Genomic DNA, 53777 nt, shown 5'->3' on the forward strand with positions numbered 1-53777 from the left:
TCACCGAAGGGTGCGGTTCTTCTCCACGGTAGAGTTGGTCAATGCGCTGGAAGAAGAGAAGGCCCAAGGCAAGACAGGGCAGATGGCCCACCGGCTTGCATATGTGGATCTGGTGATTCTGGACGAGTTGGGCTACCTGCCGTTCAGTGCATCAGGAGGCGCCTTGCTGTTCCACCTGCTGTCCAAACTCTACGAGCGCACCAGCGTCGTGATCACCACCAACCTGAGCTTCAGCGAGTGGGCCAGTGTGTTCGGGGATGCCAAGATGACCACGGCACTGCTGGACCGACTCACGCATCACTGCCATATTCTGGAAACCGGCAACGACAGCTACCGATTCAAGAACAGCTCCGCACAGCAACCACCACAGACCACCAGAAAGGAGAAGACAGCCAAGAACTTATCCACAACGTGAGCGTGAAGCTCACGAACCAGGGTGGGTCAAGATTCGATGGAAATGGTGGGTCAGCTTTGCGTGGAAATCAACAGTCCGACAGGTCATTTCGTGCTACTCGTGGACACCACAGACCCCTTGAACTTCACGCAAAAACAATCCTTTGCTGTGTTTCTTGATGAACTCGTAAAAAAGCGCGTGCCCGAAGGTCATCTGCTCTCGGTCTTCGTCTTGGGTGAGGACTTCAAAACGAATGCAGAGCCTCTGGTCGAGTTGTGCAACCCAGGGTCCGGAGAAAACAAGAGCGCGATGACCAGTAACGTCGAGCGTGTGCGCAAGACGTATGAGGAGAAATTCATCAAACCCTTGATGCGTCAGGGAGAAGCCCTGCAGGGGACACAACCAGCCAAAGCCTCGCCCATTCTTGAGATGTTGCAACTGGTAGCCATCAATGGGTTTCGTAAACACGACGTCAAGGGCGAGCGGCGCCTTTTTCTGATGTCAGACATGCTGCACAACGGAAGCGCGTTTTCGATGTATCGAGCGACGCCCAACTTTGAGGACTTCTCGGGTACCGACTACGGTCGTAAAACCCAAGCTGACCTCAAGGACGTCAAAGTCGAACTGCATTACCTGTTGAACGCCCCCCAGCTCCAGACCCGTCGTAGCCTCCTGTTTTGGGAGAACTACTTCATCAAGTCTGGAGCGCGCTTGGTGGACGTGCGTCCTTTAGAAGGTTGACCTGTGAACATACGCGACATCCGTGTTCAGAAGCTTTTTGCCATTGCATTGGTGCTCAAGGTCTTGAGCTCAGGTCTTGGCTGGTATTTTCAATCGCCTTGGATTCTCGGCTTTGGTGTGCCCATTTGCATCATGGTCGTCTACATCTGGCTCGGACTGTTCCGCCGTGATTCAGACGTGAGCGACGACAAGTTTGCTGATTCGGCCTACTACCTCGGCTTCATCTTCACCATCACATCCATCATCTTCAGTCTGTTCGACCTGCCCAACATCGGCGCCAAGATTCAAGACATCGCTGTGCGCTTCGGCGCTGCGATGGTGAGTACGGTGTTGGGCTTGGGCATACGGGTGTACCTGGTGAGCTTTCGCGTTGACGTGTCAGACGCCATCCGAGACGCAGAGGACACGCTTTTGGGTGCCACACGAGCATTCACTGAACGGTTGACGATGGCGCTCGAACGATTGCAGGACTTCGAATCCCGAGTGGATTTAGCCACTCGCTCAAGTATTGAGCGTGTCAATTTGCAAGTTGAAGCACTCTCGAAAAATCATGCAGACAAGCTGACTGGGTTTTTCTCAGACCTGACCAACCGAAATCAAGAGGGGTTCACAAAAGCTCTCGACGAAGTGCGCGAGGCAAGTTCTCGCCTTGCTACATCCGTTGATGGCTATGCCTCTGGGATGCGAGGACACTTGGGAAGCATCGAAGTGCGAGTCGACGATTTCGCACACGCGGTGAGCACACGACTGCAAAAGACGACATTCCCAGATGACTACTTTGCCAAACGCCTCGCAGCTCCCCTCAGTCAGCTTGAATCGGCGGCGGGCGAAATTGCCCTGAAAGTGGTGAGCGCCGGTGCGGAAATGTCAAAAACCGCAGAGGCTTTGTCGAGTTCACTTGTGTCTGTTCAACACAAGTCTGCTGATGCTGAGACGGCGATGGATTCAATCCTTCGACTTTCAGGGCAGCAACACATGGTCTTGGAGACGGCTCAGGGGCAACTTAACGCCTTGGTGCAACTATCTTCAAAGCTTGAATCCTTTGATGCGTTGTTGACCTCGATGGTGGCAGAGCTCCGGGTCGGGCATGAAACCAGTTCCACGTTAAGCAGCCATGTAAGCAAATTGGTCGGCGAGACGGCTGACAGTCGCGAGGTGGTTGCCAGAAACATCCTTTTGCTGACCGAACAACTCTCCGTGCAAACGTCGGCCAGCACAGCACTTGCGAGTCGTATGGATGCCGTCGTCTCCGCGACTGACCGTGTCGTTGAGCAACTGGGAACCAGCGCAGCTGCACAAATATCTGCTTCGTCGCTTTTGCAATCCTCCGCCAGTCTGGCCGGTGAAGCCGCCGCGAAATATGGAGTCTCGGTGGAGGCCGAGCGAGTAACTTCGCGAGCACTTGAAATGCTCACAGAACGTGCAGACCTGACTTTCACCAAAGTCAATGAGCTCGTACAAAGCATGCATGAGTTCGTGAAACAAGTAGGGCCGCTTACAAATGGGCATCTTGCTCATTCCGATAGGCAACATCTCAATACCTGGCAGTCTCAGACCACGCGTTTTGAGGGCCAAATTTCGACAGCGCCTTCGCACATTGCGCCCTTGAGCACCAATGGAGGGACTCTTCTTGCCGCTCCAAGAGCGCCACTTGGACAATCAGGCAGCTCGCCCGAAATCTCAGACTCAGCTTCGTCAACATGGGCGCCTGCTTCAGCGCCAGACACCTCGATGCCAGAGAAAACCCCATCCACTGGAGGCGCCAACGGACAAGCGCAAGCAACGAAGACAAATCAACTCGAGGGTTAACAAATGGCTGTCAACCCAAGAAGCGACCAAGTTTTTCAGCTGTCTCTCACTGAAATCGCATTCATGCTGATTTTCATTCTTCTTTTGCTGCTTGGATACCTTGTCGTACGCGAGCAGGCCGCACGAGAAGTGGCAGAGACAGCGTTGGCTGAAGCTCGTTCGACGGAGGAGACTTTGGCTGCGCTTCAGGCTGCGAAGTCGGAACTGTCACAAGCACTCATCAAGGCTGGAAGCGCGCCAGTCCAACTCGAAGAGACCATATCGCGACTGACTTCTGCACAAGAGATACGCGTCGAGCGAGACAAGCTCGTCATGCAAGTTGAGGACCTTGATGCCCAACTTTCAGCGATGACTGAGTTGCGCAAGGAACTCGAAACGGTCGCTGACAAGCAGAACGTCCCACCGGATGAGGTGCTCTCCGCATTGGTTCTGCAGAAGGAGGTTCGGGAAGCAATGAAGCAAGCCAAGGATTCGGCGGCGACCACAGACGTAAAACCCAGCAGTACAAAGACTGTTTCGCCCGAGCAATTGTTGCCATTCGTGCGGCGCTCAATCTCAACCGCCGAGCTTCTGAAAAAGAACCTCAGGGACGGACTTGGCCAGACGCTTTCACCCGGCGACGAGTCCAAAACGATTGAGGCGGTGGTGGCTGCTGCCCGCGCTCAATCCGAGCTCGCAAGAAGTGGAGTGTCTATTGAAGTAGCTCGAAAAGAGAACTCCGACCTGCGTGGTCAAGTGGCATTCTTCAAGCGCAGACTCGAGGCGCGTGGCGGGAGAGACCATCCGCCTTGCTGGGCCAATGAGTCGGGTGCCCCGGAATACTTGTTTTCCTTGGAACTCAATCCAGCAGGCATTGTCGTTCAGCCGGCGTGGCCCGCTCATCGCGAAGCTGATGCCCGCTCTCTCCCGAATATCGAAACTGCATTGCAGTCACCTGTCAGCCTCGGTGACTTCGCGAGAAGCATTCAAGGCATCTTCAACGCAAGCAAGGCTGCAGACCCACAGTGCCGTCACTACGTGAGCATCAAGAACACGATTGCAGATGCAGTGGCCTCAGACCGAGCACGCCTGTCTGTCGAAAATTATTTCTACATCTACGAGGCGCGCAGGTAGTGTTTGTGAATTTCTGTCGGCAACGAATTGGTCACTTATTAGGCGCTTTGCTGCTGAGTTTTGGGGGAAGTGCGGCATGTGGGACGACTACGCTTGAAGGTGTCGTCATTAAACTTTCAGATGGAGACACTGTCACTGTTTTGGATGCGGCAAAACGCTCTCATCGTGTCAGGTTGGCGGGCATCGACGCACCCGAAAAAAAACAGGCATTCGGAGACCGCTCGCGTCAAAGCCTTTCCGAGTTGGTATTTCGTCAGGTTGTAACCGTCGAGTACGAAAAAGTCGACAGGTACGGACGCATTGTTGGCAAAGTGAAGGCTGGGAATCTGGATGCCAACCTTGTACAGGTCAGTCGCGGTATGGCATGGCACTACAAGGCATACGAACTTGAGCAACAACCTAAGGATAGGTTGGCCTACTCCCGTGCAGAAGAGGCTGCGCGGGAGGCCCGCCAGGGGCTTTGGCGTGACCCTATGCCAGTTGCTCCCTGGGACTTCCGACGGATTAGATAGGGCTCCAACTCCAGAGATTTCAGTCCCAGAGCTCTTTGTATTGGGGCAGCATCATCGTGTCAGATGCGAGTCGCAGCGGCTTGTCCGCTAGTTGGGTAACAAGAAAAACCGCACGCTTGCCGACCCGAGCCTCGAGGTACGCATGGACCCTCTCCACGAAACCCTGGTAGCCAAAATCCTCAATTGTTTTCGACTTTCGACTTTGGTCTATGTACGTGAGTCGCGTACGATTCTCACGGCGAGAAACGCTGACGATGTTGGCTTCGAGGCCGACGTTCAAGTAGCCAGAGCCAGTACGTGAGCTCCAGGCTCGGGTTACTTCGGACGCTGGTGACGGCAACTCATCAAAGGATGCCACTTTGGTCGATTCAAGCGCCTTGAGTGCTCGAATGGCTCCCTCAAGTCGCTGAAGCGCGTCCCTCTCACCTTGCTCTGCCTGGGCCGCCCGGGTAGTACTCTCTGTGACGCGCTCTTCAAGATTTAGTACGACCGTGATTGCTTCTTCTGCTACCGAGCGAATGTGGGCATTCTCTTTTGACAGTTTCTCCGCTTGTTCCCGGAGCGGCCGGTTAAGCCGCTCCGCAATGTAATCAGCAAGCTGACTTTGGTTGGTCATTTCGCCACGAACAACCAACGGATGGAGTTCTTGGGCGATGTACTCTGGCGTCAACCATTCCCGACCCTCTTTCGCACGCTCGTTTCGAAGGAACTCCGAAAGGTTCTGTGAGGTGCGCAACGCCAACCCATCCAGTGGTAATACGGTCACAACGACCGGGTCGAGCCTGTCTGGACTTGGAGCAACGACAACGAGCCGACCTCTGCCGAGGCAATCTCCATTTTCCCTGGCAGTCCACATGTCTGCAACGATGTGCTCTCTACCCTTGTCCCGGTCGCTCAGACGTTGCGATTGGGTTGCAGACTCGTCTTCAACAAGGTTTTCAATGAATAGCTTTGGTCCTGGAATCACGAGGCCAAATCGGAGTGGCAGGCTTTCTTCTCGTGCGTGATTCGAGAGGTGGTAGCGGATGCGCGACATTGATTGAGTGCCTCCCAGATAAGTTGCGTGACAAGCGCAGCATACCAACGGAAGTGAAGTGGCTTTCACTGACACTCCATCCCCAAAGGCGACGCCTTGGCGATTGCGGAGCCCCTTGGGCGCTCAGGCTGGTTCTATCGCAGGCTAGAAACGTATGCAGCCGTTTGCAAGCGCACAGCTGAGGTCGAGGGTGGAAGGTCTCGCGGTTTCTGGTCCGCACAACGGACGAGGTTTACAAACGATGCTGCGTTTCGGGTGGATGTCTTGGCGCCATTGACGTACGATTCAGCCCGACTTGCGACTGGTCACCCTGATGAAACTTGGACAAGAACCGATGAGACTTTGTGACGCTGGAGTTTTTTCTCCCCTTTTGCTTCAACTCATCTCAGGTTATGGGTTCGACACGCCCGTAAGTCGTTGTGGCGCAAGGGTGAGGCTTCTTGCCTTTTGACTCCACCTACAGCCGCTGACCATGCCCTGCTTGGGCAAAGTGGTTGTTGTAGTTCAACTGCGGACGAACGCCAACAGCAACTGGTAATTGTTTTGGTCTGCGGCTCGCAAGGCAGCCAGGTACTGGGCCCGCACTTCACTGGCGGCGACCAGATTGCCGCCGCTGCCCCAGGAGAACGCAGGTCGACCAAGACTGCGAAGAAGGGCATCAGCCATCATTCGGGAGTGGCGCCCGTTGCCGTTGGGAAACGGATGTATCCAGACCAGGTCGCGGTGAAAACGCGCAGCGATTTCGTCGGGAGGGAACGTGGCGTTGTCGACCCACCACTGTGTGTTCCCGAACAACTGCGCGAGCTTGACGCCCACCTGTGTCCATTCGCAGCCGATGTTCTTGTCCGAGCTGCGAAATGTGCCCGCCCATGACCAGGTCTGGTCTAACATCCTGGCGTGCAGCGTCCGACAGAACCCTTCGCTGAGCACGTCCGGCGAGCGCACCCGCTTCAGCCAGCGCACGGCACGCAGCATGTTCTCCTGCTCCCATTCGTTCAGATCTCCCTTGGTGGTCAGGTGCTCAGGGATGAGCCCAGCCTTCTCATCCAGGTCCAGCGGGGTCTGGCCATCCTGCTCATCGAGGTCTATCGCCATAGGTCCGACCACCTGCCCCGCAGCAGTTCCTCGGTCCTGCGTTCCACCTGTTTGCGCAGCCGGTCGGCGCCCGGGCGCTGGTCTTCCAGACCCATGGTATGGGCCACGCCCCCCACCTCTTCCTCGGCGATGGTGCGGGCGCGTTCTTGGACCATTTCCGTAAGCGGCCGCCGGGGAACCAGGGCGTAGACCAGTTCGCATTCGAGCCCATCCGCGAGCTTTCGCAACTGCGCGAGCGAGATTCGATCATCCGCTTCGGACTGTTCGGACTTGTGCAGCGTCGACCCGGAAATACCCAGCCGCTGAGCCTGCTGGCGTTCCGTGCGTCCCAAGGACTCCCGGATGAGCTTCAACCAGCCCCGTGGCGGGGCCTGCCGTTTGACCAAGTCTGCGTAGCTGGACAAGTTTGCCTGCAGCTGCTCAAGTCGGAGTTGGTTGAGTTCGGGTGTCATCGTTAGCCTATGGGCTGATTGTTCCAGCTATTATGATAGCCTATGATGAATCGATTATCACTATTTTGCTTCTTTGCAGTGAAGTAATTTGTGTATTCTTGCTTCGTTTTTCAGAAGCAGGCAGGTACGCCCCATGGTGATTCTGGACATAGATCCAGAAAGTCTTCATCTTGTGCAGATGTCGGCTGGGGTCAATTACTGGAAATCCCGGTAAATCCGCTTTACAGGAATAGGCAGCAGGCCCTGAAGGGGCTAGTAAAAGAACACTTGGCTCGCCCGGTCCTTGAACACCCCCCGCGCCAGTTCACGCGCCAGGCTGGGTTGCTGGCTGGCCACTGCGCACACATAGGCAATCTTGTCGGCGCTCAGGCCCGCGCATTTCCTCGCCAGGTCGCTGCTGTCGCGCACCGCCAGCCGCACGGCGTGGCCGTAGGTCCAGCGCAGGGTGTTGCACAGTTCGCGGAGCTGTTCCGCGGCCACCGCGCTGGGCAGGCGCAGCCCGTGGAATTCGAGGTACTGCACCAGCTTGAATTCGTCGTCCGGCGAAATGACCGCCGGGCCGCCCTCGGTATCGACGCGAATGGCCAGAAAGAAGTCCTGGTAGGTCAACTCATCCACCGCCTCGGCATCGAGGGTGGCGTAGGCAGGCGGGTTGGGTCGGAAGGAAGACTGGGAAGACGCGGCGTCTGCCGAGCGCGAGCGGGACGGCGACGAGGGGAAAGGTATGACGGACATCACAGAGACCAAGTTGTTCTGCTGGAATTCTGCCTACCCCCGGCCCGCGCGTCCGTGAGGGAATGAGCACCTTGCGCGAATCCAACGGCCTCCACGGGCTCGCTGTCCACCAGGCAGGGACAAACAGGCGCGAATTTGGTTGGGGTTTCCACTAGTTGGTATCTCAACTAGTTTTCCTATGATGCGATCAGCTTCGCCGTCCAGAGCGCAAGCACCATCTCAGGAGACAACCATGCGTTTTCAATGGAAGCTGGTCGGCACGCTCGCTGCCGCGTTCGCCATGGGCAGCGTTGCTGCCCAGACCGTCAAGGTCGGCATCATTGCCCCGTTCTCGGGTCCCTTCGCCCACTACGGCGCGCTGTTCAAGGCAGGGGCCGAAGGCTATGTCGCGCAGCAGGGCGGCAAGCTCGCCGGCAAGGAGATCGAGTTCATCTTCCGCGATGAGGGCGGCCCCAACCCTGCCAACACGCGCACCCTGGCGCAGGAGCTGGTGATCAAGGACAAGGTCGACTATCTCGGCGGCGTGGTGTTCTCGCCCAACGCATTTGCCGTGGCACCTGTGATCCAGGAATCGAAAACACCGTTCGTGGTGTTCAACGCCGCCACCTCCGACATCACGACCAAGAGCGACTACTACGTGCGCACCAGCTACACGCTGTGGCAGGTGACGGTGCCGCTGGCCCAGCACGCGGCCAAGAAGGGCATCAAGAAAGTGGTGACGGCCGTCACCGACTACGCCCCGGGCGTGGACGCGGAAAACGCCTTCAAGGCCGAGTTCGCCAAGCAGGGCGGCGAGGTGGTGGAGAGCATCCGCATGCCGATCCGCACCACCGATTTCGCGCCGTTTGCACAGCGCATAAAGGCCAGTGGCGCACAAGCCGTGTATGTGTTCCTGCCCGGTGGCCCGCCCAACCTGGGCTTTGTGAAGGCGTACAACGAGAACGGCCTGAAAGCGGCCGGTGTGGAGTTTCTGGGTACCGCTGAAACCGATGAGTTCGACCTGCAGAAATTCGGCGATTCGGCCCTGGGCCTGACCACCGCCTTCCACTACAGCGCGGCGCACGACTCGGCCGCCAACAAGACCTTCGCCGCGGCGGTGGCTAAGGTCAACAAGGACGCGGTGCTCAATTACGCAACCGTCGGCGCCTGGGACGGCATGGCCGTGATCCACAAGATGATCGAAGCCACCGGGGGCCAGCGCGATGGTGAGAAGGCCATGGCTGCGATCAAGGGCCACAAGTGGGAGAGCCCACGCGGCCCGGTGAGCATCGACCCCAACACGCGCCATATCACGCAGAACGTGTATCTGCGCACGGTGGAAAAAGGCGCGGGTGGCCTGATGGTCAACAAGGAAGTGCAGAACTTCGGGCCACAGGTCGACCACGGCCTGATCAAGTAAACGCACGCCAGACAAGAAAGAGGGCCGCTGCGTGACCCTGCTCGCCAACATCCTGATCGACGGCATTGCCTACGGCATGGTGCTGTTCATCATCGCCGTGGGCCTGTCGGTCACGCTCGGCCTCATGCGCTTCGTGAACCTGGCCCACGGCGCCTTCGCCATGACCGGCGGCTACATCGCTGCCTGGCTGGTTCGGGAGCAAGGCCTGTCGTTCTATGTGGGGGTGCCGTTGGCTGTTTTGGCCACCGGCCTGCTCGGTGCCTTGCTGGAGGTGACGGTGCTGCGCCGCCTGTATCGCCGCACCGAGTTGCAGCAGGTGCTCTTCACCATCGGCCTCACGTTCCTCTTCGTGGCCACGGCCAACCTGCTGGCAGGCCCTGAAGTACAGCTGATTCCATTGCCGCCCGCCCTCTCGCACGCGGTGGACCTCGGCATCCGCACCTTGCCCGCGCAGCGCCTGCTTGTGATCGCCAGTGGTGTGCTAGTGGTGCTGGCTGCGTTCTGGGTGCTCAACAAGTCGCGCTTCGGCGTGTGGCTGCGCGCCACGGTGGACAACACAGGCGCAGCATCGGCCCTGGGCATACCGGTGCAGTTGGTCTACGTGACCACCTTCGCAGTGGGCGCGGCACTGGCCGGTCTGGGTGGCATTCTGGGCGCGGAACTCATGCCGCTGGAGCCCTACTACCCTGTGAAGTACCTCGTGCTGGTGCTGGTGGTGGTGGCCGTCGGCGGAATGGGCAGCATTGCCGGTTCGCTGGCCGCGTCGCTCACGCTGGGCATCATCGACACCGCGAGCAAGTACCTCGCTTCTGACTGGGGCTCGCTGTTCTTCTTTCTGGCCATGGCGCTGTTGCTGGCCTGGCGGCCGCACGGCCTGCTGGTGGCTCGCAAGGTTTGATGCCATGAAACGCTCCCTGCCCTACCTTCTGCTGGTGGCCCTCGCCACGCTGATCTATTTCGTGTTTCCGGACCAGCTGCCGCTGGCCGCGCGCATCGCCACCATGGCCATCTTCGTGATGTCGCTAGATCTGGTGGTGGGCTACGGCGGACTCGCCACGCTGGGCCACTCGGCGCTGTTCGGCATCGGCGCTTACGCGGCGGGGCTGCTGGCCATGCACCTCACCGGCAACCCGCTGATCGGCCTGCTGGCGGGAGCTGCGGCCGGTGCACTGCTCGCATGGCTCTCGGGACTGTTCCTGTTGCGCTACGAGGGCCTGACCTTCCTCATGCTCACCGTGGCAGTGGGCCAGATCGCCCAGAACGGTGCCAGCAAGCTGCGCGACTGGACTGGCGGGGAGGACGGCCTTACAGGGTTTGAAGTTCAGAAGATCTTTGGCGTCTGGTCATTCGATCTCTATGGCAAGGTGGCTTTTGTCTACTGCTTCGTGGTCATGCTGATCTGCCTGTGGGCCATGCGCCGGCTCATGGGATCGCCTTTCGGCCTGTCGGTGGTGGGGATCCACCAGAACCGGATGCGCACGGCAGCCATCGGCGGTTCGGTGCGCGGGCAGCTGCTCAAGCTCTACACGCTGGCGGGCGCGTTCGCCGGCATCGGCGGTGCGCTCAACGCGCAGGTCAACCAGATCGTGGGTCTTGATACGCTGGGTTTCGAGCTCTCGGCCGAAGCCCTGGTGATGCTTGTGCTGGGCGGTGCGGGCAACCTGTTCGGTGCCATCGGCGGCACGGCGGCGTTCATGCTGATCCACCACACCGCCTCGGCCATCAACCCCTACCACTGGCTGTTCATCATCGGTGGGCTGCTGGTGTTCGTGGTGCTCGTGCCGCGAGCGCGCCTGTTTGAAGCCTTGCGCCAGCGTGTGGCCCGCATATTGCCTACGCCTCGGGAGGCCGCATGAGCGCACAGCCTTTGCTGGACGTGCGCCAGCTGCACAAATCCTTCGGTGGCCTGCATGTCACACGGGACGTGTCGTTTGCGCTGCACCCGGGCAACCGCGTCGGCCTGATCGGACCCAACGGGGCAGGCAAAACCACGCTGATCAACCTCATCACCGGCGCGCTCGCGCCCAGCCGGGGCAGTGTGTGGCTTAAAGGTGAAGACGTATCGCACCTGCCTCAGCCCAAACGCGTGCAACGTGGTCTCGCGCGTACGTTCCAGATCACGCAACTCGCACTCGATCTGCCCATCTATCGTCAGGTGGAGCTGGCCATTCACCAGCGCGAAGGTTCGGTCAACCAGATGTTTCGCGCACTCGACGGCTTTCATGCCGTGCGTGACGAGGCCGCTCAGATCCTGCACACCCTGCGCCTCGACATCCTGGCCCGGCGCTGCCCGGTGGAGCTGGCCTACGGCGAGCAGCGCCTGGTTGAAATTGCCCTGGCCATGGCGCTCAAGCCGCAGGTGCTTCTGCTGGACGAACCCATGGCGGGCGTGCCCAGCGGCGAGCGCCAAGTGGTGCTGGACGCGCTCGACACCTTGCCCGCGGACCTCGCCATTTTGATGATCGAGCACGACATGGACCTGGTGTTCAACTTCGCCGACCGCATGCTGGTGCTGGCCGAAGGCGCGCTGCTGGCTGAGGGCACACCGCTGGAGATCCGCTGCCACCCGGCAGTGCGCACCGCCTACCTCGGCGCGGAGGCTTGATCGCATGACCGATCTGCTGCACATCGACAACCTGACGGCTGGCTATGGCGCCGTCCAGGTGCTGCACGGCGTGAACCTGTCGCTCGCCTCCGGCGGGCGGCTGGCGCTCATCGGTCGCAACGGCGTGGGCAAGACCACGCTGCTCAAGGCAGTGATGGGTCTGGCTGACGTGAAGACCGGCCAGGTGCGCCTGGACGGGCAAGACATCACAAAGTGGTCGGCCCGGGAGCGCGCTCATGCAGGCATCGGCTACGTGCCACAGACGCGCGATATCTTCCCCTCCCTCACGGTCGAGGAGAACCTGCTGGCCGGCCTCAAGGGCCGCCCGCGCAGTGCGCTGGACGAAGCCTACGCACTCTTCCCGCGCCTGGCCGAGCGTCGCCAGAACGGCGGTCAGCAACTCTCGGGTGGTGAGCAGCAGATGCTCAGCGTGGCCCGCACGCTGTTGGGCAAACCCCGTCTGCTGTTGCTGGACGAGCCGCTGGAAGGGCTCGCGCCCATCATCTGCATCGAACTCATGCGCGCCTTCGAGCACCTCGCGCAGGACACTGGCGTGGCCGTGCTGCTGGTGGAGCAGAAGGTAGACGACGCGCTTCGATTTGCTCCCCGCGCAGTGGTACTCGAGCGAGGTGAGGTGGTGCACCAGAGCGAGAGCGCCGCCCTGAGCCAGCGCAAGGATCTGCTGGAGCGCTATGTCGGCGTGGCCGGCGCGCATTGACAACCCACACGACAGGAGGTCCCATGAACACAGCCACCCTTTCCCCCGACACTGCGACCGCACCCACGGGCGTGCCGGTGGTCGACGTTGATCCCTACAGCGACGCTTTCCTGACCGACCCGTACGAGGCCCACCGCCAACTGCGTGAAGCCGGCCCGGTGGTATGGATTCCCGCCTACGGCATCTACGCCTGCGCCCGCCACGAATCCGTGCACGCCGTCTTCAACGACCACGCCACCTACATCTCGGGTGCCGGCGTCGGGCTGGCCAACTTCAACAAGGAAACGCCGTTCAGGCCGAAAAGCCTGATCCTGGAAGCGGACCCGCCTTCGCACACCAAGGCCCGTGCAATCCTGGCGCGCATCCTCTCGCCCAAAACAGTGATGCAGATCCGCGCGACCTTCACGGCCGAGGCCGAGTCGCTGGTGGACCGATTGCTGGCGCGCCAGGCGGCCGGCGAAACCATCGACGCGGTGAAAGACCTCTCCGAGGTGTATCCACTCAAGGTGTTCCCGGACGCGGTGGGCGTGGGTGAGGCGAACCGCGAGAACCTGCTGCTCTACGGCAACATGATCTTCAACGCATTTGGTCCGCGCAACGAACGCCTGCAGAAGTCGGCCGAGCTGGTGCAGCCCGTGACGGCCTGGATCATGGCCCACTGCCAGCGCGAGAACCTGCGCCCCGGCGGGTTTGGTGACCTGATCTACCAGGCGGCCGACGGCGGCGAAATCACCGTTGAGGAAGCGCCCCTGCTGGTGCGGTCCTTCCTCTCTGCCGGCGTGGACACGACAGTCAACGGGATCGGCAACGCCATCCTGTGCATGGCCAACCACCCGGAGCAGTATGCACAGCTGTGCGCGGACCACACGCTGGCCCGCCCCGCGTTCGAGGAGGCCCTGCGCTTTGAATCGTCGGTGCAGACCTTCTTCCGGACCACCTCGAAAGACACCGAGCTGTTCGGTGTGAAGATTCCGAAAGACAGCAAGATCGTCACGTTCCTCGCCGCAGCCAACCGAGACGAACGCCAGTGGCCGGACCCCGACCGATTCGACATCCAACGCCGCCCGACGGGTCACATGGCCTTTGGTTCCGGTATCCACGGTTGCGTGGGGCAGGTGGTGGCGCGGCTCGAAGGCGAGGTGGTGCTCACCGCGCTGGCCAAACGCGTTTCGCGCATCGAACTCATCCGCGCGCCGCAGCGCCGCCTCAACAATACGCTGCGCGCGCTGGCCTCCATGCCGGTGCGCCTTGTCACCGCCTGAGAGGACATTCCCATGGTTGATGTGATCTTGATCGATGCCAGCGGGTTGAGCCGCACGCTGCAGGTGCCGGAGGGCCAGAGCCTCATGCAGGCCGCAGTGTCAGCCGGTGTGCGCGGGATCGTCGGTGAGTGCGGCGGGTCTGCCATGTGCGCGACCTGCCACGTGTATGTGGACGAGTCGTTTGCCGACCAACTGCCAGCTCCGCTGGACACAGAGCTGGAGATGCTGGAATGCACCGCCAGCGAGCGCCTGCCCAATAGCCGATTGGGTTGCCAGATCAAGCTGTCGGCCGCTCTCGACGGCCTGGTGGTGCGACTGCCCGAGAGGCAACAATAGGGCCTTCGTCGTCCATCGAAACCATCCCATGAGCAAGTTGCCTCTCGCCTTGGTGCCCACGCGCAAGGCCTCGTCCAAAGTCGCAGACAACGCCGCGGTGGTCGACCTCGAGCGCTATGCGCCGGCTTTCTTCACCTGGATCGCCAACAAACTCTCGGGCGGCGCCTCCACCGCCTACCTCAGCGCGTTCAACGTCGGTATCGAGACCTGGCGCCTCCTGGTGCTGCTGGCGATCGAAGAATCGCTGACCGCACAGGCGATCTCGCGCACCATCGGCATGGATAAGGCCTCCGTGAGCCGCGCTTTCAAAAGCATGCAGTTGCGCGGGCTCATCACCATCGGTCTGGACGACGCCGATGGCCGTTTGCGCGTGGCCACCATCACGCCCAAAGGCCGAGCCCTTCACGACAAAATCCTGGAGCTGGCGATGGAGCGAGAGCGCGCGTTTCTCAGCGTGCTCAACGACAAGGAGCGCGAGACGCTCATTGGCTTGTTGCGCCGTCTACACGACAACCTGCCCGCAGTCGAGAAGGCAACGCACGATTACCTGACGCGCCACTACCCGAAATCGAAACTGCGCCGCGCACGCGGTAGCGATGCATGAGCACAGACCAGATCGTCATTGCGGGTGGTGGTCATGCCGCTGCGGCCCTGTGCGTCGGCTTGGCCGAAGCGGGGCAAGGTGGGCGTGTGCACCTGGTGAGCGCTGAAAACGAGCTTCCGTACCAGCGTCCGCCGTTGTCAAAGAGTTTTCTCAAGAACGCTGACGAGACCGTCGCACCACACAAAGCGGCAGCCTGGTACGCCGAGCAGGGTATCCAGGTTCACCTGAGTGACCCGGTCGACTCCATCGACCGCAAAGTCGGACAGGTTCTGCTTCGCTCGGGCACCGTGCTGGCTTACCAACACCTGGTGTTGGCCACTGGCACACGCGCACGCACCCTGGATGCCTTGCCCCCCGGCTTGAGCAATGTGCATGTGCTGCGCGATGCTGAACACGCGCGCAGCCTGCGCACCCGGCTGGGCGAGACGGTCGCGGCGGGCCGGCGCTTCACTGTGCTGGGCGGCGGATTCATTGGCCTGGAACTCGCCGCATCTGCGCGCCAGCTAGGGCTGGAAGTGACCGTACTGGAGGTGACACCACGCTTGCTGGGACGCTCAGTTTCGGCATCGCTGAGCGAACATGTGCTGGCGCACCACCGAAGCATGGGCACCGAGGTGCAGATCGGTGTTCGCATCGAAGGCTTCGAGTTGCAAGAGGATCGGTTGTTGTCGATGCAAGTGAACGGCAATCGCGTGGCTGTGGACGAGCTGTTACTCGGCATCGGCGCTGTGCCCGAAACGCGACTGGCCGCCGACTGCGGTTTGGCGGTGGACAACGGGATCGTGGTGGACGCCTGCATGCGCACGTCAGATCCGGCTGTTCTGGCCATCGGCGACTGCGCTGCATTCCCGACGACGGGTGGTGCGCGGATTCGGCTGGAGTCCGTGCAGAACGCCAACGATCAAGCTCGCACGGCAGCTGCAACACTGCTGGGACGCGACGAGCCGTACAGGTCCTTGCCTTGGTTCTGGTCAGAGCAAGGCCCGATGCGCCTGCAGATGGCGGGGCTTTTGCCAACCTCCCAGGAGACCATACGGCGTGCTGGGGCGAGTGCCAGCAGTTTCACGCTGTTTCACCTGCATGAAGGACGGTTGTTGTGCGCCGAATCGGTCAACGCACCGCTGGACCACATGATGTCGCGCAAGTTGATCGAGGCCGGCGGGTTGGTGAATGCAGCCTCTCTAGCCGATCCTTCGGTCCCGCTGAAGTCGATGCTGGCCTGAAGTTCCTGACACTCAAGCTTTCATGTGCACGTGAACAGCTCGTCTTCCTGCGTGAAGCCAATCAATCGTCCGCCGCCACCCGCGCAGGCAACAAAGCCGCCAGCGCTGAAAAATCCGAAATCACCCGGTTGGGCCGGCTGTCCTCGATCGGCTGGCCCATGTTGTACCCATAGGTCAGCGCCCACACGGCAATGCCAGCGTTGCGCGCGGTGGCCACGTCGATGCTGGAATCGCCGACGAACAGGGCGCGATCTCTCGCCACGCTGAAACGCATCAGGCAATCGTCCACCGCCGCCGGGTGCGGTTTCTTCACCGCCAGGGTGTCGCCGCTGATCACGCGGTGAAACAGCGGCATGAGCTGGTGGGCGTCCAGCACGACGCGCGTGTAGCGTTCTTCCTTGTTGGTGACCACCGCGAGCTTCACGCCGGCGGCCCTGAGCGCCTCCAGCATGAGTCGCACACCCGGGTAGAGCTGGCTGCGCGTGCCGCAGCGCAGCTCGTAATGCAGGCCAAACGCGGCCTCGATGGTCGCAAAGGCTTCGCTGTGGCGCACGGTTTGCGCGTCGACGCCATCCACATGGGCCATGGCCTGGATCAGCAGCTCGCGCGTGCCGTGGCCGATCCAGTCGTTGACCTGCTGCTGCGTCACGGGTTCACGGTCAAAGGCGGCAAGTGTGTCGTTGACGGCGTCCGCGATCTCTGGCGCGGTCTCGATGAGCGTGCCGTCCAGGTCGAAGAGGATCAGGTCGTAGGGATAACCTTTCATCTCAGGCCACCCGTTTCTGGCGTTCCATCATTCGCCACACGAACGGCGTGAAGATGAGCTGCATGGCCAGCTCCATCTTGCCGCCGGGCACCACGATGGTGTTGGCGCGCGACATGAAACTGTCGTGCACCATGCTCAGCAGGTACTGGAAGTCAATGCCCTTGGGCTTGGCAAAACGGATCACCACGAAGCTCTCGTCGGGCGCGGGAATTTCGCGCGCGATGAAGGGGTTGGAGGTGTCCACACAGGGCACGCGCTGAAAGTTCACATGCGTGTGCGCGAACTGCGGGCAGATGTAGTTCACGTAGTCGGGCATGCGCCGCAGGATGGTGTCGGTCACGGCCTCGGTGCTGTAGCCGCGCTTGGACTTGTCGCGCCAGAGCTTCTGGATCCATTCGAGGTTGATCACGGGCACCACGCCGATCAGCAGGTCGGGATGCTGGGCGATGTTGACCTCAGGCGTGATCACCGCGCCATGCAGGCCTTCGTAAAACAACAGGTCGGTGCGCGCGGGAATGTCTTCCCACGGCGTGAAGGTACCAGGCTCCTGCTGGTAGGGCGCGGCTTCCTCGGCGTCGTGCAGGTACTTGCGCGATTTGCCGGTGCCGTTGCGCCCGTAGTTCGAGAACAGCGCTTCGAGCTCGGCGAACAGGTTGTTCTCTGGGCCGAAGTGGCTGAAGTTGCGGTTGCCCGCACGTTCGGCCTCGGCCTGGCGCAGTTTCATCTGCTGGCGGTCGTGACGGTGAAAACTGTCGCCCTCGATGATGGCGGCGGTGACGCTCTCGCGCCGGAAGATGTTCTCGAAGGTGCGGGTCACCGATGTGGTTCCCGCGCCCGACGAGCCGGTGATGGCGATGATGGGGTGGCGCTCAGACATGGGGATGTCCCGTGAAGTTGGAAAGCGGTTCGGGCAGACACGTCAGACGCGGAACAGGCTGCGCTCGTGGAACAGGGGGTTGTCGGGTTCCTTCTGCTGCGGTTCGGCGTGGTAGCGCTCGATGCGCTCCACCTCGTTCTTCGAACCAAACACCAGCCCGATGCGCTGGTGCAGCGACTCGGGCTGAACGCCCAGCATGGGCACGCGGCCGGTGCTGGCGCGGCCACCGGCCTGCTCCATGATGAAACCGATGGGGTTGGCCTCGTAGAGCAGGCGCAGGCGGCCAGGCTTGGCGGCGTCTTTGCTGTCGCGCGGATACAGGAACACGCCGCCGCGCATGAGGATGCGGTGCGCCTCGGCCACCATGCTGGCGATCCATCGCATGTTGAAGTCCTTGCCGCGCGGACCGGTCTTGCCTGCAAGGCACTCGTCCACATAGCGCTTCACCGGTGGTTCCCAGAAGCGGCTGTTGGACGCGTTGATGGCGAACTCCTGCGTGTCGGCCGGCACCGTGAGGTCGGGGTGCGTGAGCATGAATTCGCCCAGGTTGGGGTCCAGCGTGAAGCCGGCCACCCCGTTGCCTACCGTGATCACGAGCATGGTGGTGGGCCCGTACAGCGCATAGCCAGCCGCCACCTGCTGCGTGCCGGGTTGCAGAAAGTCGGCTTCGGTCATGTCGCGGCCATCGGCCACGGGCGCGCGCAGCACCGAGAAGATGCTCCCCACCGACACGTTCACGTCGATGTTGCTGGAACCGTCGAGCGGGTCGAACACCAGCAGGTACTTGCCGCGCGGAAACTTCGCCGGTATCTGGTAGGGCAGGTCCATCTCTTCGGAGGCCATGCCACCGAGGTGGCCGCCCCATTCGGTGATGCGCACGAAGTAGTCGTTGCTCAGCACGTCGAGCTTCTTCTGCGTCTCGCCCTGCACGTTGACCGTGCCACCCTCGCTGCCATCCGGGGCCGCGTGGTTGCCGAGCATGTCGCCGAGCGCGCCGAAGGCCACGGCGCGCGCAATGGCCTTGCACGCCATGGCCACGTCCAGGATCAGTGCGTTGAAGTCGCCGCTCGCTTCGGGGAAGCGGCGGCGCTGTTCGATCAGGTATTGCGTCAGGGTGCGACGTCCGGTGAGTGGCATGAGGTGCTCCGCGTGCGGGGTGTTGATGGAGGGCTCAGGCCGATTCGAACAAGGTGCCGGCGTGCCAGCGGCGCAAGGCCTCCAGCGTGACCCACGGCTGGTCCATGCCGGCCACGCCGAGCGGCAACCGCAGCGTGGGTTCGCCCAGGTGCGGCAACACCAGCATGGCGGTATCGAAGCGCTGGCCCACCGTGAACACGGTGGGCGTCACCAGCGTCTGCAGGCCGGCGGCGGTGGCCGCATTCAGTCCGTTTTCGGAGTCCTCAAACGCCAGGCAGGCCTGCGCGGGCAGGCACAGCTCGGCCAGCACCTGCTGGTACACCAGGGGGTCGGGCTTCTTGCGGACCGCCGTGGAGGCGTCGCCCATGGCGGCGAAATGGCGTCGCCACTCGGCACCGAGCGGGGTGCGCAACAGGGCGTCGACGTTGATCGGGGTGGTGGTGGTGGCGATGGCCAGGCGCGTGCCGGCGGCCAGCGCTTCGAGCATCACCCGCATCACACCGGGGCGCAAAGGCAACTGACCGCCGCTCACGCGGCTTTCGTAGATGCGCGTCTTGAGGCTGTGGATGCGGTCGATGCGGGCTCGCAGGGCCGGGCCACGCGGGGCATCGGGATCCACCAGGCGCCAGTGGTGCGCAATGCGTTCCTTGCCGCCCGAGACCCGCAGCAGGCGGGTGTAGGTGTCGTCGTCCCAGTGCCAGTTCAGTCCCTCTTCTGAAAAGGCTTCGTTGAAGGCCGCCTGGTGTGCGGCCTCGGTGTCGGCCAGCACGCCGTCCACGTCGAAGATGAGGGCCTCAAGCATGGCCTGGCACCTCGCCAGCAAACAGGCGGCTGCCCAGAATGTCGGGCGCCTGCAGGGTGGTGAGTTCTTCGGCGGTCCATTCGCGATCGGGTTGCGAAAACAACCGGCTGGCCTGGCGCAGGCGGGCGCGGTCCAGCGCATTGCGCACGCTGCGCGCGTTGGCGAAATGCGGTTGCGCCAGCCGGAGGCCCAGGTAGCGCTCGAACGCCTCGGCGGCGGCGTCGCTGAAGCGGTGATTCTGTTCGGCGAGCATCTGGCGGGAGATCTGCATCAGCTCGTCGGCCGAGTAGTCCGGGAACTCCAGGTGGTGCGCAATGCGGGAGCGCATGCCGGGGTTGGACTGGAAGAACGTGTCCATGCGATCGGCGTAACCCGCCAGGATCACCACCAGATCGTCCCGGTGGTTCTCCATCATCTGCAGCAGGATCTCGATCGCTTCCTGCCCATAGTCGCGCTCGTTCTCGGGCCGGTAGAGGTAGTAGGCCTCGTCGATGAACAGCACGCCGCCCATGGCTTTCTTCAGCACCTCACGGGTTTTGGGCGCGGTGTGGCCGATGTACTGGCCCACCAGGTCGTCGCGCGTCACGGCCACCAGGTGGCCCTTGCGCACGTAACCCAGGCGATGCAGGATCTGCGCCATGCGCAACGCCACCGTGGTCTTGCCGGTGCCGGGGTTGCCGGAGAAACACATGTGCAGGCTGGGCGCCTGCGAAGCCAGGCCCAACCCGGTGCGCAGCTTGTCGATGACCAGCAGCGCCGCAATGTCTCGCACACGCGCCTTCACGGGTGCGAGGCCCACCAGTTGATCGTCGAGCTCCTGCAGCACCGCCTGCACCTGCGTCTGCGCCAGCACCGCGCCCACCGAACGCGGCGCGTTCAAAGGGGGCGCCTGTTCAGGGGGCGCCGAAGCCGCCGGTGCTTCAACCGGTGGCGTGCTGCCGGGGATGACGTAGGACATGGCGGCGTGATCGATCAGGCGGGATCGCGGTAGCGTTCACCTTCGGGCTGGATGGCGCCGTAGCCGCGCGTGGTGTAGCGCAGGCTGCGGCCGTTCACTTCCTGGCGCTCCAGCATGAAGCCGGGCTCGGTGGGCGGGCGGTTGACGATGAAGCTCATCACGATGGTCTCGACGTTGCGCGTCGAGTCGAACGCCATCATGCGGATGTAGTGGCGCGGGAAGGCTTTGCGGCAGGCCTTCAGTTCCTGCATCACGCCGGCGGCGTCGTGCAGGTCGAACATGGGGTTGCCGTACATGCTCCAGTAGGTGTTGCGTGGGTGCGGGTCGTCGGTGTACTCCACGCTCCACGCGTAGCCGCGCTTCAGGCCGTACTCGATCTGGGCGGTAATCTCGGCGTCGGTGAGGTCGGGCAGAAAGCTGAACTGGCCCTGGGTGACGCGGCCGGTGGGATTGGTCATCATGGTGTGGGTCCTCGGTGTTTCAGGCCAGCGCCGGTGTGTTCACGTAGTCGCTCGAATCGGTGCTCTGGTAGTTGAAGCTGATCTCGCCCCAGGTATCGAGCGCGGCCTTCAAGGGGCTGCAATGCTGCGCGGCGCGCTTCAGGATTTCCGGCCCCTCCTGCAGGATGTCCTTGCCTTCGTTGCGCGCCTTCACCATCGATTCGAGCGCCACGCGGTTGGCCACGGCGCCGGCCTGGATGCCCATGGGGTGGCCGATGGTGCCGCCGCCGAACTGCAGCACCACGTCGTCGCCGAAGAGGTCGATGAGCTGGTGCATCTGGCCGGCGTGAATGCCGCCCGAGGCCACGGGCATGACCTTCTTGATGTCGGCCCAGTCCTGCTCGAAGTGGTTGCCGCGCGGCAGGTCGACCTTGGTCACGCTGTTGCGGCACACGTCGTAATAGCCCTGCACCGTCAGCGGGTCGCCTTCGAGCTTGCCCACCGCGGTACCGGCGTGGATGTGGTCCACGCCGGCCAGGCGCATCCACTTGGCGATCACGCGAAAGCTCACGCCGTGGTTCTTCTGGCGCGTGTAGGTGCCATGCCCGGCGCGGTGCAGGTGCAGGATCATGTCGTTCTTGCGCGCCCAGTTGCTCATGCTCTGGATCGCGGTGTAGCCGATCACGAGGTCGATCATCACGATCACGCTGCCCAGGTCCTTGGCGAATTCGGCGCGTTCGTACATGTCTTCCATGGTGGCGCCGGTCACGTTCAGGTAGCTGCCTTTCACCTCACCGGTTTCGGCGCTGGCCTTGTTCACCGCATCCATCACGAACAGGAAACGGTCACGCCAGTGCATGAAGGGCTGGCTGTTGATGTTCTCGTCGTCCTTCATGAAGTCCAGCCCGCCCTTGAGGCCTTCGTACACCACACGGCCGTAGTTGCGGCCGGAGAGACCGAGCTTGGGCTTGGTGGTGGCGCCGAGCAGCGGGCGGCCAAATTTGTCGAGCCGCTCGCGCTCCACCACCAGGCCGGTGGGCGGGCCTTTGAACGTCTTCACGTAGGCCACCGGAATGCGGATGTCTTCCAGGCGCGCCGCTTTCAGCGGCTTGAAGCTGAACACGTTGCCGATCAGGCTGGCTGTCATGTTGGCGATCGAACCTTCCTCGAACAGGATCAGGTCGTAGGCCACCCACGCGAAGTACTCGCCAGCCCGGCCGGGCACGGGCTCCACCTTGTAGGCCTTGGCCCGGTAGCTGTCGCAGGCGGTGAGGCGGTCGGTCCACACCACGGTCCAGGTGGCGGTGCTCGATTCACCGGCCACGGCGGCGGCGGCTTCCTCCGGGTCCACACCGTCCTGGGGCGTGATGCGGAACAGGCACAGGGTGTCGGTGTCCTTGGGCACGTAATCCGGCATCCAGTAGCCCATCTGCTTGTACTTGAGCACCCCGGCGCTGTAGCGCTTTTTGGCGTCGGTGATCTCGGTGGAGGCAGAGGGCGTGTCGCTCATGAAGGGCTCCGGAAAGGGGATGGGCGGGGGGTGAAGTGCACTTTAGGTTTCACCCCAACTAAAGTAAATTCACGATTCCTTGAACTTCACTTAAGGGATTGCTGAATGAAAAACGCCACCTTTCGCCAGTTGCGTGTGTTCAGCGAGGTGGCGCGACACCTCAGCTTCGCGCGCGCGGCCCAAGTTCTGCACCTCACGCCGCCCGCAGTGACCATGCAGGTGAAGGAGCTGGAGGGGCACGTGGGCATGCCGCTGTTCGAGCGCACCGGCCGCAAGGTGGCGCTCACCACGGTGGGCGAGTACATGCTGGTCTATGCACGAAAGATGCTGGCCACGCTCAAGGACGCCGAGGACGCCGCAGCGCGGCTGCAGAAGCTGGAAACCGGCATGCTGGTGATCGGCATGGTGAGCACCGCCAAGTACTTTCTGCCGCACCTGCTGGCGGAGTTCCGCCGCGAGCACGGCAGCATCGACATCCGCCTGGCGGTGAGCAACCGCGAGCAGCTGGTGAAGATGCTGCACGCCAATGAGGTCGACATCGCCATCATGGGCCGCCCGCCCAGGGAGCTGGCCACCCGCGCCGAGCCATTTGCCGCGCATCCGCATGTGTTTGTGGCGTCGGTGGGCCACCCGCTGGCGCGCGCTGGCCACGTGCCCGCAGCGGTGCTGCGCGAGTACGACTTCATCGTGCGCGAGCCAGGCTCGGGCACGCGCGCGGCCATGGAGAAGTTCCTCACCAGCCAGCAGGTCGAGCTGCGCGTGATCATGGAAATGGCCAGCAACGAAACCATCAAGCAGGCGGTGATGGCGGACATGGGGTTGAGCTTTCTCTCGCTGCACACCATCGGGCTGGAGTTGAGCAACCGGCTGATCGAGGTGCTCGATGTGGAAGGCGCGCCGGTGGTGCGCGGCTGGAACGTGGTGCACACCCTGTCCAAGCTGCTGTCGCCGGCGGCGGAGGCCTTTCGCTACTTTGTGCTGGAGCGCGGGGAAAGTTACCTGGCCGAGAACTTTCCTGCGCATTTCATGGCAACAGAAAACCGGGCCTGAGCACGGGCCGACCAGCGGCTGTCGGTATCCTCGCGACGGGTGCGTCCTTGAGAAAAGGGCCTCCTCGCTGCGCCCACGCCATGAACCACACCGCCTGGATCACCGACCACCTGAAGAACGCCCGCGCTCAGGCGCTGGCGGCGTTGCTGCGGTACTTTCGCGATCTCGACACCGCTGAGGATGCATTGCAGGAAGCCTGCGTGCGGGCGATTCGCGCCTGGTCGGCGAACGGTATGCCGAGCGATCCGGTGGCCTGGCTGGTGCTGGTGGGGCGCAACGCGGGCATCGACGAGCTTCGACGCCGCGCGCCAATGGACGCGCTGCCCGCGGAGCACCTCATCTCCGACACCGAAGACGCCGACCCGGAGCTCGTCGACCGGCTCGAACGTTCACGCTACCGCGACGATGTGTTGCGGCTGCTGTTCGTCTGTTGCCACCCCGCGCTGTCGGTGGCGCAGCAGATTGCGCTGGCCTTGCGAGTGGTCTCGGGGCTCTCGCTCGCAGAACTGGCCAGCGCGTTCCTCGTCACCGAAGACGCCATGGAGCAACGCCTCACGCGCGCCAAACGCCGCATCGGCGAACTGCGCGTTCCCTTCGAAGCACCGGGTCGCATCGAGACCACACGCCGCCTGGGCGCCGTTCTGTCGGTGCTTTATCTGATGTTCAACGAAGGCTATTCGGCCAGTGGCGGTGAACAGCACCTGCGCACGCCGCTGTGCGAGGAAGCGATTCGCCTGGCGCGCCTGCTGCACCAGCTCTTCGATGACGATCCCGAGGTCGGCGGACTTGTGGCGCTGATGCTGCTGCAGCACGCCCGGGCGCAGGCGAGGCTGGACGCGGCGGGCGAGATCGTGCTGCTCGAAGACCAGGACCGGTCGCGCTGGAACAGCTCGCTGATCGACCTGGGCCTGGCGTATCTGCACGACGCACTGGCGCGACAGGCTCCAGGGGCCTACCAGTTGCAGGCGGCCATCGCGGCCACGCATGCGCGTGCGGGGCGCGCAGCAGACACCGACTGGGCGGAGATCGACCGCCTCTATGCGGCGCTGGAAGCCCTGCAACCCTCGCCCGTGGTCACGCTGAACCGCGCAGTGGCGGTGTCGAAGCTGAGAGGACCGGCGGCGGCACTGCGCCTGGTCGATCCGCTGGCAGCGAGCCTGGCCGGCTACCTTCATTTCCACGGCTTGCGTGGTGCGTTGCTGTTCGAGCTGGGCTGCCACGAGGAGGCCCGGGCCGCGCTCCAGTGCGCTCTGGCGCTGGCGCGAACCCCGGCCGAGAGCCGGCATATCCACGCCCGCCTGCGTGACTTACCCGAGCCGGGCACGAATTCCCGTTGAGAAAAAAAGGAACCGCGATGCTGTATTCGATCCTGATCTATGGCTCAGAGGCCGCCGTGGCGGCCTGGTCGGAACGGGAGGAGGCGGAAGTCATGGGTCGGCATGCCGATCTGCGCCGTGAGCTTCTTGCCCGACGCCAGCTCGGCCCGGTCATGCGGCTGGCGCCAGCTGAAGCCAACCCCGGCGGCCAGCTCACCACCGATGGCCCGTTCGCCGAAACCAAGGAGCAGCTCCTGGGCATCTACGTCGTCGACTGTGCGACTGAGGTCGAGGCCCGAGAGGCTGCACGGCGCCTCTCGTTCAAGACGGCGGTGTTCGTCATCCGCCCGATCGTGGCCTTTGCACCCGGCGTCCTGCCGGTGCAAGGCATGGAGCCGGACTGAATCCGCGCAGGACTGTCGGAAACACGCCGACCCAAACGTCCTTGGCAAGCGACCTGCGGCATACCGCCCGCTGGCGCTCACGACAAGGAGTTCATCATGGTTCTGGAAGGACGCACGGCCATCGTCTACGGCGCGGGTGGCGCCGTGGGTGGCGCAGCCGCACGCGCGCTGGCAGGCGCTGGTGCGCAAGTGTTTCTCGTCGGGCGATCATCGCCCGGCCTGGAGGCGGTGGCCCACGACATTGCAGCACGCGGCGGACAGGCCCATGTGGCCACGCTGGACGCGCTGGACACAGCCGCCGTCGAACAGCACGCGGCTGAAGTGGCGGCTCGCGGGCCCGGCCTTCACATCGCCTTCAACGCCATCGGGGTGGCGCACGTGCAGGGCGTTGCACTGGAGGGCCTGTCCATGGAGGCGTTCGCGCTTCCGGTGGACACCTACATCCGCAGCAGCTTCACCATTGCCAAGGCAGTTGCACCGCACATGGTGCGCCAGCGCCGCGGCGTGGTGATCTCGCTCACCACGCCGGCTTCCCGCATGGTCGGGCCGGGGTTCCTGGGGCACAGCGTGGCTTGTGCCGGCGTCGAGGCCTTTTCACGGCACCTGGCGGGCGAGTTGGGCGAGCAGGGCGTGCGCAGCGTCTGCATCCGTTCGCATGCCATTCCCGAGACACTGCCGCTCGGCTCACACGCAGGCCCGGTGTTCGCCATCGAGGCGCAACGCCAGGGGGTCACGGTGGACCAGATGCTCGAAGGCGCAGCGACCGGCACGGTGCTCAAACGCCTGCCCAGGCTGAAAGACCTCGCGGCCACCCTCGTCTTCCTGGCGTCTGATGGCGCAGCAGCGATCTCGGGCGTGGTGGTGAACATGAGCGGGCTGGTTCTGGACTGAGCCACGGCGAGTAGCCCCATGCAGATGATGGTCATCATATGATGATCGTCATATCGTGACTACAATGCCGCCATGGAAATCGCACCCAACCGCAAGGCACTGACCCACGAGCGCATCCTGGACACGGCGGCCCGCGTGATCCGGCGCGCCGGTTTCCACGGGGTGGGCGTGGCAGACATCATGAAAGAGGCGGGCCTCACGCACGGCGGCTTCTACGCCCACTTTGCTTCGCGCGACGCGTTGCTGGCCGAGGCGCTGGCGCATGCCGGCCGCCAGAGTGCCGAGCGCATCGCCAAGGGCAAGGCCACGCGCGAAGCGCGGGGTGCCAGCCCGTTTCGCGCGCTGGTGGAGGGCTACCTCTCCGAGCGGCACCTCAGTGGCACCGAAAACGGTTGTGCGGTGGCCGCGCTCGCTTCGGAGATGCCGCGCCAGTCGCCCGATGTGCGCGCCGCCGCGGCGCAGCGCGTGCGCGGTCTCATCGAGCTGGTTAAAGCGTCGCTCCCCACCGGGGTGGAGGTGGCCCAGGCCCCAGCCATCGCGAGCCAGATGGTGGGCGCGCTGCAGCTCGCAAGAGCCCTGGGCGACAACGCCGAGGGCAAGGCGCTGCTGGCGGCCAACCGCAGCGCACTGCTGGCGCTTTTCGACGCGCATTCCAGCTGAAGAACGCACGCGCATGAGCACCGCCCTGGCCCAGGCTCGCGTGCAGCAGATGCTGCACGCACCGCTGCTACCCACGCTGCTGCGGCTGGCCACGCCCAACGTGATGGGTCTGTTTGCCATGACGGTGGTGATCGGCTACGACGGCTACATCCTCGGGCTCATCGGTGCGGATGCACTGGCCGGCATCGCGCTGGTGTTTCCGCTCTCCATGCTGATGGTGCAGATGTCCGCAGGCGGCATTGGCGGCGCCACCACCGCAGCCGTGGCGCGGGCGCTGGGCGGCGGGCGAGCAGAGGACGCAGGCCGCCTGGCGCAGCAGTCGGTGTTGCTCGGGCTGGCGCTGGCTGCGCTGTTCATGCTGGTGCTGCTGGTTTTCGGGCGGAGCATCTATGGCGCCATGGGCGGGCACGGCGCGGCACTGCAGACCGCGCTCGCGTACTCCCACGTGCTCTTCGGTGGCGCAGCGGTGATCTGGCTCACCAACGTGCTGGCCGCCGTGGTGCGCGGCGCAGGCAACATGCTGCTGCCCTCGCTGATGCTGCTGGGCACCGCCGTGCTGCACGTGCTCCTGTGCCCGTTGCTGGTGTTCGGCTGGGGCCCGGTGCCGGGCCTGGGCGTGGCGGGCGCTGCCGCCAGCACGCTCACGGTCAACGCCTTGTCGGCGATCGTGATGGTCATCTACCTGCTTCGCGCCGATGGCGCGGTGCACCTCAACCGCACGCCGTGGCGGCTGGACAGGCCGCTGATGCGCGACATCCTGCGCGTGGGTCTGCCGGCCTCGATGAGCCCGGTGATCAGCAACGCGTCCATCGCAGCGGCCACCGCGTTCGTGGGCAGCTACGGCACCGCGGCGCTCGCGGGCTACGGCGTGGCAGCACGGCTGGAATACATCCTGGTGCCGATTGCCTTCGGCTTCGGCACCGCGCTCACCGCCATGGTCGCGACCAACATGGGCGCCGGCCAGTCGGCGCGGGCCTTGCGCGTGGCATGGACGGGCGGCGCCATGGTGGCGGCCATCACGGGCGCCATTGGCCTGGTCACCGCCATCGCGCCTTCGCTGTGGATGAACCTGTTCACCAGCGACCCGGCGGTGCTGGTCTTCGGCGCTTCCTACCTGAACATCGTGGGCGCCTGCTACGCCTTCTTCGGCCTGGGCCTGGCGCTGTTCTTCGCGTCGCAGGGGGCTGGCCGGATGTTCTGTCCGCTCACGGCCAGCCTGGGCCGGCTTGGGGTGCTGGTGGTCGGTGGCTGGCTCTGCGTGCACGTGTTCCAGGCGAGCGCCACCATTCTGTTTGCCATCGTCGCCTTCAGCCTGGTCGTGTACGGCGCCACCCTGGCCATCGCCATTCGCCTGGGCAGCTGGACGCGGTGAGCGCATTCAATCATTCGATTCAAAGGACATCCCCATGAACAACGCCCCCGTCGAAGAATGGAACCAGCGTGGCGTCGGCGCGTTGCCGGGCCACCTGGGGCTGGTCATCACCCACGTGAGCACGCAAGAGGTCCGCGCCGAACTCGATGTGCGGCCGACCACCATGGCACCCAACGGCTTCCTGCACGCGGGCAGCATCGTGACGCTGGCCGACACCTGCTCGGGCTACGGTTGCGTGGCCAACCTGCCGCAAGGCGCCAGTGGTTTCACCACCATTGAGCTCAAGAGCAACCACCTGGGCACGGCGCGCGAGGGCACCATCGAATGCGTGGCCCGCCCCGCCCACCTGGGCCGCAACACGCAGGTCTGGGACGCCGTGGTGACGCACCGCGAGACCGGCAAGACGATTGCGCTGTTCCGTTGCACGCAGATGGTGCTGTACCCGAAGGCCGCATGAGGGCAGCTGAATTTGTCAGAAAAAGTATCGGGCGGGAAATGAGTTGAATCCAGCGGCGCACCCATGCCGTATTCAGTGGGCAACCAACGCCGGCTCGCCGGTAACCACTGAAAGGAAACTCCTCATGAAATCCGCACGCATCTCCCTCCTCGCCCTGTCCATCGCCGCCGTGACCGCAGGCAGCGCCTTCGCCGCCGGCGGCTCCATGCCCATCGCCAACGGCGAGATCGGCTCCACCATGCAAGTCAAGAAGCAGCAGATGGAGAACCCCACCATGGGCAAGAGCCGCGCCGAAGTGGCGACCGAGCTGCGCAACGCCAAGGCCAACGGCACGCTGATCGACAACGGCGAAATCGGCTCCACCCTGCAAGTGAAAAAGCAGCTCATGGAGAACACCAGCATGAACAAGAGCCGTGCTGACGTGGTGGGCGAACTGCGCAACGCCGAAGCCAACGGCACGCTGCTGGCCAACGGCGAACTCAGCAGCCTGCAGCGCTTCAACTGACACCGATACCGACCTGATCCACAGCCGCGTGCCCCTGCACGCGGCTGTGCGTTCAGGTGGCCGGTGCGACCGGCAGCGCCGATGCCGGCAGACCGAACACGCGGTCGAACAGCAGGTTGAACACGAAGGTGTAGACCAGGAAAAAGACGATCAGGCCGAGGTCCAGCACAAAGGCCTGCCAGAGCGAAATCTCCAGCCACCAGGCGAACAGCGGCACCAGCGAGAACACCAGCCCGCCTTCAAACCCGATGGCGTGCGCCACACGGCGCCCGACACTGCGGCCCCGCGTGGCCTGGCGGCTCTCCCAGCGCTCAAAGAGCGTGTTGAAGATCAGATTCCACACCACCGCAATGGCAGAAGCGGCCACCGCCGCCACGCCTGCATGCCCCATGCTCGCGCCGGCCAGCAGCGCCAACCCGACGCTGGAACAGGCGATGGCGATGAGCTCGTAGAGCGTGACGTAAACAATTTTCCGTTTGATGCCTTGCATGCGGCGCAGTTTAGGTGCCTGCGGCTGACGGGTGAAGTCAGTTATTTTCAGTTTTTCTGATATGTTGCGGGCCATGGCCTTCAACAGCGACAACGTGCGGGTGTTTCTGGCGGTGCTCGACTCGGGCTCCTTTTCCGCTGCGGCGCGCGCCCTCGGGAGGGTCCCTTCTGCGGTGAGCATGACGATCGCTCAACTGGAAGCCGAACTGGACCTGCTGCTGTTCGACCGCCGCACGCGCGAACCTCGACCGACCGACGTGGCGCGCGCGCTGGAGCCGCAAGCGCGCCAGCTTGCAAGTCAGTTGCGCCAGTTGCAGGCGCACGCGCAGGAACTGCATCAAGGGCTTGAGAAGCGCCTCACGCTGGCCATCGCGCCGGAACTGCTTTCGGTGCCCTGGAGCCAGCCGCTGGCGGTGCTCGCAGCCGAATTTCCGTCGCTGGATGTGGAGGTTCTGTCAGCGCCCCAGACCGCTGCCTTGCGCATGCTGCACGCTGGCGAGGCGCATCTGGCGCTGGTGTTCGAGCGACCGGGGACCGATGAACGCGAGAGCTTTCAGGAATTGGGGCACGAAACCCTGGTGGCGGTGATGTCGCCGGATCACCCCGATGCCCGCACCCGCCAGGACAGCCTGAGCCTGACGGCCTTGCTGGACATCCGGCAGATCGCCGTGGCCAGCCGCGATGCACAGGGTGCCGACCCGCGGGTGCTGGTGGCGCGGAAGATCTGGCGCACCGACAGCCACCTGGCCACCTTGAGCCTGGTGCAGGCGGGTCTGGGTTGGGCGTATCTGCCGCAGCGGCTTGTGAAGCCGCTGGTGACCTCGGGTCAGTTGGTCGAGATTCGCTTTGGCAACATGAGCAACCAGCTGCGGCTCTGGGTCGACGTGGTGTGGCAGAACGACCGGCCGCTGGGGCTGGGCGCCAAGCGCTTCATCGAACTGATGCGCCAGGCGACCTGAAGAATTCGATCGGGCCGATCAGTAGTTGCTGCGCGAGCGGCCCAGCCAGCCAATGAGCACCGCTGCCAGTGCGCCAAGGGCGACGGCAGCCACCAGCGACTTCACCGGTTCGTCGCGCACATAACCCACGGTCTGGTCACCCACGCGCGTGGCCTGGTGGCGCAGGGTGTCAATGCTGTGGTGTGCGGCGCGAGCCACGCGGTCCGAAACGTCGCTGGCGGTGTCCAGGGCCTGGCGGGTGAGATCTTGCGATGGGGTCTTGAACATGAGAGGCTCCTGTGAATGTGAAAAAGGAAAGCAGGTGGGGCTCTAGCGCTTGCGCACGAGATCGGCCACCAGCGACACCAGCGCCAGGATCAGGAAGACACCAAAGAGAATCTTGGCGATGCCTGCGGCGCCTGCGGCAATACCGCCGAAGCCGAGCACGGCAGCGACCAGTGCAATGATGAAGAAGACGACGGCGTAGTGCAGCATGAATGCTCTCCTGATGGGTTCGCAACGACCATCATTGCGATGACTCCACTGTAGGAACGCAGCCTGCCTTTGCCTGCAAGCCAACACCGCACCGGTTTGTAGGACGGCGCCGACTGCCGGGCGCCTCCGACTCTCTTACTGGATCAGGCCGTTCTTGAGCGCGTAGTAGGTCAGGTCGCTGTTGCTGGCGAGCTTGAGCTTCTCGAGCACCCGCGTGCGGTAGGTGCTCACGGTCTTGACGCTGAGGAACATGTTCTCCGCCATGTGTCCGATGGTCTCGCCCTTGGCCAGGCGCAGGAACACCTGCAACTCCCGTTCTGAAAGCAGCTCGTGCGGTGGGCGCTCGGCTTCACCCACTGCGCCATCGGCCAGCAGCTCGGCCACCGCCGGGCTGATGTAGCGCCGCCCGCGCGCCACGGTGCGAATGGCGTTGACGATTTCCTCCGGCGCGCATTCCTTGTTCAGGTAGCCGCTGGCGCCATGGCGCAGCAAGGTGGTGGCGTACTGCGCCTCGGGAAAGCCGCTGAGGATGAGCACGTGAAGGTCTGGGAAGCGGGCCTTGATGGCCTGCAGCGCATCCACGCCACCGTGCTCGGGCATCGAGATATCCATCAGCAGGACGTCTACTTCACCGGCGCGCGCCAGCTCCAGCGCTTCCCGGCCATTGTTGGCTTCGCCTGTGACGCGCAGGTCCACGTGTTCGGTGAGGAACTGGCGCAGGCCTGAACGCACGATGGCGTGGTCGTCGACGATTCCGACTCTGATCATGTTGACCTCTGAATGCGTGTGGGACTTGTCTGGCGGGTGGGAGCGGGCAATTTAACAGGCCCCGCGCAGCCGGAGCGTCGGACAGCTCCTACAACCCTGCGCTTTCGATCGGATACGTCCTACACCGGAGCGGCTGCATGCCCGACATCTTCGGCGAAGGCGCGAACCTACAGTTCATTCACGGCAACGCAATACGGATACGAACAGCGCCAGCCGGGACGGGCAACCAGCCAGTCCGACCACATCAGCAACTTAGTCAAGGAGATGCACATGAACTGGGATCGCATTGAAGGCAACTGGAAACAGCTCAAGGGCCGCGTGGTGGAGAAATGGGGCAAGTTGACCGACGACGATTTCGACGTCGTGGCAGGCCGCCGCGAACAACTCGCCGGCAAGATTCAGGAGCGTTACGGCGTGGCCAAGGACGAAGCCGAGCGCCAGGTGACTGCCTGGGAACGCAGTGCTGGTGACGACTGGTTCGACAGCCCGTCCGCCAAACGCCCGACCGAAAAGCTTTGAAAGGAGCACACCATGAACAACACAACCCGTCACCTCACCCTCATCGCCGCCGCTGCGGCCACGATCGCTCTGGCCGCCTGCGGCCAGAATGAAGACACCACTGTCGGTCAGAAGATCGACAACGGCTTCAACCAGACGCAGAGCGCAGCCACCGAGATGAAGAACGATGCGAAGGAAGTCGGCAAGGACATGCAGGCCGCCGGCTCGCAGGCTGGACAAGCTGTTTCTGACGGCGCCAGCGATATGGCGATCACCGCCAAGGTGAACGCTGCCCTGGCCGCCGACGACAAGTTGAGCGCTCTCAAGATCAACGTCGACACCGAAGCCGGTCGCGTGGCCCTGAAGGGCACGGCGCCCGACGCCGATTCGCGCGATCGTGCCACCACGCTGGCCGCCGCCGTGGATGGCGTGGTTGCCGTGGACAACCGCCTGGTCGTCCAGAAGAACAGCTGATCAACCCCGGGGAGCGTCCCGAATTTGGGCGCCGCTCCCCATCACCCCTAGGAAAACACCATGAAAATCGCAACTGCACTGTTGGCCGCCGTCGCCACCTTCTCCCTGGTTCAGATCACCGGCTGCGCCGTCGCTCGCGACCAGCAAACCGTGGGTGCCTACATCGACGATGCCACCCTCACCACCCGCGTGAAGGCTCGCTTCGCCGAAGACAAGACCGTCAGCGCCACGTCGATCAGCGTTGAAACGCTGAACGGCACGGTGCAGCTGTCGGGCTTCGCCAAGTCCACCGCTGAAAAGGCGACCGCTGAAAACCTTGCCAAGTCCACGCCCGGCGTGAAGGCTGTGCGCAACGACATCGTGGTGCGCCCATAAACCAGCCTGGCCGCTGTATGTAGGACGACGCCTACAGACGCGGCTGGAGATGTGGACGAAGCTCGGGGCGGGTGAGCGCGGCATGGCCGTGCACACCCGCCCCGGGGCGTTTACAGTCTCATTTTTTTCCTCAACGCCTCCCCATTCCCTCCACCTTTCCATGGCTTCGCTGAGAACGTTCATCGTTGAAGACAACCCGGTGATCTATGAGAACCTGGTGTCCACGCTGGAAGAGCTCACCAATGTGGAAGTGGTGGGACGGGCGCTCGACGAACGAAGCGCCACCCAGTGGCTGCAAGGGCAGGGCGATTCGGTCGACCTGCTGATCATCGACATCTTCCTGTTGTCTGGTTCCGGGCTGGGCGTGCTGAAGGCGGCGCAGGAAGCCGGCCTGCAGGCTCGGCGGGTGGTGCTCACCAACTACGCCACCGCCGACATCCGCCGCCGCTGCGAAGTGTTGGGCGCCAACCGTGTGTTCGACAAATCCCACGAGCTGGAAGACCTGATTGACTATTGCGCCAGCGTGTCCGACGGCGCTGCCACGTCGCCTGGTGATGTGAGCTAGCTTGCGCACTCCAGGAGCCGTGATGCTCAAGTCATCGATCGAACGCGTTGCACGCACCCGCTACGTCATGCCCATTGTGCTGGCGGTGTCGATCATCACCATCGCCATCAACGAGAGCACCTACCAGCATTCCCGCACCACGCTGGAAAACGGCATCGCCCTGACGGACGCGCGCTTGCAGGCCTTGCGCACGTTGCAGGCGCTCACCGATGCTGAAACCGCCACGCGCGCCTACCTGATCAACGGTCAGGACGTGTACCGCCAGGAATACCAGGAAGCCCTCGTCACGCTCACAGCGGCGCAACAGGGCGCGTTTCAGCTCATCGCCGATGCCGACCCGCGCCGCACGGTGTCCGTGGAGGCGGTCCGCCAGCGCATTGCGGACCGCATGAAGGCGCTCGAAGAATGGATGACGACGACTGAGCGGGGCCAGCGCTCGCGCGCGCACATTCTGGCCAGCAGCGACCGCAGCCGCCAGGCGTATGTCGAGTTGCGGCAGGAGTTCGATCACGTGCTGGACCGCGCTGCGGCAGTTCAGCAATCGGCTCGCCTGTCGCTCTACGACGCCATGATGCTCAACCGCCTGGCCCTGCACGCGCTGGTGCTGGTGGCGGTGATGGCGTTCTTCATGTTCATGCGCCAGCTGCGCGAGAGCGACGAGCGCAAGGCACGCGAGAGCCAGGTGCTGGAGCGGGAGATCGCGGTGCGCACAGCCGAGCTGCGTGAGCTCGCGGGGCACCTGGTGAGCACGCGCGAGGACGAGCGTGGCCGCGTGGCCCGTGAACTGCACGACGAGATGGGCGGCCTGCTCACCGCGATGAAACTGGAGATGGCGCGCTTGCGCCGTGTGCCCGACCTGCCCGCCGTGGCGCGTGAGCGCATGGGTGGCATCGAGCAGCGCCTCAACGAGGGCATTGCAGTCAAGCGACGCATCGTCGAGAACCTGCGACCGTCATCGCTCGAACAGCTTGGGCTCATTGCCGCGCTGGAAGTGCTCTGCCAGGATGTTTCCAGCAGCCTGGGCATCCCCGTGATGCCGCAACTGGAGGCTGTGGAACTCGACCGGGATGCCGAGTTGACGGTGTACCGGGTGGTGCAGGAATCGCTGACCAACATCAGCAAATACGCGCGTGCCCGCCACGCCTGGGTCTCGCTGATGCGCCAGGAGGGCCAGGCACGCGTGATCGTGCGCGACGACGGGCTGGGTTTCGACGTGAGCCAGGTGCGCCCGGGCCACCACGGCCTGCTGGGCATGCGGGTGCGGGTCGAGTCCCACGCCGGCTCGCTCTCCATCACCAGCAGCCCAGGGCAGGGCACGCGCGTGAGCGTGGAAATTCCCCTGAGCCCACCGCCAGCGCCTGATCAGGCCAGCGCTTCTTCCTGAGGCGCTGTGTTGGCGCGCCGCCGCGCCGCCGCTTCACTGAGCCCATAGGCGGGCAACGCAAACACGAGCGGCAAAAGGTAATACGTGGCGCGGTACACCAGCACCACGGCCAACACCTCTGCCACTGGCAACAGGCTCCCCAGCGAGGCCGCAAACACGGCCTCCAGCACCCCCAGGCCAGCCGGCACGTGGGTGAGCACGCCGGCCACCGCCGCCATCAGCAGGGCGCCCAGCACGTCGAGGTAATCGATGCGCCCGGCAAAAAGACTCCACACAATGGCACCGATGAGCAACCAGCTTGCGCCGCCCATGGCGGCCTGGAGCAGAGCCAGAGGCCCGCTGGCCAGTTCGAGCTGGTGTTCACGAAACGACAACTGGCGCTGACGTGAGAAGAAGCACAGGGCGACGTAAGCCAGCGCCAGCAGGATCAGGCCGGCACCGATGGCGCGCAGCACGAACTCGCCAGAAGCCCAGTGCGCTGTCCAGTTCAGCGCCAGGCCGGGCGGCGCCCACAGCAGCACGACCCCCGCCACCCACAGATAGCCCAGCCAGTTGGTCACCATGCTGTAGGCGATGATCTTCGCCACGCTGGATACCGGCAGGCCCCACCGCGTGTACAGGCGAAGCCGCAATGCCAGCCCACCGACCAGCGAACCAAAATTGAGGTTGAAGGCGTAGCTGATGGCCGCGGTCCCGAGGCTGCGTCCCACCGACAGGCGCGAGCGCGTCAGGTGCCGCCCGATCAAATCAAAACTGGCGTAGAGCGCGTAGCTGAGCGCGGCCAGAAAAGCCGCGAGCGCGAGCTGCCCAAGGGGAATGGCCTGAACGGCCGACCACACCTCGGGCCAGTTCACGGTGCGGGCCTGCCGCGCCACGAGCGCCAGCACCAGCGCGGCCAGCAGCCACGGAAGCACCCGCTTGCTCCAGCCCCACGCGCTCTGCAGGCGTGGACTCATGGGGCTGCCTCGCCATTGGCGGAGGGCGTGGACGAAGCAGCTTCTTGCAGCGGCACGACACGCGGCGTCGGCGCGGTCATGCGCTGCATCCAGACCGGGAAGCGGCGCAGGGCGTGGAACACCACAAAGCTGCGCACACCAATCCAGGCCGAACGCAGCTTGCCCGGCACCGGGCGTTGCACCAGCTTGCAGTGCGCCTCCATCAGCTGCTCGATGCGTTCCCGCAGGTGGCATGCAAAGGCTTCGTCACGCACCACCACGTTGGCTTCCAGATTCAGGCTGAGGCTGGTCGGGTCGAGGTTGCTGGAGCCCACGGTAGCCCACCGGTCGTCGACCACGGCGACCTTGGCGTGCAGCGGTCGCTCGGTGTACTGGTGCACCCGCACGCCGGCACGGATGAGGTGCCGGTAAAGCAGCTCGGTGGCGCGCATCACCCAGACCATGTCGGGCTGTCCCTGCATCACCAGATCGACCTGCACACCGCGCTTTGCCGCGCGTCGCAGATCGCGAAGAAGGCGGTAACCCGGGAAGAAGTAGGCGTTGGCGATCAGGATGCGCTTTTGCGCGCTGCGAATGGCGGCGCGGTAGTGGCGCTCGATATCGGTTCGGTGCAGGTGGTTGTCGCGCGTGACGAAGGCCGCCACCGCGCCTTCTTCAACCTCGCGGTCTTCACCGGCTCGCTCGCGCATGGCCCGCCAGCGCTTCACCCAGGCCTGGCGCGTGGGCTGTGGCGCCTCCACGTTGGCCCGGCAGAAGGCCTGGATCTGGCCGACGAGGGGGCCTTCGACTTCCACCGCGTAGTCCTGCTTGGCCAGCGGTCCGTGCTCGGCGAGATGGTCGATCGAGTAGTTGATGCCGCCCACAAAAGCGTGCTGGCCATCGACCACCACAATCTTGTGGTGCATGCGGCGCAGCAGATTGATGCGCGCGCCAAAGAGCCGCCGGGCCGGTTCAAAGGCGCGCAAGCGCACGCCCGCATCCAGCAAGGGCTGCGTGAAGGACGGCGGCAGATCGGGCGAACCCCAGCCATCGATCAACACATGCACGGTGGCACCGCGCGCGGCCGCTTGCAGCAACGCCTGCTGAAGCTCGCGCCCGACCTTGTCGTCGAACAGGATGAAGGTCTCCAGAAGCACCTCTTTGCGCGCCTGGGAGATGGCCTCGAACACGCGCGGGTAGTAGCCCTCGCCGTTCTCAAGCAGGGTGATGCGGTTGCCAGGTAGCCAATGGGAGTTCATGGTGGTGGAAGAAGATCGATTTCGGCCGCCAGCGGTGCGTGATCTGAGAGGTGCGCCCAGGGGCGGTGGGGCAGCGGCAGCGGGCGCGTGGCGGCCACACCGCGCACATAGATGCGGTCGAGCCGCAGCCAGGGCCAGCGTGCGGGAAAGGTGCGGGCGTGGTGACCGAAAGCGCCGCGAAACACCTCTTTCATGCCGGCAGGGACGAGCATGCCGTCGGCGCGCGATCGCCAGTCGTTGAAATCACCGGCCACCACCAGCGGCGAGTCGGCTGGCACCTCGCGCTGCACCGTCTCGCACAGGCTAGCCATCTGCCGCGCGCGGTGCGCTTCGGAGAGGCCGAGGTGCACGCACATCACATGCAGATCGGGCTGTCCTTCGTCCAGCGCGAGCACACAGTGCAGCATGCCGCGCGGCTCGGATCCCTTGATCGACATGTCGTGGTTGTGGCTGTGTCGCACCGGAAACCGCGACAGCAGGGCATTGCCATGGTCCTGACCTTCTGCGACCGCATTGCGGCCGTAGGCATGATCAGACCAGATCTGGTCGGCCAGGAATTCGTACTGGGCGCCCACCGAAGCCGCCTGCCCCGGGCCCGATCCACCACCGACTTCCTGCAGGAAAACAAGATCGCTCTGCTCGGCACGAACCGCTTCCCGCAACTCGTGCAGCACGAAGCGGTTGTTGAATGCGTTGTAGCCCTTGTGGATGTTCACCGTGAGAACGCGAATGGTTCGCGAGATTTTTATTTCGCGCATGCGGTCAAGCATGACACGGGGGGGTGCCATCAACAAGGCTGGAGCGGCAGGATAAGCTCGTGTCCTACAAACGCCTTCCGCCATTCCGACACGAACCACCATGCCATGACCCGCATCGCCGTCATCGACTTCGAAACCACCGGCATTTCACCCTCAGCGGGTGACCGCGCCACCGAGGTGGCAGTGGTGATCATGGAGGAAGGGCGTGTGGTCGACCGCTACCAGAGCCTCATGAACGCCGGCGTGCGCATACCGTCTTTCATCACCCAGCTCACGGGCATCACCAACGCCATGGTGGCCGGCGCGCCTTCATCCGATACCGTGATGCGTGAAGCCGCGCGTTTCGTCGGCGGGCTGCCCATGGTGGCGCACAACGCCTCGTTCGATCGCCGCTTCTGGAGCGCGGAGCTGGCGCTGGCCGGTGAGGCTGCGCCCCACGCCTTTGCCTGCACGGTGCTGCTCTCGCGGCGCCTGTACCCCGAGGCACCGAGCCACCGGCTGGGCACCCTGGTGGACCACTTCCAGTTGCCGCGCACGGGTCAGGCGCACCGGGCACTGGCCGATGCCGAGATGGCGGCCGAATTGCTCGGGCGCATTCAGCACGACCTGCGCACGCGCCATGGCGTGAGCCAGCCCGATCACGAGTTCCTGATGGCCTTGCAACGGTGCGCGCGCGCAGCCCTGCCCAAGTTCATGCAGGCGCGCGCAGTGGGTGTGCTCAGTTCAGTCGCAGCTTGAACTGGATGATCACGGCGCCATCGACCTTGCCCATCGAAGGGATCACACCGACGTTGATGCCGAAGTGTCGACCTTCAACAGTGGCCAGCGGCAGGGCGGCAAAGAAGCTGCCACCGTTGGCCAGTGAGGGGTAACCATTCATCACGCCCAGCGCAGCGCCCAGCTTCACCGGCCCCAGCTGCCAGGGTTGCCAGTTCACGGCCGCGTACGACGTGGTCTTGTAGACGCTGTTGTAGTACGCACCGGCCATGTAGGCGATTTCAGGACTGGTGCGGTATTCAAGACCCAGCCCCAGGTTGTTTTCGTTGTAGCCCTTGTCGCTGGCGAAATGGCGGGAGAAGCCACCAAGGTTGACCCAGATCTGCGACTTGCTGGTGTCACCGGACTCGGCCACCTTGGGCGTATCGTTCGTGGCCGCGCTCACCCATCCAGGTGCCAGGGCCATCATGCAGGCACTGGCCAGCGAGCAGATGCAATACAAAGTCTTCATGGAGTCCTCGCGTCGGGCGGAACCGCCGCCCGTGTGTGTCACAGTCAGTTTCGGTCGTACCCAGCCGTAACTTGAATCCGGAAGGCTTCAGACGAGGCATTCGTGTGACATTTCGACAGATTCCCCGCCTAAACACCACGCCAGTGGCCGAAAACGCACAGCAGCCAGCATGAAAACTCACACACCCCACACCCCGTTGTCCACGCACGACTCCACCCGCATCGACGACCTGCGCATTGGTGCCGTTCGACCGCTGATCACCCCCGCGCTGTTGCAGGAATGGCAGCCAGCGCCAGACGCGGCGCAAGCTTTGGTGGAGCGCAGCCGGGCCGACATTTCACACGTTCTGCACGGGCGGGACGACCGCCTGGTGGTGGTGGTCGGCCCCTGCTCCATCCACGACCATGGACAGGCCATGGACTACGCACGCCTGCTCAAGGCGCGCGCCGATGCGCTCGCCAGCGACCTGGTGGTGGTCATGCGCGTGTACTTCGAGAAGCCACGAACCACCGTGGGCTGGAAGGGCTACATCAACGACCCGCATCTCGATGGCAGCTTTGCCATCAACGAAGGGCTGGAGCTGGCGCGCGCGCTGCTGCTCGATGTGCTGGCACTGGGCCTCCCGGTGGGCACCGAATTCCTGGACCTGCTCAGCCCTCAGTTCATCAGCGACCTCGTGAGCTGGGGCGCCATCGGTGCGCGCACCACCGAGAGCCAGAGCCACCGCCAGCTGGCCAGCGGCCTGAGCTGCCCGGTGGGCTTCAAGAACGGGACCGACGGCGGCGTGAAGGTTGCCTCTGATGCGATCCAGGCCGCGCGCGCCGAGCACGCCTTCATGGGCATGACCAAAATGGGGCAGGCGGCTATTTTTGAGACACGCGGCAACGACGACTGCCACGTGATCCTGCGCGGTGGCGCGCAACCCAACTACAGCGCCGCCGATGTCGCAGCAGCCTGCGCCCTCCTGAAAAAGGCCGGCCTGCGCGAACAGGTCATGGTGGACGTCTCGCACGCCAACAGCAGCAAGCAGCACCAGCGCCAGATCGAGGTGGCGGCCGATGTGGCTGCACAGGTGGCGGCGGGCGATGGGCGCATCATGGGCGTGATGATCGAAAGCCACTTGTCCGAAGGACGCCAGGACATCGTGCCCGGCCAGCCGCTGCAGCCGGGCGTGAGCGTCACCGACGCCTGCATCTCGTTTGAACAGACCGTGCCGGTGCTCGAAGGCCTGGCTGCAGCGGTGCGCGCGCGCCGAGCGCACAGGTAATCCCCGTGGCCCTCGGCTGGCGCGGTGCACCCACCGTCAACCTCGCACTGCAGGGAGGCGGCGCGCACGGCGCTTTTACCTGGGGCGTGCTTGACGCCCTGCTGGAAGACGGTCACCTGCGTTTTGACGGCGTCAGTGGCACCAGCGCGGGAGCGATGAACGCGGTGGTGCTGGCACAGGGATTGATGGACGGTGGAACCGAAGCTGCACGGACGGCCTTGCGCCGTTTCTGGACCGCGGTGGCAGCCAGCGCACCGTTTGAAGTGGCAGTGCCCACCGCCGACGGCAAAGACATGGTTCTCGCGCCCGCCATGCGCCTCATGCTGCAGTGGACGCACTACTTCTCGCCCGAGCAACTCAATCCCTTCGACCTGAACCCGCTGCGCAAGATCCTCTCGGCCCAGATTGATTTCGAGCGCCTGCGGGCGCAGAGCCCGGTCAGGTTGTTCGTCGCCACGACCAACGCCAACACCGGCAAGCTGCGCCTGTTCCGCTCATCCGAACTCTCGGCCGACGCGGTGCTGGCCTCGGCCTGCCTGCCCACCATGCACCGCAGTGTGGTGATCGATGGCGAGCCCTATTGGGACGGGGGCTATGCGGCCAACCCGGCGGTGTTTCCGCTGTTCCACGAATGCCGCTCTCGAGACATCCTGCTGGTGATGCTGGCGCCGCTGAAGCACAGCGCCACGCCGCAGTCGGCCGCCGACATCAAGAACCGGATGATGGAGCTGGCGTTCAACGCCACATTTCTGCGCGAGATGCGCATGTTTGCGCACCTGCGGGAGCGCGCCGGCCGCACGCCGTGGTGGCGGCGTGGCGACCTGGACCGGCGACTGGCCGGCACGCAGTTTCACGTCATCGAGGCGAGCGAGGTGCTGCGCGAACTGAGCGCCGAGAGCAAGGTCGCGGCGAACATGCGCTTTTTCGAGATGCTGTTCACACTCGGCCGCGAACGGGCCGGTGCGTGGCTGTCGGCGCACCAGGCCGACGTGGGTCGACGCAGCAGCGTCGACCTGGAAGCCTTGTTCTACTGAACGCTCAGCGCGGCTTGCGCGGCACCATCGGGCCGCGGCCTTCGATGTGGCGGAAGTTGATGCGACCCTTGGTCAGGTCGTAAGGCGAGAGTTCGAGAGAAACCCGGTCACCCGCCAGGATGCGGATGTGGTTCTTCTTCATCTTGCCCGCCGAATAGGCGATCAGCTGGTGACCGTTGTCCAGCGTGACGCGAAAGCGGGTGTCGGGCAGCACCTCGTTGACGATGCCCATCATGTCGATCAGTTCTTCCTTGGCCATGGTGTGTTCCTTTGCGTGAAGTGTATCGGTCAGTTCGGGCGTGCGGTGTGGCGGGTGGTGTCGTGCACCCAGTCGATGCCCTGCGCGATGGCGTAGTCGGTGGCGGCCTCGTGCGTGGAAAAAGCGCTGTCGTAGCGGATCACGCGGGCGGTGCAGGCGCTGCCCTGGCCGCTGGCAATCGAGACCTGGGCGGCGAACAGGCCGCCAGGCAACAGGCGCGGGGAAGCCGCAATGCGGTACTTGCCCAGGGTGAGAAGAGACGGTCTCGCGGTCGTTGTAATAAGTGTCGAGTGATTCATCAAAAACATCAGGGGGCCGGAGCCGCAGCGTTTTCGCCGCAGCAAAGGAAAGGCCCGAAAACAATAGGAACACAGTTGGCAGCCCCTGGCGCCGGCGTGCCCCACTGGTTGGTCCGGCCAATCGCCTGGCGCAGCAACGCGACAGACTTTGTTCGGCGCACGAGCCACGGCAGGGGCATCGGCAACAGCAGGGAGGAAAAGGGCCACGGTGCTGTGAGAAAGCGGTGTGGCGCGGCGCCCGGAAGGGGCTGGACCAGCGGCCCCTCTGCCGGGGGCGGTTGCGTCTGTTGCGGGTGGAACAGACGCGGCTGATCGCTCTGGGCGACCGCGTAATGTAGCACGTCGGGGGAATTCTTGCTGAACTGCCCCTGCGGGGGCCTATTTGCGGTCGGGCAGCTCGATTTTCACCTCCAGCACATCCAGGTTGTCCTGGCGGTCGAGCTGGACCTTGATGTCGTCCGGATTGATCTTGATGTACTTGCTGATCACCGCCACCAGTTCGCGTTGCAGCGCGGGCAGGTAGTCGGGTTCGGAGGCACTGCGTCCGCTGCGCTCGTGCGCCAGGATGATCTGCAGCCGTTCTTTGGCAACGCTGGCGGTCTTTTTCTTCTCGCCGAGCAGAAAGGAGAGCAATGACATGCCTTACTTTCCTCCGAACAGGCGCTTGAAGAAGCCCGTCTTTTCCGCCTCGATGAAGCGCAGCGGTTTGTCCGCGCCCAGGAAGCGGTCGATCACATCGCTGTAGGCTTCTGCCACATCGGTGCCCTTGAGGTGGATGGCTGGCGTGCCCTGGTTGGACGCGGTCAGCACGTTCTCACTCTCCGGGATCACGCCGATCAACTTGATGCGCAGGATGTCCTGGATGTCCTGCAACGAGAGCATCTGGCCATCGGCCACACGCGAGGGGTTGTAGCGCGTGATGAGCAAATGTTCCTTGATCGGGTCTTTGCCATCGATGGCGCGTTGCGTCTTGCTCCCGAGCATGCCCAGAATGCGGTCTGAATCGCGCACGCTGGACACCTCCGGGTTGGTGACGATGAGCGCTTCGTCGGCGTAGTGCATGGCCATGAGCGCACCGGTCTCGATGCCGGCGGGCGAATCGCACACGATGTACTCGAAACCCATGGCGGTCAGGTCGGTCAGGACCTTGTGCACGCCTTGCTGGCTGAGGGCGTCCTTGTCGCGCGTCTGGCTCGCGGCCAGCACAAACAGGTTCTCGCACTGTTTGTCCTTGATCAGCGCCTGGTTCAGGTTGGCTTCTCCCTGAATCACGTTGATCAGGTCATAGACCACGCGCCGCTCGCAACCCATGATGAGGTCGAGGTTGCGCAAACCGACGTCGAAATCGATGACGGCGGTCTTGTGTCCGCGCAGGGCGAGGCCGGTGGCGAAGCTGGCGCTGGTGGTGGTTTTGCCCACCCCGCCTTTGCCAGATGTGACAACAACGATCTTGCTCATGGTGAGAAATCTTTCTGATTCGAAAAAAGGGGAGTCAGGCGCCGATGGCATCGACCACCAGCCGGTCGCCCTCGGGCCCCGGCACCAGGCGCACCTGCGCGGGTTTGCCCAGCAGCGTGCTGGGCCAGGGAATTTCGCTGGTGCGGTAGATACCGGCAATGGAAACCAGCTCGGGCGCCATGCCCAGCGTGAAGATGCGCGCTTCGTTGTTGCCCCTGGCGCCGGCAATGGCCTTGCCACGCAAGGGCGCATACACATGAATGTGTCCGTCGGCAATGACTTCTGCACCTGGATTGACCATGGCCATGACCACCAGATCGCGGCCCCTGGCATACACCTGCTGCCCCGATCGAAGCGGCTTGTCGATCACCAGCGCACCCTGGGCAGGCGGGGGTGCCTGGACGGGCTCGGTTTGAACTGCTTCGATCTCGGTGGGGGTGACAGCCAGGGGGGCACGGTGCACGGAAGCATCGGGCGTGGGTGTAAGACCAGCGGCCATGGCCAGGTGGGTCTGTTCGATGGTGCCACCACGCACGGCCAGAGGCAGCAGACGGTACTGCCGCAGCAGCGTCTGCAGTGCACCGAAGTCCGGCAAGGCATTGGCCTCGGCCACGTTCAAGGGATGCAGATCGATGACCAGCGGATCGTGGTCGAAGAAATCCGGTACGTCGCCAAACCGCTGGGCAAGTTCCTCGCTCAGGCGCTGAAGATCGGAGGACTTGAGCATGAGCGCCACGAGGGGCAACTGGGCGCTCTTGATTTCGAAGGTGGCGGGTGTGTTTCCTGCGAGGGCAACAGACATGGGCAAAGATGGATCCAGAAACAGGCCCGCCGCAGGAATGCCTTGTGGGCATGACCGGCCATGAAGCGGCGCATCTTAGCAGCCGCTCACCATGATTTTTGCCAGCGACCGTGCGCAGGTGTCAGCGCATGTTTCCATGTGTGGCTGACAAAGCTGTGTGTAACTTTTGAACAAGTGCCCTGTTGTCCACAGCAAAACACCGTCCGGCCAACTTGTCCCTTTCAGAGGCATTCGACAACAGGCCTCTTCACACAGGGTTTTCGGGAACACAAGTCCTTGATGGACAAAGAGAAAGGGCGCTTGTCCACAAAGAACAGCGCCCTCTACTACTACTGCTATCTTGTATTTAAAGATCTATAAGAAGAAGACAGACAGCGAAATCCGGAGATCAGCCCTTCATTCCATCCTTGTGATGAGGGTGTCCACCGTGATGACCTTTGTGGTGCATGCCGCCACGCTGCAGGCCCATGGCGTACTTGTCGTCGAAGACCTTTTTCTGATCGACGTTGAGAACCGCGTAGAAGCTCTTGATGGCTTCGGTGCGCTGAGACATGCGTGCATCGCGTTCGGCTTTCATGGCCTGCATCTTGTCCAGGCGTTGTGGTGTGGTCAGCTTGGACCAGTCTTCACGAGGCGCATGGGCTGCCGGTCGGCCTTGCGGCTGGGTGCGTGCCACAAAAGCGTTCCAGGCCGGTTCCTGCTCTGAGGTGAGCTTGAGTTCGGACTTGAGCTGCGCCTGGCGGTCGGCCATTTTTTTCTGCATGCGTTCCATGCGCTCGGCGTGGCGCTGGGTGTGCTTCTGTGCTTCGGCCTGCGGTGAGGCCTGGGGGGTGGCAGATTGCGCGACGGGCGGGCTGGCAGGAGCCTGGGCCATGCCCTGTGCGATGGCGGTGGCGGAGATGCCGACAAAGGCCGTGGCCAGCATGGCGGCGATCAGGGAGCGTTTTGGAAGCAGTTTCATGAAGGTCTCCTTGAGACATTGGGGAAGAAACACCACATTGCCGGGAAGTCGGTGTGTGGAATGGCTTCAGTGTCGGGTTCGCGTGTTTCCCCGCGGTGCGGCCGATGTGGCCGGTGTGTAAAGTTTTGTGCCGCTTTTTGTCTCGGTGTCGGGCTCGCTGCCGGGGTGGCTCAGGTCGTCCAGGATCGGGCAGTGCGGTCGGTCATCGCCAGGACAGAGCGCCAGCAGGTGGCTCAGCGTGCGTTGCATTGATTGCAGGGCTTCGATGCGCTGGTGAAGCTCATCCACGTGCTTCTGGGCCACTCGCTTCACACTTTCGCTGCTGCGCCTGCGGTTGTGCCACAGGCTCACGAGTTCGGTGATGGCTTCGAGGCCAAAGCCCATGTCGCGCGAACGCCGGATGAAGCGCAGGGTGTGGACATCGGCCTCGCTGTACTGGCGGTAGTTGCTGTCGGTCCTGGGCACAGCGGCCAGCAGGCCGAGGCTTTCGTAGTGGCGCAACATCTTGGGCGAGATGCCGCTGAGTTGCGCTGCCTTGCCGATGCTCACCGGCCAGTGATTGCCCTGCATTTCCTGGATGGGAAGGGTCCGGGTCGGCATGGCAATCAGGCCTCGACCTGGTAGCCTTCCTCGCGGATCGCCTCGGCCAGCGCTTCTCTCGCTTGCGTGGTGTCCACTTCCACCCGGTTGCTTGCCCGGTCGATTCGCACCTGCGCCTGGGGATCGAGCTGGCGGATGGCACTGGTCACCGCTTTCTCGCAGTGGCCACAGGTCATGCCCTTGACGTTGAATATCTGGTTCATGGTGATTCCTTTGGTGGGGAGGGATGGAACATGGCTGCATTCTTATCCTTGACATGGTGTCAAGGTCAAGGCATTTCAACTCCACAATCCCGTCACAGTTGGCAACAACGCGCCGCTTGACCTTGCCATGGTGGTAAAGCTTATGCTGCCTTCATGAATACGATCGTTGCTTCAACCCGACCTGGCGACCTGCTCTCTCAGGCGCCACGCATCCAGATTGACCTGAGCATTGGTGGAATGACCTGTGCTTCGTGTGTGACGCGTGTGGAGAAAGCACTCACCAAACAGCCAGGCGTGATCGACGCCTCGGTGAACCTGGCCACTGAGTCGGCACGTGTGACGCTCACAGCGGGCGACGAAGCGGAGGGGTTGGCGCGCATCAAGAGGGCGGTGCGCGATGCGGGCTACGAACCCCGCGCGCAGGACGCCCTGAACGATGTGATCGAGCCGCGCCTGTTCGGTGTGCCGCAGAGTTTCCTGCCGGTCTTGATCGGCATGCTGTTGTCGGCACCGCTGGTGGTTCCCATGGTGGGCGATCTTTTCGACCGCCACTGGATGTTGCCCGCCTGGATGCAGTTCCTGCTGGCCACACCGGTGCAGTTCGTGCTGGGCGCGCGCTTCTACCGCGCAGGCTGGCACGCGCTCAAGGCGTTCACCGGCAACATGGAATTGCTGGTTTCCATCGGCACCACGGCGGGGTGGGCGCTCTCGACCTGGCTGTGGTGGCGCGCGGAGCCTGGCGAGATGGTGCACCTCTATTACGAAGCTTCCGCGGTGGTGATCACGCTGGTGTTGCTGGGCAAGTGGCTGGAACTGCGCGCCAAGCGCCAGACCACCGAAGCCATCCGGGCATTGCAGGCGTTGCGTCCTGAACGTGCGCATCTTCTTCCCGATGGTGTGCGCCGAACCGAGTTGACCGATGTGGCAGTGGATGAGTTGTTGCCTGGCGATGTGGTGCGCGTGCTGCCAGGCGAACGTTTTGCCGCCGATGGCGAGTTGGTGCAGGGTCGCACGCAGGCCGATGAATCCATGTTGACCGGTGAAGCGATGCCGGTGCCCAAGGACGTGGGCGATGCGGTGACGGGTGGCTCGCTCAATGGCGAAGGAGCGGTGGACGTGAAGGTGCGTGCGATCGGCGCACAGAGCGTGCTCTCGCGAATCATTGGTCTGGTGCAGGACGCGCAGGCCACCAAAGCACCGGTGCAGCGCATGGTGGATCAGGTGGCCGCGGTGTTCGTGCCGGTGGTGCTGGTGATTGCGCTCGTGACGCTGGTGGCCTGGCTGTGGACCGGAGCGCCGCTGGAAGAAGCCCTGCTGCACGCGGTGGCGGTGCTGGTGATTGCGTGCCCCTGCGCCCTGGGGCTCGCCACGCCCACGGCCATCATGGCTGGCACCGGTGTGGCAGCCCAGCACGGCATCCTCATCAAGGACGCTCAGGCGCTCGAGATCGCGCACCAGGTGGACACCGTGGCCTTCGACAAGACCGGCACCCTCACCGAAGGCCACCCGCGCTTGCTCGTGATCGAAGCGGTGCCGGGGGTGGACGAGATCGCCGTGTTGCAGACCGCCGCGGCGCTGCAGGCGCAGAGCGCCCATCCGCTGGCCCGCGCCGTGGTGGAAGCGGCTCTGGCGCGCTCGATCGTGATCCAGCCGGACGCCGCCAGCGATGTGCAGGCTGTGTCCGGCCGAGGCAGCGAGGGCCGTGTGAACGGCACCTGGCTGGCGCTCGGCAGCCTGCGCTGGATGGAAGAACTGGGCGCTTCCCTGGGGCCACTCGAGGAACGCGCACGGGTGCTGCAGTCGCAAGGTGCCACGGTGTCGGTGCTGGCCAGCCAGTCGCCTGGTGATGCCGCATCGGCAGCCACCTGGACACCGCTGGCGCTGCTGGCGTTTGGCGACGAACCCAAGGCCGGCGCGGCGCAGGCGATTGCGGATTTGCGCAGCAAGGGCATGCGTCTTTACATGATTTCGGGCGACAACCGGGGTGCTGCGTTCGCGATGGCTGCGCGCCTTGGATTGCGCGCCAGCGAAGGCGAGGTGATCGCCGAAGTGTTGCCGGGCGACAAGGCCGCGATGGTTAGAAAACTCAAAACTTCGGGCGCCGGTGAAGCCCTGCACACGGTTGCGATGGTGGGCGATGGCGTGAACGACGCGCCCGCGCTGGCCGCTGCCGATGTGGGGATGGCCATGAGCCACACGCAAGGTGGTGGCTCCGATGTCGCCATGCACGCGGCGGGCATCACGCTCATGCGTGGCGACCCGCTGCTGGTGGCCGCTGCGCTCGAAATTTCTCGCCGCACCGTGAGCAAGATCCGGCAGAACCTGTTCTGGGCATTTGCCTACAACGTGGCTGGTATTCCGCTGGCTGCTCTGGGCTTTCTGAGCCCGGTGGTGGCGGGCGCGGCCATGGCACTGAGCTCGGTGAGTGTGGTGAGCAATGCGCTGCTGCTCAAACGCTGGAAGCCGCCATCGCGTTGAATTTCTTGACCCACATCAATGCAGCGGTCGCTGTCTTGCCGGATGCTTCAGGCTCCGAGGAGACAGCCCATGAACCGAGAAGCCCTGCGCGTCATTCGCGATGAACATGCCAGTCTGGCCGCCATGCTGCAATCGCTGTTGCAGATGATCCAGCGCGGCCCTGAGCCACAGGGCAGAGATCAGCATGAGCTGTTTTTCGACGTGCTGCGGGCGATGTTGTTCTACATCGATGAATTTCCCGAAAAGCTGCACCACCCGAAGGAATCCAATCTGCTTTTCCCGCGCGTGGCGCGCGCGGCGCCGCAGGTGATGGCCACGATCGAGCAGCTCGAAAGCGATCACATGGCGGGGGAGGCGCAGGTGCGCGAACTCATGCACCTCTTGATGGCCTGGGAATACCTGGGTGAAACGCGCCGCCCGGCTTTTGAGGCAGAAGCGAAGCGGTACGTTGCTTTTTATCTCGAGCACATGCGGCTGGAAGAATCGGTGGTGCTGCCCGCCGCGGAGCAGTCGCTCGACGAGGGCGACTGGCACGCACTGAATGTGGCGTTCGCGACAAACCGCGACCCCTTGAACAGCCGCACGCCGCGCGACCCGCAGTTCGACCGTCTGTTCACCCGGATCGTGATGCAAGCACCCGCGCCGGTGGGCCTCGGGGAGCTCTGACCCGGCTTCGCACACAATGGCCGGGCCATGGTCCGCGCCACCTCATCCGCACCGATAGACGAAACCGTCGACACCACGCCGTACGTGTGGCTGGCGCTGGCGCTTTCTTTGGGCGCGGCGGTGTCGCTGGGCATCACCCGTTTTGCCTATGGGCTGCTGCTGCCGCCGATGCGGGAAGACCTGGGCTGGAGCTACACGCTGGCCGGCGCAATGAACACCTTCAACGCGCTGGGCTACCTGATCGGCGCGCTCGCCACGCCCTGGCTGATGCGGCGTGTGCCACCCACGCGGCTGCTGCTCGTGGGCTCGTTGCTGGCGTCGCTCTTCATGGCGCTGAGTGGTTTCTTTTCTGCCGCGGCGCCGCTGCTGGCCCAGCGGTTGCTGGCGGGCGTGGCGAGCGCGCTGGTGTTCATCGCCGGGGGCTTGCTGGCGGCACGACTGGGCTCGCACCAGCCCCGGCGCAGCGGTTTTCTGCTGGGGATTTACTACGGCGGCACGGGTCTGGGCATTGTGATCTCGGCGCTGGGTGTGCCACCGGTGCTGGCGGCAGCGGCGCAGCAGCCGCATGCATGGGCCTGGGCGTGGTGGATGCTCGCGCTGGTCTGCCTTCTGGCCACCGCGCTCATGGCCTGGCCCGCGCGGGTGCTGGCTCGGCACCCCGCGCCGCCCAGCCATGCGCTGAACCAGGGCACACGCGTGTACCGGACGCGCGACTTTGCCTTTGCGCTCGCTGGCTACGCCGGCTTCGGCGTCGGCTACATCGGCTACATGACCTTCGTGATCGCGTTGCTGCGCGAGCAGGGCAGCAGTGCCACGCAGATCACGCTGTTCTACACGTTGCTGGGTGTGGCGGTGCTGGCCTCGTCGCGCATCTGGGCCGGCCTGCTGGACCGCCACCGAGGCGGAGTGCCGCTGGCGCTGCTCAATGCCCTGCTGGGCGTGGCGGCCATCGTGCCCGCGCTCACCGCCGTGTGGCCACTGGTGATGGCCTCTGGCCTGCTGTTCGGCGGTGTGTTTCTTTCGGTGGTGGCTTCCACCACCGCACTGGTGCGCCACAACCTGCCGCCTGCGCAATGGGCAGCCGGCATCAGCGCCTTCACCATCGTGTTTGCCGCTGGGCAGATCGTGGGACCCACCGTGGTGGGCTTCATCTCCGACGGCCCTGGGGGCCTGGCGCGCGGCCTGCTGTTTTCGGCCGGCGCGCTGTGGGTGGGTGCTGCGCTGGCTTCGCGCCAGCGCGCACTCTGAGGCTTTACTTCAGAAGTCCTTCGGCTTTCATGGCCGCTTGAACGGCGGGGCGTGCCCCCACGCGTTCGCGATAAGCCACCAGGTTCGCCAGGCCGGTGATGTCCACCCCCACGCGCGGCGCCCAGTTGGTCACGGTGAACAGGTAGCCATCGGCCACCGTGAAGTTCTCGCCCATGAGGTACTGCTTGCCCGCCAGCTGGCTGTCGACCCAGGCAAGGCGCTGCGACAGTTTGGTCTTGGTGGCGGTCTTGAACTCTTCCGGCGTGGCGGGATTGAACAGCGGCGAAAAACCTTTGTGGATTTCGGTGCCGATGAAGGTCAGCCATTCCTGCAGGCGGTAGCGCGCCATGGTGCCGTTGGCTGGCGCCAGATTTTTCTGCGGCACCTGGTCGGCGATGTACTGCACGATGGCCGGGCCTTCGCGCAGGCGCTCGCCATTGTCGAGCTCGAGCAGCGGCACGTAACCCAGTGGGTTGATGGTGTAGTAGTCGGTGCCGTCGGGCAGCTGGTGCGTTTTGGTGGGCGCAGGCACGGCCTCGAAGGCCAGGCCGGCTTCGTGCAGAGCGATGTGCGGTGAGAGCGAGCAGGCGCCCGGGGAGTAATAGAGCTTCATGGTGGTTTTTCCTCAGGTCGATGCGCAGGATTCGGCATCTGCGCTGATCGTACTGGTGTCACGAATTTCCTGTGCCGCAGGGGTGGATGCCGCCTGTGCCGGGCAAATGGACTCATGTGCGGCATGCCGGGGCGGTATCGTCCGTACACAGATTTGCTCTCAACCAAGGACACCCCACCATGGCCCTGGGTCAGTTCGCCTACGCCAGCAACAGCAACCGCTTCCTCGGTTGCGCGCCGTTGGCAGACCAGCCCTTCGCCATCGCCGGGGTGCCTTACGACGGCGTGGTGACGAACCGGCCTGGCGCGCGCTTCGGCCCGCAGGCCATACGCGCGGCCAGCCTCATGCTGTGCGACGGCATTCACCCGGTGTTCGACGTGTCGCCGCTCGCGCACCTGGGCGACGCGCTGGACATGCGCCTGCCCAACGCCTCGCCGTTGCCGGAGGTACGGCGGCACATCGAGGCGCAGGCCACCGCGCTGATGGCGAAGCACCATTGCGTGTTTCTGGGTGGAGACCATTCCGTCACGCTTTCGTTGCTGCGCGCGGCGAAGGCGCGGCACGGTGGCCAGCCCCTGGCGCTGGTGCATTTCGACGCGCATTGCGACACCTGGAGCGACCATTTCGGTGAACCCTCCGGCCACGGCACCTGGACGCATGAAGCCTTGCAGGAAGGCCTGGTGAGCGCGGCGCACACGGTGCAGATCGGCATCCGCTCCAGTGGAGACCGTGCCGCGCGCGAGTACGTGGCCGATCAGGGCGGGCAGATCTTCACAGCGCGCGCGCTGCGCGGGCTCGATGGCGAGGGTCTGCGGTCGGCCATCGATTCCATCCGCACCCGCATCGGTGAGCGCCCGTGTTACCTCACGCTCGACATCGACTGCCTGGACCCGGCGTTCGCTCCCGGCACCGGCACACCCGAGCCAGGCGGCATGACGAGTTCGCAGGTGCTGACCTTCCTCGAAGACCTCGCCGGCCTGAACTGGATCGGCATGGATTGCGTTGAAGTGGCGCCGGCCTACGACCATGCCGAGCTCACCACCAATGCCGCGGCCACTTTCGTGTGGACCTACCTGAGCGGCCAGGTGGCTAAGCGCCTCCAAGGGGCTTGAACGTGTTCGCGACTTCGCTGGTGGGTTCAGACACGCAGCTCAACCAGAAGAGCTACTACGAGGCCAGCGTGCAACGGCCGGAGACGCAGCCGCCGCTGCAGGAAACGCTGGACGCCGATGCAGTGGTGATTGGCGCGGGCTTTGCCGGCCTGAGCGCGGCACTGGAACTGGCCCGGCGCGGTCTCTCGGTGGTCGTGCTGGAGGCCGACCGCATCGGCAGCGGGGCCAGCGGACGCAATGGCGGCCAGGCCATCGTGGGTTACGCCAGCGGACAGACTCCGTTCGAGCAACAGCTCGGCGCGGCCGATGCGCAGCGCGCCTGGGACATGTCGCTCGAAGCGATCGACCTGATCGACGCACGCATCGCCGAACACGGTATCGACTGCGATCGCGTCAACGGCTATGTGTACGTGGCCGACTCGGCGCGCAAGGCGCTCCAGTTGCACGAGGAAATGGAAGGCCTGAAGCGGCGCGGCATTGCAGTGGACTGGGCCGAGGGCGCGGACTTGCCGCGCCTGATCAACAGCCCGCGCTACGTGGCCGCCGCGCGCGAGCAGCGATCCGGCCACCTGCACCCGCTCAAGTACGCGCTGGGGCTGGCGCGTGCCGCGCAGGCAGCGGGCGTGCGCATCTTCGAGCACTCACCGGTGACCGGTCTGCAACGTGGCGCCACGTTCGTGGCCAACACGCCCCAAGGCCAGGTGAAAGCGCGCTTTGGTGTGCTGGCCGGCAACTGCATGCTGCCCGAATACGGTCCGCGCGTGGCGCCCGAGGTGGCGCCGCGCATCATGCCGGTGGGCACCTACATCGTGGCCACCGCACCGCTCGATCCCGAACTCTGCGCGCGCCTGATCCCGCGCAACGCAGCGGTGTGCGACAACAACTTCGTGCTCGACTACTTCCGGTTCAGCGCCGATCACCGCATGCTCTTCGGCGGGCGCGTGAGCTACACCACCCGCACGCCAGCCAACCTGGAAGCCGTGATGCGCCAGCGCATGGGCGAGGTGTTTCCCGCGCTGCGCGAAGTGCCCACCGAATACGTGTGGGGGGGGTTCGTCGACATCAGCATGAACCGCGCACCCGACTTCGGCCGGCTGGGCGACAACCTCTATTACCTGCAAGGCTTCAGCGGCCATGGTGTGGCGCTCACCGGCCTGGCCGGGCAGCTGGTCGCCGAAGCCGTGGCCGGGCAGGCCGGACGTTTCGATGTGTACGCCCGCCTGAAGCACCGCCGCTTTCCCGGCGGCCCGCTGCTGCGCACACCCAGCCTGGCGCTGGGGATGCTGTGGCACCGGATGCGGGACGTGCTGTAGGGCGGTCAACGGCGTGGGAATACACATCCGAAAGTCAATCTCGAATTTGTAGAACACGGATGGTTCTAGATGCTTGGGTAGCGGTGATCAGTGCTGCCGCCGCACTGCGGGTGTGATAT

64 protein-coding genes are annotated in these 53777 nt (G+C 64.0%); 36 read left to right on the forward strand and 28 right to left on the reverse strand.

Features of this window, described 5'->3' with window-relative positions:
- From CAP37_RS19635 to CAP37_RS19655, 5 genes are all read left to right on the forward strand, one after another.
- On the forward strand, positions 1-415 hold a 415-nt coding region (locus CAP37_RS19635), incomplete at its 5' end, for an ATP-binding protein (RefSeq protein ID WP_086126193.1).
- Between the two features lie 99 nt (positions 416-514).
- A complete protein-coding gene (locus CAP37_RS19640; protein WP_179190297.1) occupies positions 515-1135 on the forward strand; it encodes a hypothetical protein in 621 nt (206 codons plus the stop codon).
- A 3-nt stretch (positions 1136-1138) separates the two neighbouring features.
- Positions 1139-2944 carry a hypothetical protein gene (locus CAP37_RS19645; RefSeq protein ID WP_086126198.1) on the forward strand — a complete coding sequence of 602 codons (1806 nt, stop codon included), beginning with the start codon at positions 1139-1141 and terminating at the stop codon, positions 2942-2944.
- A 63-nt stretch (positions 2945-3007) separates the two neighbouring features.
- A complete protein-coding gene (locus CAP37_RS19650) occupies positions 3008-4057 on the forward strand; it encodes a hypothetical protein (RefSeq protein WP_143435991.1) in 1050 nt (349 codons plus the stop codon).
- On the forward strand, positions 4057-4569 hold the full coding sequence (locus tag CAP37_RS19655) for a thermonuclease family protein (protein WP_256927065.1): 513 nt from the start codon (positions 4057-4059) through the stop codon (positions 4567-4569). The genes CAP37_RS19650 and CAP37_RS19655 overlap by 1 nt, the downstream gene beginning before the upstream one ends.
- Positions 4570-4588: 19 nt before the next feature.
- Here CAP37_RS19655 and CAP37_RS21625 read toward each other — a convergent pair whose 3' ends face one another.
- The 4 genes from CAP37_RS21625 to CAP37_RS19675 form a co-directional block, all read right to left on the reverse strand.
- Complete coding sequence (locus tag CAP37_RS21625; protein ID WP_143435992.1) at positions 4589-5605, reverse strand: hypothetical protein; 1017 nt, start codon at positions 5603-5605, stop codon at positions 4589-4591.
- A 504-nt stretch (positions 5606-6109) separates the two neighbouring features.
- A complete protein-coding gene (locus CAP37_RS19665) occupies positions 6110-6700 on the reverse strand; it encodes a mobile mystery protein B (protein WP_086126207.1) in 591 nt (196 codons plus the stop codon).
- Positions 6691-7152 carry a mobile mystery protein A gene (locus tag CAP37_RS19670; RefSeq protein WP_086126210.1) on the reverse strand — a complete coding sequence of 154 codons (462 nt, stop codon included), beginning with the start codon at positions 7150-7152 and terminating at the stop codon, positions 6691-6693. The genes CAP37_RS19665 and CAP37_RS19670 overlap by 10 nt, the downstream gene beginning before the upstream one ends.
- Positions 7153-7404: 252 nt before the next feature.
- The gene (locus CAP37_RS19675; RefSeq protein WP_086126213.1) at positions 7405-7887 is read right to left on the reverse strand and encodes a hypothetical protein; all 483 of its coding nucleotides are present in this window, start codon (positions 7885-7887) and stop codon (positions 7405-7407) included.
- Between the two features lie 232 nt (positions 7888-8119).
- On the opposite strand from CAP37_RS19675, the gene CAP37_RS19680 reads away from it, so the two are divergent.
- From CAP37_RS19680 to CAP37_RS19720, 9 genes are read left to right on the forward strand one after another with little or no spacing between them, the layout of a single operon-like run.
- A complete protein-coding gene (locus tag CAP37_RS19680) occupies positions 8120-9286 on the forward strand; it encodes an ABC transporter substrate-binding protein (protein ID WP_086126216.1) in 1167 nt (388 codons plus the stop codon).
- A gap of 31 nt (positions 9287-9317) precedes the next feature.
- Positions 9318-10184, forward strand: coding sequence for a branched-chain amino acid ABC transporter permease (locus CAP37_RS19685; protein ID WP_086126219.1), 867 nt, complete (start codon positions 9318-9320; stop codon positions 10182-10184).
- A 4-nt stretch (positions 10185-10188) separates the two neighbouring features.
- The gene (locus tag CAP37_RS19690; RefSeq protein WP_086126222.1) at positions 10189-11142 is read left to right on the forward strand and encodes a branched-chain amino acid ABC transporter permease; all 954 of its coding nucleotides are present in this window, start codon (positions 10189-10191) and stop codon (positions 11140-11142) included.
- Complete coding sequence (locus CAP37_RS19695) at positions 11139-11891, forward strand: ABC transporter ATP-binding protein (RefSeq protein WP_086126225.1); 753 nt, start codon at positions 11139-11141, stop codon at positions 11889-11891. The genes CAP37_RS19690 and CAP37_RS19695 overlap by 4 nt, the downstream gene beginning before the upstream one ends.
- A gap of 4 nt (positions 11892-11895) precedes the next feature.
- Positions 11896-12609: an ABC transporter ATP-binding protein gene (locus CAP37_RS19700; RefSeq protein ID WP_086126229.1), complete on the forward strand. Its 714-nt coding sequence runs from the start codon at positions 11896-11898 to the stop codon at positions 12607-12609.
- 23 nt (positions 12610-12632) lie between these two features.
- Positions 12633-13871, forward strand: coding sequence for a cytochrome P450 (locus CAP37_RS19705; RefSeq protein WP_086126232.1), 1239 nt, complete (start codon positions 12633-12635; stop codon positions 13869-13871).
- Positions 13872-13883: 12 nt separating this feature from the next.
- A complete protein-coding gene (locus tag CAP37_RS19710) occupies positions 13884-14207 on the forward strand; it encodes a 2Fe-2S iron-sulfur cluster-binding protein (protein WP_086126234.1) in 324 nt (107 codons plus the stop codon).
- 28 nt (positions 14208-14235) lie between these two features.
- Entirely contained in the window at positions 14236-14811 is a 576-nt protein-coding gene (locus CAP37_RS19715; RefSeq protein ID WP_086126236.1) for a MarR family winged helix-turn-helix transcriptional regulator, read from the forward strand.
- Positions 14808-16034, forward strand: a complete 1227-nt coding sequence (locus tag CAP37_RS19720; RefSeq protein WP_086126239.1) for an NAD(P)/FAD-dependent oxidoreductase — start codon at positions 14808-14810, stop codon at positions 16032-16034. Before CAP37_RS19715 ends, CAP37_RS19720 begins: the two co-directional genes overlap by 4 nt.
- Before the next feature lie 61 nt (positions 16035-16095).
- Here CAP37_RS19720 and gph read toward each other — a convergent pair whose 3' ends face one another.
- Genes gph through CAP37_RS19755 form a run of 7 tightly spaced genes read right to left on the reverse strand, consistent with a single transcriptional unit; the run spans position 16096 to position 22524 of the window.
- Complete coding sequence (gene gph, locus CAP37_RS19725) at positions 16096-16800, reverse strand: phosphoglycolate phosphatase (protein ID WP_086126241.1); 705 nt, start codon at positions 16798-16800, stop codon at positions 16096-16098.
- A 1-nt stretch (position 16801) separates the two neighbouring features.
- Entirely contained in the window at positions 16802-17677 is an 876-nt protein-coding gene (locus CAP37_RS19730) for a phosphoribulokinase (protein ID WP_086126245.1), read from the reverse strand.
- 42 nt (positions 17678-17719) lie between these two features.
- Positions 17720-18814: a class 1 fructose-bisphosphatase gene (locus CAP37_RS19735; protein ID WP_086126248.1), complete on the reverse strand. Its 1095-nt coding sequence runs from the start codon at positions 18812-18814 to the stop codon at positions 17720-17722.
- 34 nt (positions 18815-18848) lie between these two features.
- The gene (locus CAP37_RS19740) at positions 18849-19616 is read right to left on the reverse strand and encodes an HAD-IA family hydrolase (protein ID WP_086126250.1); all 768 of its coding nucleotides are present in this window, start codon (positions 19614-19616) and stop codon (positions 18849-18851) included.
- Entirely contained in the window at positions 19609-20574 is a 966-nt protein-coding gene (gene cbbX / locus CAP37_RS19745) for a CbbX protein (protein WP_086126253.1), read from the reverse strand. Before cbbX ends, CAP37_RS19740 begins: the two co-directional genes overlap by 8 nt.
- A gap of 14 nt (positions 20575-20588) precedes the next feature.
- On the reverse strand, positions 20589-21035 hold the full coding sequence (locus CAP37_RS19750; protein ID WP_086126256.1) for a ribulose bisphosphate carboxylase small subunit: 447 nt from the start codon (positions 21033-21035) through the stop codon (positions 20589-20591).
- A 19-nt stretch (positions 21036-21054) separates the two neighbouring features.
- Positions 21055-22524 carry a form I ribulose bisphosphate carboxylase large subunit gene (locus CAP37_RS19755; RefSeq protein ID WP_086126258.1) on the reverse strand — a complete coding sequence of 490 codons (1470 nt, stop codon included), beginning with the start codon at positions 22522-22524 and terminating at the stop codon, positions 21055-21057.
- A gap of 105 nt (positions 22525-22629) precedes the next feature.
- Here CAP37_RS19755 and CAP37_RS19760 point away from each other — a divergent pair, with 105 nt between their 5' ends.
- The 8 genes from CAP37_RS19760 to CAP37_RS19795 all read left to right on the forward strand — a co-directional run bounded on the left by CAP37_RS19760 (position 22630) and on the right by CAP37_RS19795 (position 29179).
- Positions 22630-23574, forward strand: a complete 945-nt coding sequence (locus CAP37_RS19760; RefSeq protein ID WP_086126261.1) for a LysR family transcriptional regulator — start codon at positions 22630-22632, stop codon at positions 23572-23574.
- 80 nt (positions 23575-23654) lie between these two features.
- A complete protein-coding gene (locus CAP37_RS19765; RefSeq protein ID WP_086126263.1) occupies positions 23655-24911 on the forward strand; it encodes an RNA polymerase sigma factor in 1257 nt (418 codons plus the stop codon).
- 17 nt (positions 24912-24928) lie between these two features.
- Positions 24929-25294 (forward strand): YciI family protein, encoded by a 366-nt coding sequence (locus CAP37_RS19770; protein ID WP_086126265.1) that lies wholly within the window; start codon positions 24929-24931, stop codon positions 25292-25294.
- A gap of 96 nt (positions 25295-25390) precedes the next feature.
- A complete protein-coding gene (locus tag CAP37_RS19775; RefSeq protein ID WP_086126268.1) occupies positions 25391-26185 on the forward strand; it encodes an SDR family NAD(P)-dependent oxidoreductase in 795 nt (264 codons plus the stop codon).
- Positions 26186-26257: 72 nt separating this feature from the next.
- Positions 26258-26845, forward strand: coding sequence for a TetR/AcrR family transcriptional regulator (locus CAP37_RS19780; protein ID WP_086126271.1), 588 nt, complete (start codon positions 26258-26260; stop codon positions 26843-26845).
- A 13-nt stretch (positions 26846-26858) separates the two neighbouring features.
- On the forward strand, positions 26859-28217 hold the full coding sequence (locus CAP37_RS19785; protein WP_086126274.1) for an MATE family efflux transporter: 1359 nt from the start codon (positions 26859-26861) through the stop codon (positions 28215-28217).
- 34 nt (positions 28218-28251) lie between these two features.
- Entirely contained in the window at positions 28252-28674 is a 423-nt protein-coding gene (locus CAP37_RS19790) for a PaaI family thioesterase (RefSeq protein ID WP_086126277.1), read from the forward strand.
- Positions 28675-28798: 124 nt separating this feature from the next.
- Positions 28799-29179: a DUF4148 domain-containing protein gene (locus CAP37_RS19795; protein WP_086126280.1), complete on the forward strand. Its 381-nt coding sequence runs from the start codon at positions 28799-28801 to the stop codon at positions 29177-29179.
- Between the two features lie 52 nt (positions 29180-29231).
- Here CAP37_RS19795 and CAP37_RS19800 read toward each other — a convergent pair whose 3' ends face one another.
- On the reverse strand, positions 29232-29669 hold the full coding sequence (locus tag CAP37_RS19800; protein ID WP_086126282.1) for a PACE efflux transporter: 438 nt from the start codon (positions 29667-29669) through the stop codon (positions 29232-29234).
- 73 nt (positions 29670-29742) lie between these two features.
- Here CAP37_RS19800 and CAP37_RS19805 point away from each other — a divergent pair, with 73 nt between their 5' ends.
- The gene (locus CAP37_RS19805; protein WP_086127144.1) at positions 29743-30627 is read left to right on the forward strand and encodes a LysR family transcriptional regulator; all 885 of its coding nucleotides are present in this window, start codon (positions 29743-29745) and stop codon (positions 30625-30627) included.
- Positions 30628-30645: 18 nt separating this feature from the next.
- Here the strand turns inward: CAP37_RS19805 and CAP37_RS19810 are convergent, their stop codons facing one another.
- From CAP37_RS19810 to CAP37_RS19820, 3 genes are all read right to left on the reverse strand, one after another.
- Complete coding sequence (locus CAP37_RS19810; protein WP_086126284.1) at positions 30646-30894, reverse strand: hypothetical protein; 249 nt, start codon at positions 30892-30894, stop codon at positions 30646-30648.
- 42 nt (positions 30895-30936) lie between these two features.
- A complete protein-coding gene (locus tag CAP37_RS19815) occupies positions 30937-31101 on the reverse strand; it encodes a DUF1328 domain-containing protein (protein WP_086126286.1) in 165 nt (54 codons plus the stop codon).
- 135 nt (positions 31102-31236) lie between these two features.
- The gene (locus CAP37_RS19820; protein WP_086126289.1) at positions 31237-31869 is read right to left on the reverse strand and encodes a response regulator transcription factor; all 633 of its coding nucleotides are present in this window, start codon (positions 31867-31869) and stop codon (positions 31237-31239) included.
- A 270-nt stretch (positions 31870-32139) separates the two neighbouring features.
- On the opposite strand from CAP37_RS19820, the gene CAP37_RS19825 reads away from it, so the two are divergent.
- The 5 genes from CAP37_RS19825 to CAP37_RS19845 all read left to right on the forward strand — a co-directional run bounded on the left by CAP37_RS19825 (position 32140) and on the right by CAP37_RS19845 (position 35165).
- Positions 32140-32388 carry a CsbD family protein gene (locus CAP37_RS19825; RefSeq protein WP_086126291.1) on the forward strand — a complete coding sequence of 83 codons (249 nt, stop codon included), beginning with the start codon at positions 32140-32142 and terminating at the stop codon, positions 32386-32388.
- A gap of 12 nt (positions 32389-32400) precedes the next feature.
- The gene (locus CAP37_RS19830; RefSeq protein WP_086126293.1) at positions 32401-32841 is read left to right on the forward strand and encodes a BON domain-containing protein; all 441 of its coding nucleotides are present in this window, start codon (positions 32401-32403) and stop codon (positions 32839-32841) included.
- 60 nt (positions 32842-32901) lie between these two features.
- A complete protein-coding gene (locus tag CAP37_RS19835) occupies positions 32902-33216 on the forward strand; it encodes a BON domain-containing protein (RefSeq protein WP_086126295.1) in 315 nt (104 codons plus the stop codon).
- Between the two features lie 160 nt (positions 33217-33376).
- The gene (locus tag CAP37_RS19840) at positions 33377-33781 is read left to right on the forward strand and encodes a response regulator (RefSeq protein WP_086126298.1); all 405 of its coding nucleotides are present in this window, start codon (positions 33377-33379) and stop codon (positions 33779-33781) included.
- A 22-nt stretch (positions 33782-33803) separates the two neighbouring features.
- Positions 33804-35165 (forward strand): ATP-binding protein, encoded by a 1362-nt coding sequence (locus tag CAP37_RS19845; RefSeq protein ID WP_086126300.1) that lies wholly within the window; start codon positions 33804-33806, stop codon positions 35163-35165.
- On the opposite strand, the gene CAP37_RS19850 is transcribed toward CAP37_RS19845, so the two are convergent.
- From CAP37_RS19850 to CAP37_RS19860, 3 genes are read right to left on the reverse strand one after another with little or no spacing between them, the layout of a single operon-like run.
- On the reverse strand, positions 35144-36121 hold the full coding sequence (locus CAP37_RS19850; protein ID WP_086126303.1) for a lysylphosphatidylglycerol synthase domain-containing protein: 978 nt from the start codon (positions 36119-36121) through the stop codon (positions 35144-35146). The two genes, CAP37_RS19845 and CAP37_RS19850, sit on opposite strands and share 22 nt — an antisense overlap.
- Positions 36118-37359, reverse strand: coding sequence for a cardiolipin synthase ClsB (gene clsB, locus CAP37_RS19855; protein ID WP_086126306.1), 1242 nt, complete (start codon positions 37357-37359; stop codon positions 36118-36120). Before clsB ends, CAP37_RS19850 begins: the two co-directional genes overlap by 4 nt.
- Entirely contained in the window at positions 37356-38117 is a 762-nt protein-coding gene (locus tag CAP37_RS19860) for an endonuclease/exonuclease/phosphatase family protein (RefSeq protein ID WP_086127147.1), read from the reverse strand. Before CAP37_RS19860 ends, clsB begins: the two co-directional genes overlap by 4 nt.
- Before the next feature lie 105 nt (positions 38118-38222).
- Between CAP37_RS19860 and CAP37_RS19865 the strand changes: the two genes are divergently transcribed.
- Positions 38223-38855: a PolC-type DNA polymerase III gene (locus CAP37_RS19865; protein WP_086126309.1), complete on the forward strand. Its 633-nt coding sequence runs from the start codon at positions 38223-38225 to the stop codon at positions 38853-38855.
- Here the strand turns inward: CAP37_RS19865 and CAP37_RS19870 are convergent.
- Complete coding sequence (locus CAP37_RS19870) at positions 38836-39345, reverse strand: hypothetical protein (protein ID WP_086126312.1); 510 nt, start codon at positions 39343-39345, stop codon at positions 38836-38838. The two genes, CAP37_RS19865 and CAP37_RS19870, sit on opposite strands and share 20 nt — an antisense overlap.
- 169 nt (positions 39346-39514) lie before the next feature.
- On the opposite strand from CAP37_RS19870, the gene CAP37_RS19875 reads away from it, so the two are divergent.
- The gene (locus tag CAP37_RS19875; protein WP_086126315.1) at positions 39515-40612 is read left to right on the forward strand and encodes a 3-deoxy-7-phosphoheptulonate synthase; all 1098 of its coding nucleotides are present in this window, start codon (positions 39515-39517) and stop codon (positions 40610-40612) included.
- Between the two features lie 5 nt (positions 40613-40617).
- Positions 40618-41646, forward strand: coding sequence for a patatin-like phospholipase family protein (locus CAP37_RS19880; protein WP_086126317.1), 1029 nt, complete (start codon positions 40618-40620; stop codon positions 41644-41646).
- Between the two features lie 4 nt (positions 41647-41650).
- On the opposite strand, the gene infA is transcribed toward CAP37_RS19880, so the two are convergent.
- The 8 genes from infA to CAP37_RS19920 form a co-directional block, all read right to left on the reverse strand.
- Entirely contained in the window at positions 41651-41905 is a 255-nt protein-coding gene (gene infA / locus CAP37_RS19885) for a translation initiation factor IF-1 (RefSeq protein WP_056265133.1), read from the reverse strand.
- Between the two features lie 29 nt (positions 41906-41934).
- Positions 41935-42204, reverse strand: a complete 270-nt coding sequence (locus tag CAP37_RS19890) for a hypothetical protein (RefSeq protein WP_256927066.1) — start codon at positions 42202-42204, stop codon at positions 41935-41937.
- 378 nt (positions 42205-42582) lie between these two features.
- Entirely contained in the window at positions 42583-42843 is a 261-nt protein-coding gene (minE, locus tag CAP37_RS19895; protein ID WP_086126322.1) for a cell division topological specificity factor MinE, read from the reverse strand.
- A 3-nt stretch (positions 42844-42846) separates the two neighbouring features.
- Positions 42847-43662 carry a septum site-determining protein MinD gene (gene minD, locus CAP37_RS19900; protein WP_086126325.1) on the reverse strand — a complete coding sequence of 272 codons (816 nt, stop codon included), beginning with the start codon at positions 43660-43662 and terminating at the stop codon, positions 42847-42849.
- Positions 43663-43696: 34 nt separating this feature from the next.
- The gene (gene minC / locus CAP37_RS19905) at positions 43697-44464 is read right to left on the reverse strand and encodes a septum site-determining protein MinC (RefSeq protein WP_086126328.1); all 768 of its coding nucleotides are present in this window, start codon (positions 44462-44464) and stop codon (positions 43697-43699) included.
- Positions 44465-44852: 388 nt separating this feature from the next.
- On the reverse strand, positions 44853-45425 hold the full coding sequence (locus CAP37_RS19910; protein WP_086126331.1) for a Spy/CpxP family protein refolding chaperone: 573 nt from the start codon (positions 45423-45425) through the stop codon (positions 44853-44855).
- 66 nt (positions 45426-45491) lie between these two features.
- A complete protein-coding gene (gene cueR, locus CAP37_RS19915; protein ID WP_086126334.1) occupies positions 45492-46025 on the reverse strand; it encodes a Cu(I)-responsive transcriptional regulator in 534 nt (177 codons plus the stop codon).
- A 5-nt stretch (positions 46026-46030) separates the two neighbouring features.
- Positions 46031-46228, reverse strand: a complete 198-nt coding sequence (locus tag CAP37_RS19920) for a heavy-metal-associated domain-containing protein (RefSeq protein WP_086126337.1) — start codon at positions 46226-46228, stop codon at positions 46031-46033.
- Positions 46229-46381: 153 nt separating this feature from the next.
- On the opposite strand from CAP37_RS19920, the gene CAP37_RS19925 reads away from it, so the two are divergent.
- The 3 genes from CAP37_RS19925 (at position 46382) to CAP37_RS19935 (ending at position 50620) form a co-directional block, all read left to right on the forward strand.
- Positions 46382-48706 (forward strand): cation-translocating P-type ATPase, encoded by a 2325-nt coding sequence (locus CAP37_RS19925; RefSeq protein WP_086126340.1) that lies wholly within the window; start codon positions 46382-46384, stop codon positions 48704-48706.
- Positions 48707-48775: 69 nt separating this feature from the next.
- Positions 48776-49372 carry a hemerythrin domain-containing protein gene (locus tag CAP37_RS19930; RefSeq protein ID WP_086126343.1) on the forward strand — a complete coding sequence of 199 codons (597 nt, stop codon included), beginning with the start codon at positions 48776-48778 and terminating at the stop codon, positions 49370-49372.
- 27 nt (positions 49373-49399) lie between these two features.
- Positions 49400-50620, forward strand: coding sequence for a YbfB/YjiJ family MFS transporter (locus CAP37_RS19935; protein WP_086126346.1), 1221 nt, complete (start codon positions 49400-49402; stop codon positions 50618-50620).
- Positions 50621-50624: 4 nt separating this feature from the next.
- Here the strand turns inward: CAP37_RS19935 and gstA are convergent, their stop codons facing one another.
- Complete coding sequence (gene gstA / locus CAP37_RS19940) at positions 50625-51233, reverse strand: glutathione transferase GstA (protein WP_086126349.1); 609 nt, start codon at positions 51231-51233, stop codon at positions 50625-50627.
- A gap of 179 nt (positions 51234-51412) precedes the next feature.
- On the opposite strand from gstA, the gene speB reads away from it, so the two are divergent.
- Both speB and CAP37_RS19950 read left to right on the forward strand, forming a co-directional pair.
- On the forward strand, positions 51413-52345 hold the full coding sequence (gene speB, locus CAP37_RS19945) for an agmatinase (RefSeq protein WP_086126351.1): 933 nt from the start codon (positions 51413-51415) through the stop codon (positions 52343-52345).
- Positions 52346-52347: 2 nt separating this feature from the next.
- Positions 52348-53658 (forward strand): FAD-binding oxidoreductase, encoded by a 1311-nt coding sequence (locus CAP37_RS19950; protein WP_086127150.1) that lies wholly within the window; start codon positions 52348-52350, stop codon positions 53656-53658.
- Positions 53659-53777: the final 119 nt, after the last annotated feature.

It is taken from the genome of Hydrogenophaga sp. IBVHS1, from assembly GCF_002127265.1.
Taxonomy (GTDB): domain Bacteria; phylum Pseudomonadota; class Gammaproteobacteria; order Burkholderiales; family Burkholderiaceae_C; genus Hydrogenophaga.

Coding starts and splice junctions, on each gene's coding strand:
- CAP37_RS19665 (WP_086126207.1), bottom strand. CDS start 6,700: ATGGCGATAGACCTCGATGAGCAGGATGGCCAGACCCCGCTGGACCTG.
- CAP37_RS19800 (WP_086126282.1), bottom strand. CDS start 29,669: ATGCAAGGCATCAAACGGAAAATTGTTTACGTCACGCTCTACGAGCTC.
- minE (WP_086126322.1), bottom strand. CDS start 42,843: ATGTCATTGCTCTCCTTTCTGCTCGGCGAGAAGAAAAAGACCGCCAGC.
- CAP37_RS19935 (WP_086126346.1), top strand. CDS start 49,400: ATGGTCCGCGCCACCTCATCCGCACCGATAGACGAAACCGTCGACACC.
- CAP37_RS19910 (WP_086126331.1), bottom strand. CDS start 45,425: ATGAAACTGCTTCCAAAACGCTCCCTGATCGCCGCCATGCTGGCCACG.
- CAP37_RS19890 (WP_256927066.1), bottom strand. CDS start 42,204: ATGAATCACTCGACACTTATTACAACGACCGCGAGACCGTCTCTTCTC.
- gph (WP_086126241.1), bottom strand. CDS start 16,800: ATGAAAGGTTATCCCTACGACCTGATCCTCTTCGACCTGGACGGCACG.
- CAP37_RS19755 (WP_086126258.1), bottom strand. CDS start 22,524: ATGAGCGACACGCCCTCTGCCTCCACCGAGATCACCGACGCCAAAAAG.
- CAP37_RS19700 (WP_086126229.1), top strand. CDS start 11,896: ATGACCGATCTGCTGCACATCGACAACCTGACGGCTGGCTATGGCGCC.
- clsB (WP_086126306.1), bottom strand. CDS start 37,359: ATGAACTCCCATTGGCTACCTGGCAACCGCATCACCCTGCTTGAGAAC.
- CAP37_RS19840 (WP_086126298.1), top strand. CDS start 33,377: ATGGCTTCGCTGAGAACGTTCATCGTTGAAGACAACCCGGTGATCTAT.
- CAP37_RS19875 (WP_086126315.1), top strand. CDS start 39,515: ATGAAAACTCACACACCCCACACCCCGTTGTCCACGCACGACTCCACC.
- gstA (WP_086126349.1), bottom strand. CDS start 51,233: ATGAAGCTCTATTACTCCCCGGGCGCCTGCTCGCTCTCACCGCACATC.
- minD (WP_086126325.1), bottom strand. CDS start 43,662: ATGAGCAAGATCGTTGTTGTCACATCTGGCAAAGGCGGGGTGGGCAAA.
- CAP37_RS19670 (WP_086126210.1), bottom strand. CDS start 7,152: ATGACACCCGAACTCAACCAACTCCGACTTGAGCAGCTGCAGGCAAAC.
- CAP37_RS19870 (WP_086126312.1), bottom strand. CDS start 39,345: ATGAAGACTTTGTATTGCATCTGCTCGCTGGCCAGTGCCTGCATGATG.
- CAP37_RS19730 (WP_086126245.1), bottom strand. CDS start 17,677: ATGTCTGAGCGCCACCCCATCATCGCCATCACCGGCTCGTCGGGCGCG.
- CAP37_RS19675 (WP_086126213.1), bottom strand. CDS start 7,887: ATGTCCGTCATACCTTTCCCCTCGTCGCCGTCCCGCTCGCGCTCGGCA.
- CAP37_RS19845 (WP_086126300.1), top strand. CDS start 33,804: ATGCTCAAGTCATCGATCGAACGCGTTGCACGCACCCGCTACGTCATG.
- CAP37_RS19710 (WP_086126234.1), top strand. CDS start 13,884: ATGGTTGATGTGATCTTGATCGATGCCAGCGGGTTGAGCCGCACGCTG.
- CAP37_RS19720 (WP_086126239.1), top strand. CDS start 14,808: ATGAGCACAGACCAGATCGTCATTGCGGGTGGTGGTCATGCCGCTGCG.
- CAP37_RS19825 (WP_086126291.1), top strand. CDS start 32,140: ATGAACTGGGATCGCATTGAAGGCAACTGGAAACAGCTCAAGGGCCGC.
- cbbX (WP_086126253.1), bottom strand. CDS start 20,574: ATGTCCTACGTCATCCCCGGCAGCACGCCACCGGTTGAAGCACCGGCG.
- CAP37_RS19830 (WP_086126293.1), top strand. CDS start 32,401: ATGAACAACACAACCCGTCACCTCACCCTCATCGCCGCCGCTGCGGCC.
- minC (WP_086126328.1), bottom strand. CDS start 44,464: ATGTCTGTTGCCCTCGCAGGAAACACACCCGCCACCTTCGAAATCAAG.
- cueR (WP_086126334.1), bottom strand. CDS start 46,025: ATGCCGACCCGGACCCTTCCCATCCAGGAAATGCAGGGCAATCACTGG.
- CAP37_RS21625 (WP_143435992.1), bottom strand. CDS start 5,605: ATGTCGCGCATCCGCTACCACCTCTCGAATCACGCACGAGAAGAAAGC.
- CAP37_RS19750 (WP_086126256.1), bottom strand. CDS start 21,035: ATGATGACCAATCCCACCGGCCGCGTCACCCAGGGCCAGTTCAGCTTT.
- CAP37_RS19715 (WP_086126236.1), top strand. CDS start 14,236: ATGAGCAAGTTGCCTCTCGCCTTGGTGCCCACGCGCAAGGCCTCGTCC.
- CAP37_RS19695 (WP_086126225.1), top strand. CDS start 11,139: ATGAGCGCACAGCCTTTGCTGGACGTGCGCCAGCTGCACAAATCCTTC.
- CAP37_RS19815 (WP_086126286.1), bottom strand. CDS start 31,101: ATGCTGCACTACGCCGTCGTCTTCTTCATCATTGCACTGGTCGCTGCC.
- CAP37_RS19740 (WP_086126250.1), bottom strand. CDS start 19,616: ATGCTTGAGGCCCTCATCTTCGACGTGGACGGCGTGCTGGCCGACACC.
- CAP37_RS19650 (WP_143435991.1), top strand. CDS start 3,008: ATGCTGATTTTCATTCTTCTTTTGCTGCTTGGATACCTTGTCGTACGC.
- CAP37_RS19775 (WP_086126268.1), top strand. CDS start 25,391: ATGGTTCTGGAAGGACGCACGGCCATCGTCTACGGCGCGGGTGGCGCC.
- infA (WP_056265133.1), bottom strand. CDS start 41,905: ATGGCCAAGGAAGAACTGATCGACATGATGGGCATCGTCAACGAGGTG.
- CAP37_RS19820 (WP_086126289.1), bottom strand. CDS start 31,869: ATGATCAGAGTCGGAATCGTCGACGACCACGCCATCGTGCGTTCAGGC.
- CAP37_RS19760 (WP_086126261.1), top strand. CDS start 22,630: ATGAAAAACGCCACCTTTCGCCAGTTGCGTGTGTTCAGCGAGGTGGCG.
- CAP37_RS19785 (WP_086126274.1), top strand. CDS start 26,859: ATGAGCACCGCCCTGGCCCAGGCTCGCGTGCAGCAGATGCTGCACGCA.
- CAP37_RS19690 (WP_086126222.1), top strand. CDS start 10,189: ATGAAACGCTCCCTGCCCTACCTTCTGCTGGTGGCCCTCGCCACGCTG.
- CAP37_RS19770 (WP_086126265.1), top strand. CDS start 24,929: ATGCTGTATTCGATCCTGATCTATGGCTCAGAGGCCGCCGTGGCGGCC.
- CAP37_RS19835 (WP_086126295.1), top strand. CDS start 32,902: ATGAAAATCGCAACTGCACTGTTGGCCGCCGTCGCCACCTTCTCCCTG.
- CAP37_RS19925 (WP_086126340.1), top strand. CDS start 46,382: ATGAATACGATCGTTGCTTCAACCCGACCTGGCGACCTGCTCTCTCAG.
- CAP37_RS19920 (WP_086126337.1), bottom strand. CDS start 46,228: ATGAACCAGATATTCAACGTCAAGGGCATGACCTGTGGCCACTGCGAG.
- CAP37_RS19780 (WP_086126271.1), top strand. CDS start 26,258: ATGGAAATCGCACCCAACCGCAAGGCACTGACCCACGAGCGCATCCTG.
- CAP37_RS19795 (WP_086126280.1), top strand. CDS start 28,799: ATGAAATCCGCACGCATCTCCCTCCTCGCCCTGTCCATCGCCGCCGTG.
- CAP37_RS19930 (WP_086126343.1), top strand. CDS start 48,776: ATGAACCGAGAAGCCCTGCGCGTCATTCGCGATGAACATGCCAGTCTG.
- CAP37_RS19860 (WP_086127147.1), bottom strand. CDS start 38,117: ATGCGCGAAATAAAAATCTCGCGAACCATTCGCGTTCTCACGGTGAAC.
- CAP37_RS19765 (WP_086126263.1), top strand. CDS start 23,655: ATGAACCACACCGCCTGGATCACCGACCACCTGAAGAACGCCCGCGCT.
- CAP37_RS19680 (WP_086126216.1), top strand. CDS start 8,120: ATGCGTTTTCAATGGAAGCTGGTCGGCACGCTCGCTGCCGCGTTCGCC.
- CAP37_RS19705 (WP_086126232.1), top strand. CDS start 12,633: ATGAACACAGCCACCCTTTCCCCCGACACTGCGACCGCACCCACGGGC.
- CAP37_RS19805 (WP_086127144.1), top strand. CDS start 29,743: ATGGCCTTCAACAGCGACAACGTGCGGGTGTTTCTGGCGGTGCTCGAC.
- CAP37_RS19790 (WP_086126277.1), top strand. CDS start 28,252: ATGAACAACGCCCCCGTCGAAGAATGGAACCAGCGTGGCGTCGGCGCG.
- CAP37_RS19850 (WP_086126303.1), bottom strand. CDS start 36,121: ATGAGTCCACGCCTGCAGAGCGCGTGGGGCTGGAGCAAGCGGGTGCTT.
- CAP37_RS19865 (WP_086126309.1), top strand. CDS start 38,223: ATGACCCGCATCGCCGTCATCGACTTCGAAACCACCGGCATTTCACCC.
- speB (WP_086126351.1), top strand. CDS start 51,413: ATGGCCCTGGGTCAGTTCGCCTACGCCAGCAACAGCAACCGCTTCCTC.
- CAP37_RS19735 (WP_086126248.1), bottom strand. CDS start 18,814: ATGCCACTCACCGGACGTCGCACCCTGACGCAATACCTGATCGAACAG.
- CAP37_RS19810 (WP_086126284.1), bottom strand. CDS start 30,894: ATGTTCAAGACCCCATCGCAAGATCTCACCCGCCAGGCCCTGGACACC.